General features: G+C 68.2%; 54 protein-coding genes, 3 pseudogenes and 1 riboswitch. Of the genes and pseudogenes, 29 read left to right on the top strand and 28 right to left on the bottom strand.

The features are described from left to right. The 6 genes and pseudogenes from QYM41_RS15430 to QYM41_RS15405 all read left to right on the top strand — a co-directional run. Window positions 1–279, top strand: a pseudogene (locus QYM41_RS15430) (Mu transposase C-terminal domain-containing protein); the annotation flags it as partial. Next, the gene (locus QYM41_RS15425) at window positions 266–1,186 is read left to right on the top strand and encodes an AAA family ATPase (RefSeq protein ID WP_082157124.1); all 921 of its coding nucleotides are present in this window, start codon (window positions 266–268) and stop codon (window positions 1,184–1,186) included. The pseudogene QYM41_RS15430 and the gene QYM41_RS15425, both read left to right, overlap by 14 nt. A gap of 228 nt (window positions 1,187–1,414) precedes the next feature. Continuing rightward, window positions 1,415–2,860 (top strand): mercury(II) reductase, encoded by a 1,446-nt coding sequence (gene merA / locus QYM41_RS15420; protein WP_368800667.1) that lies wholly within the window; start codon window positions 1,415–1,417, stop codon window positions 2,858–2,860. 75 nt (window positions 2,861–2,935) lie between these two features. After that, complete coding sequence (locus QYM41_RS15415; RefSeq protein ID WP_368800666.1) at window positions 2,936–4,324, top strand: FAD-dependent oxidoreductase; 1,389 nt, start codon at window positions 2,936–2,938, stop codon at window positions 4,322–4,324. A gap of 94 nt (window positions 4,325–4,418) precedes the next feature. Next, window positions 4,419–4,808 (top strand): heavy metal-responsive transcriptional regulator, encoded by a 390-nt coding sequence (locus tag QYM41_RS15410; protein ID WP_438612604.1) that lies wholly within the window; start codon window positions 4,419–4,421, stop codon window positions 4,806–4,808. 146 nt (window positions 4,809–4,954) lie between these two features. Then, window positions 4,955–5,548 (top strand): recombinase family protein, encoded by a 594-nt coding sequence (locus QYM41_RS15405; protein WP_368800664.1) that lies wholly within the window; start codon window positions 4,955–4,957, stop codon window positions 5,546–5,548. A gap of 146 nt (window positions 5,549–5,694) precedes the next feature. Here the strand turns inward: QYM41_RS15405 and QYM41_RS15400 are convergent, their stop codons facing one another. Continuing rightward, window positions 5,695–6,633: an ABC transporter substrate-binding protein gene (locus QYM41_RS15400; RefSeq protein ID WP_368800663.1), complete on the bottom strand. Its 939-nt coding sequence runs from the start codon at window positions 6,631–6,633 to the stop codon at window positions 5,695–5,697. 141 nt (window positions 6,634–6,774) lie between these two features. Then, window positions 6,775–7,386: a DUF305 domain-containing protein gene (locus tag QYM41_RS15395; protein ID WP_368800662.1), complete on the bottom strand. Its 612-nt coding sequence runs from the start codon at window positions 7,384–7,386 to the stop codon at window positions 6,775–6,777. 1,135 nt (window positions 7,387–8,521) lie between these two features. Between QYM41_RS15395 and QYM41_RS15390 the strand changes: the two genes are divergently transcribed. Then, window positions 8,522–9,673: a heparan-alpha-glucosaminide N-acetyltransferase domain-containing protein gene (locus QYM41_RS15390; RefSeq protein ID WP_368800661.1), complete on the top strand. Its 1,152-nt coding sequence runs from the start codon at window positions 8,522–8,524 to the stop codon at window positions 9,671–9,673. Window positions 9,674–9,785: 112 nt separating this feature from the next. Here the strand turns inward: QYM41_RS15390 and QYM41_RS15385 are convergent, their stop codons facing one another. From QYM41_RS15385 to QYM41_RS15365, 5 genes and pseudogenes are all read right to left on the bottom strand, one after another. Next, window positions 9,786–10,928, bottom strand: a complete 1,143-nt coding sequence (locus QYM41_RS15385; protein WP_368800660.1) for a sensor histidine kinase — start codon at window positions 10,926–10,928, stop codon at window positions 9,786–9,788. After that, the gene (locus QYM41_RS15380; protein ID WP_331779484.1) at window positions 10,925–11,647 is read right to left on the bottom strand and encodes a response regulator; all 723 of its coding nucleotides are present in this window, start codon (window positions 11,645–11,647) and stop codon (window positions 10,925–10,927) included. The genes QYM41_RS15385 and QYM41_RS15380 overlap by 4 nt, the downstream gene beginning before the upstream one ends. A 569-nt stretch (window positions 11,648–12,216) precedes the next feature. Then, window positions 12,217–12,906, bottom strand: a complete 690-nt coding sequence (locus tag QYM41_RS15375) for a DUF305 domain-containing protein (protein WP_368800659.1) — start codon at window positions 12,904–12,906, stop codon at window positions 12,217–12,219. A 318-nt stretch (window positions 12,907–13,224) separates the two neighbouring features. After that, complete coding sequence (locus QYM41_RS15370; RefSeq protein ID WP_331779486.1) at window positions 13,225–13,866, bottom strand: C40 family peptidase; 642 nt, start codon at window positions 13,864–13,866, stop codon at window positions 13,225–13,227. A 6-nt stretch (window positions 13,867–13,872) separates the two neighbouring features. After that, a riboswitch (cyclic di-AMP (ydaO/yuaA leader) is annotated at window positions 13,873–14,041 on the bottom strand. 688 nt (window positions 14,042–14,729) lie between these two features. Next, window positions 14,730–15,073: pseudogene (locus QYM41_RS15365) on the bottom strand (response regulator transcription factor); the annotation flags it as partial. A 158-nt stretch (window positions 15,074–15,231) separates the two neighbouring features. Here QYM41_RS15365 and QYM41_RS15360 point away from each other — a divergent pair. The 4 genes from QYM41_RS15360 (at window position 15,232) to QYM41_RS15345 (ending at window position 18,166) form a co-directional block, all read left to right on the top strand. Further along, complete coding sequence (locus QYM41_RS15360) at window positions 15,232–16,107, top strand: F510_1955 family glycosylhydrolase (protein WP_331779487.1); 876 nt, start codon at window positions 15,232–15,234, stop codon at window positions 16,105–16,107. 444 nt (window positions 16,108–16,551) lie between these two features. Further along, the gene (locus QYM41_RS15355) at window positions 16,552–16,959 is read left to right on the top strand and encodes a four-helix bundle copper-binding protein (protein ID WP_368800658.1); all 408 of its coding nucleotides are present in this window, start codon (window positions 16,552–16,554) and stop codon (window positions 16,957–16,959) included. Window positions 16,960–17,037: 78 nt separating this feature from the next. Continuing rightward, window positions 17,038–17,184, top strand: a complete 147-nt coding sequence (locus tag QYM41_RS15350; protein ID WP_368800657.1) for a hypothetical protein — start codon at window positions 17,038–17,040, stop codon at window positions 17,182–17,184. A 280-nt stretch (window positions 17,185–17,464) separates the two neighbouring features. After that, a complete protein-coding gene (locus tag QYM41_RS15345) occupies window positions 17,465–18,166 on the top strand; it encodes a DUF305 domain-containing protein (protein ID WP_368800656.1) in 702 nt (233 codons plus the stop codon). 78 nt (window positions 18,167–18,244) lie between these two features. On the opposite strand, the gene QYM41_RS15340 is transcribed toward QYM41_RS15345, so the two are convergent. The 5 genes from QYM41_RS15340 to QYM41_RS15320 all read right to left on the bottom strand — a co-directional run bounded on the left by QYM41_RS15340 (window position 18,245) and on the right by QYM41_RS15320 (window position 23,519). Further along, a complete protein-coding gene (locus tag QYM41_RS15340) occupies window positions 18,245–18,916 on the bottom strand; it encodes a DUF305 domain-containing protein (protein WP_368800655.1) in 672 nt (223 codons plus the stop codon). 52 nt (window positions 18,917–18,968) lie between these two features. After that, complete coding sequence (locus tag QYM41_RS15335; RefSeq protein WP_368800654.1) at window positions 18,969–21,200, bottom strand: copper-translocating P-type ATPase; 2,232 nt, start codon at window positions 21,198–21,200, stop codon at window positions 18,969–18,971. Window positions 21,201–21,254: 54 nt separating this feature from the next. After that, a complete protein-coding gene (locus tag QYM41_RS15330) occupies window positions 21,255–21,587 on the bottom strand; it encodes a heavy-metal-associated domain-containing protein (protein WP_368800653.1) in 333 nt (110 codons plus the stop codon). 97 nt (window positions 21,588–21,684) lie between these two features. Further along, window positions 21,685–22,821, bottom strand: coding sequence for a sensor histidine kinase (locus QYM41_RS15325; protein WP_368800652.1), 1,137 nt, complete (start codon window positions 22,819–22,821; stop codon window positions 21,685–21,687). Then, the gene (locus tag QYM41_RS15320) at window positions 22,818–23,519 is read right to left on the bottom strand and encodes a response regulator transcription factor (protein ID WP_368800651.1); all 702 of its coding nucleotides are present in this window, start codon (window positions 23,517–23,519) and stop codon (window positions 22,818–22,820) included. Before QYM41_RS15320 ends, QYM41_RS15325 begins: the two co-directional genes overlap by 4 nt. A 156-nt stretch (window positions 23,520–23,675) precedes the next feature. Between QYM41_RS15320 and QYM41_RS15315 the strand changes: the two genes are divergently transcribed. Together QYM41_RS15315 and QYM41_RS15310 are read left to right on the top strand one after the other, a co-directional pair. Next, the gene (locus tag QYM41_RS15315) at window positions 23,676–24,551 is read left to right on the top strand and encodes a F510_1955 family glycosylhydrolase (protein ID WP_368800650.1); all 876 of its coding nucleotides are present in this window, start codon (window positions 23,676–23,678) and stop codon (window positions 24,549–24,551) included. A 466-nt stretch (window positions 24,552–25,017) separates the two neighbouring features. Then, entirely contained in the window at window positions 25,018–25,293 is a 276-nt protein-coding gene (locus QYM41_RS15310) for an ester cyclase (protein ID WP_368800649.1), read from the top strand. 56 nt (window positions 25,294–25,349) lie between these two features. Here the strand turns inward: QYM41_RS15310 and QYM41_RS15305 are convergent, their stop codons facing one another. The 8 genes from QYM41_RS15305 to QYM41_RS15270 all read right to left on the bottom strand — a co-directional run bounded on the left by QYM41_RS15305 (window position 25,350) and on the right by QYM41_RS15270 (window position 34,929). After that, window positions 25,350–26,423 carry an acyltransferase family protein gene (locus QYM41_RS15305; RefSeq protein ID WP_368800648.1) on the bottom strand — a complete coding sequence of 358 codons (1,074 nt, stop codon included), beginning with the start codon at window positions 26,421–26,423 and terminating at the stop codon, window positions 25,350–25,352. A gap of 2,068 nt (window positions 26,424–28,491) precedes the next feature. Next, window positions 28,492–29,301, bottom strand: a complete 810-nt coding sequence (locus tag QYM41_RS15300) for a Swt1 family HEPN domain-containing protein (protein WP_368800647.1) — start codon at window positions 29,299–29,301, stop codon at window positions 28,492–28,494. A gap of 40 nt (window positions 29,302–29,341) precedes the next feature. After that, window positions 29,342–30,679, bottom strand: a complete 1,338-nt coding sequence (locus tag QYM41_RS15295) for an ISL3 family transposase (protein ID WP_176338697.1) — start codon at window positions 30,677–30,679, stop codon at window positions 29,342–29,344. A gap of 242 nt (window positions 30,680–30,921) precedes the next feature. Beyond that, a complete protein-coding gene (locus tag QYM41_RS15290; protein WP_368800646.1) occupies window positions 30,922–31,170 on the bottom strand; it encodes a hypothetical protein in 249 nt (82 codons plus the stop codon). Window positions 31,171–31,534: 364 nt separating this feature from the next. Then, the gene (locus tag QYM41_RS15285) at window positions 31,535–32,176 is read right to left on the bottom strand and encodes a methyltransferase family protein (RefSeq protein ID WP_368800645.1); all 642 of its coding nucleotides are present in this window, start codon (window positions 32,174–32,176) and stop codon (window positions 31,535–31,537) included. Window positions 32,177–32,261: 85 nt separating this feature from the next. Continuing rightward, window positions 32,262–33,011, bottom strand: coding sequence for a cytochrome c biogenesis CcdA family protein (locus tag QYM41_RS15280; RefSeq protein ID WP_368800644.1), 750 nt, complete (start codon window positions 33,009–33,011; stop codon window positions 32,262–32,264). 201 nt (window positions 33,012–33,212) lie between these two features. Continuing rightward, a complete protein-coding gene (locus QYM41_RS15275) occupies window positions 33,213–33,593 on the bottom strand; it encodes an ArsR/SmtB family transcription factor (protein ID WP_368800643.1) in 381 nt (126 codons plus the stop codon). A gap of 64 nt (window positions 33,594–33,657) precedes the next feature. Then, window positions 33,658–34,929 carry a phenylacetate--CoA ligase family protein gene (locus tag QYM41_RS15270; RefSeq protein WP_368800642.1) on the bottom strand — a complete coding sequence of 424 codons (1,272 nt, stop codon included), beginning with the start codon at window positions 34,927–34,929 and terminating at the stop codon, window positions 33,658–33,660. A 526-nt stretch (window positions 34,930–35,455) separates the two neighbouring features. Between QYM41_RS15270 and lspA the strand changes: the two genes are divergently transcribed. The 8 genes and pseudogenes from lspA (at window position 35,456) to QYM41_RS15230 (ending at window position 40,700) form a co-directional block, all read left to right on the top strand. Continuing rightward, window positions 35,456–35,902 carry a signal peptidase II gene (gene lspA, locus QYM41_RS17950; RefSeq protein WP_438612605.1) on the top strand — a complete coding sequence of 149 codons (447 nt, stop codon included), beginning with the start codon at window positions 35,456–35,458 and terminating at the stop codon, window positions 35,900–35,902. Window positions 35,903–35,984: 82 nt separating this feature from the next. Next, a complete protein-coding gene (locus QYM41_RS15260) occupies window positions 35,985–36,677 on the top strand; it encodes a DsbA family protein (RefSeq protein WP_368800640.1) in 693 nt (230 codons plus the stop codon). Between the two features lie 32 nt (window positions 36,678–36,709). Next, entirely contained in the window at window positions 36,710–37,366 is a 657-nt protein-coding gene (locus tag QYM41_RS15255) for a vitamin K epoxide reductase family protein (protein WP_368800639.1), read from the top strand. Window positions 37,367–37,517: 151 nt separating this feature from the next. After that, window positions 37,518–37,868 carry an ArsR/SmtB family transcription factor gene (locus QYM41_RS15250; protein WP_368800638.1) on the top strand — a complete coding sequence of 117 codons (351 nt, stop codon included), beginning with the start codon at window positions 37,518–37,520 and terminating at the stop codon, window positions 37,866–37,868. Beyond that, a complete protein-coding gene (locus QYM41_RS15245; protein WP_368800637.1) occupies window positions 37,865–38,518 on the top strand; it encodes a cation diffusion facilitator family transporter in 654 nt (217 codons plus the stop codon). The genes QYM41_RS15250 and QYM41_RS15245 overlap by 4 nt, the downstream gene beginning before the upstream one ends. A 235-nt stretch (window positions 38,519–38,753) precedes the next feature. Further along, window positions 38,754–39,359 (top strand): cadmium resistance transporter, encoded by a 606-nt coding sequence (locus tag QYM41_RS15240; protein WP_368800636.1) that lies wholly within the window; start codon window positions 38,754–38,756, stop codon window positions 39,357–39,359. Window positions 39,360–39,535: 176 nt separating this feature from the next. After that, window positions 39,536–39,922: pseudogene (locus QYM41_RS15235) on the top strand (class I SAM-dependent methyltransferase); the annotation flags it as partial. A 241-nt stretch (window positions 39,923–40,163) separates the two neighbouring features. Further along, window positions 40,164–40,700 carry a DinB family protein gene (locus QYM41_RS15230; protein WP_368800635.1) on the top strand — a complete coding sequence of 179 codons (537 nt, stop codon included), beginning with the start codon at window positions 40,164–40,166 and terminating at the stop codon, window positions 40,698–40,700. 288 nt (window positions 40,701–40,988) lie between these two features. Here QYM41_RS15230 and QYM41_RS15225 read toward each other — a convergent pair whose 3' ends face one another. Continuing rightward, the gene (locus QYM41_RS15225) at window positions 40,989–41,240 is read right to left on the bottom strand and encodes a hypothetical protein (protein WP_058874017.1); all 252 of its coding nucleotides are present in this window, start codon (window positions 41,238–41,240) and stop codon (window positions 40,989–40,991) included. Window positions 41,241–41,443: 203 nt separating this feature from the next. Then, window positions 41,444–41,596: a tyrosine-type recombinase/integrase gene (locus QYM41_RS15220; RefSeq protein WP_242630412.1), complete on the bottom strand. Its 153-nt coding sequence runs from the start codon at window positions 41,594–41,596 to the stop codon at window positions 41,444–41,446. 62 nt (window positions 41,597–41,658) lie between these two features. Between QYM41_RS15220 and QYM41_RS15215 the strand changes: the two genes are divergently transcribed. Together QYM41_RS15215 and QYM41_RS15210 are read left to right on the top strand one after the other, a co-directional pair. After that, window positions 41,659–42,144, top strand: a complete 486-nt coding sequence (locus QYM41_RS15215; RefSeq protein WP_242630411.1) for a GNAT family N-acetyltransferase — start codon at window positions 41,659–41,661, stop codon at window positions 42,142–42,144. Between the two features lie 509 nt (window positions 42,145–42,653). After that, entirely contained in the window at window positions 42,654–43,052 is a 399-nt protein-coding gene (locus QYM41_RS15210; protein ID WP_017834499.1) for a hypothetical protein, read from the top strand. Between the two features lie 98 nt (window positions 43,053–43,150). Here the strand turns inward: QYM41_RS15210 and QYM41_RS15205 are convergent, their stop codons facing one another. Beyond that, complete coding sequence (locus tag QYM41_RS15205) at window positions 43,151–43,639, bottom strand: hypothetical protein (RefSeq protein WP_017834498.1); 489 nt, start codon at window positions 43,637–43,639, stop codon at window positions 43,151–43,153. A 293-nt stretch (window positions 43,640–43,932) separates the two neighbouring features. Between QYM41_RS15205 and QYM41_RS15200 the strand changes: the two genes are divergently transcribed. The 6 genes from QYM41_RS15200 to QYM41_RS15175 all read left to right on the top strand — a co-directional run bounded on the left by QYM41_RS15200 (window position 43,933) and on the right by QYM41_RS15175 (window position 49,107). Continuing rightward, window positions 43,933–44,757 (top strand): Crp/Fnr family transcriptional regulator, encoded by an 825-nt coding sequence (locus tag QYM41_RS15200; RefSeq protein WP_368800634.1) that lies wholly within the window; start codon window positions 43,933–43,935, stop codon window positions 44,755–44,757. 115 nt (window positions 44,758–44,872) lie between these two features. After that, window positions 44,873–45,112, top strand: coding sequence for a heavy-metal-associated domain-containing protein (locus QYM41_RS15195; RefSeq protein ID WP_368800633.1), 240 nt, complete (start codon window positions 44,873–44,875; stop codon window positions 45,110–45,112). Between the two features lie 215 nt (window positions 45,113–45,327). Further along, entirely contained in the window at window positions 45,328–47,256 is a 1,929-nt protein-coding gene (locus tag QYM41_RS15190) for a heavy metal translocating P-type ATPase (RefSeq protein WP_368800632.1), read from the top strand. A 114-nt stretch (window positions 47,257–47,370) separates the two neighbouring features. Continuing rightward, window positions 47,371–47,799 carry a cupin domain-containing protein gene (locus QYM41_RS15185; protein WP_017834494.1) on the top strand — a complete coding sequence of 143 codons (429 nt, stop codon included), beginning with the start codon at window positions 47,371–47,373 and terminating at the stop codon, window positions 47,797–47,799. 44 nt (window positions 47,800–47,843) lie between these two features. Beyond that, the gene (locus QYM41_RS15180) at window positions 47,844–48,761 is read left to right on the top strand and encodes an NADP-dependent oxidoreductase (protein ID WP_017834493.1); all 918 of its coding nucleotides are present in this window, start codon (window positions 47,844–47,846) and stop codon (window positions 48,759–48,761) included. 151 nt (window positions 48,762–48,912) lie between these two features. Continuing rightward, window positions 48,913–49,107 carry a hypothetical protein gene (locus QYM41_RS15175; protein WP_017834492.1) on the top strand — a complete coding sequence of 65 codons (195 nt, stop codon included), beginning with the start codon at window positions 48,913–48,915 and terminating at the stop codon, window positions 49,105–49,107. 118 nt (window positions 49,108–49,225) lie between these two features. On the opposite strand, the gene QYM41_RS15170 is transcribed toward QYM41_RS15175, so the two are convergent. From QYM41_RS15170 to narH, 5 genes are all read right to left on the bottom strand, one after another. After that, on the bottom strand, window positions 49,226–50,323 hold the full coding sequence (locus tag QYM41_RS15170) for a cytochrome P450 (protein ID WP_368800631.1): 1,098 nt from the start codon (window positions 50,321–50,323) through the stop codon (window positions 49,226–49,228). A 217-nt stretch (window positions 50,324–50,540) separates the two neighbouring features. Beyond that, window positions 50,541–51,785, bottom strand: a complete 1,245-nt coding sequence (locus QYM41_RS15165) for an MFS transporter (RefSeq protein WP_368800630.1) — start codon at window positions 51,783–51,785, stop codon at window positions 50,541–50,543. Window positions 51,786–51,820: 35 nt separating this feature from the next. Beyond that, a complete protein-coding gene (gene narI / locus QYM41_RS15160) occupies window positions 51,821–52,654 on the bottom strand; it encodes a respiratory nitrate reductase subunit gamma (RefSeq protein ID WP_368800629.1) in 834 nt (277 codons plus the stop codon). Next, complete coding sequence (narJ, locus tag QYM41_RS15155; RefSeq protein ID WP_368800628.1) at window positions 52,651–53,349, bottom strand: nitrate reductase molybdenum cofactor assembly chaperone; 699 nt, start codon at window positions 53,347–53,349, stop codon at window positions 52,651–52,653. Before narJ ends, narI begins: the two co-directional genes overlap by 4 nt. Next, a partial coding sequence (gene narH / locus QYM41_RS15150; RefSeq protein ID WP_368800627.1) for a nitrate reductase subunit beta occupies window positions 53,349–54,756 on the bottom strand: 1,408 nt, incomplete at its 5' end. The genes narH and narJ, both read right to left, overlap by 1 nt.

Here is a 54,756-nt window from a genome sequence, read left to right as displayed (position 1 = left end):
GCCGGTGAGGTGCGCGTCTACCACCAGGACACCTACCTGTGCCGGGCGATCGCCCCCGAACTGGCCGCCGAAACCATCACCCTCCAGCAACTGCAGCAGGCCCGGGGCGCCCGGCGCAAGGAGTTGAAGCAGCAGCTGTGCGCCCGGCGCAGCCTCGCCGACGCCCTGCCCGCCGACGACCGCTGGGCACCACCACCGGCCCCGGCGCCGGGCCCGACGGCAGACCCCCCGGCGGAGCCGGCGCCCCGACATCGGTTGCGGACCTATGCCACCGACTGAGCCCGACTCCACCCGCAGCCTGTTGGGCAAGGGCGACGACGGTCGGCGTTTCCTCTCCGGCACGTTCGGGGAGATCAACGGGCTCACTTCACCCCCGCCCCCGGGCGCACCGGCGTTCTTGCCCACCCGGGAGCACCGCCGCTTCACCGAGTTCGCCGACACTGTCCGCACTAACCGCTACATCGGCCTGTGCTGGGGTCCACCCGGGGTCGGCAAGACGCTTTCGGCCCGCCACTACGCCGGGGCCCCGGAATGGGAGCAGTGGCAACGAGACCTGGGCGAGGACCGCGAGCCCGGCCCCATCCCCGAACAAGTCCTCCAGGCCCGCACCGCGCTGTGGACTCCGACCGTCACCGCCAGCCCCCGACAGGTCGACCAAGCACTGCCGCGGGCCTGCCAGCAGATCTCCTACGCCATCGACTACCACCGCCACGGCCGCGTCGACCCGTTCGTGAACCCCGAATCACGGTCCTCCGGGCTCACTGAGCTGCTCATCATCGACGAGGCCGACCGGCTCAAGGCCACCGGACTGGAACAGGTCCGCGACTACTACGACCGTCACACCATCGGGGTGATCCTCATTGGGATGCCCGGTATCGACAAGCGCCTGGGACGCTACCCCCAGCTTTACAGCCGTGTGGGCTTCGCCCACGAATACCGCCAGCTCACCCCCGAAGAGCTCACCGCCGTCCTGAACCGTCGCTGGCACACCGACGGACTCGCCACCGATGACGAGTTCACCCAGGCGGTCGCGATCGCCACCGTCGCCCGGATCACCGGCGGCAACTTCCGTCTCGTCGACCGCCTCCTCACCCAGATCAAACGCATCCTGGACATCAACCAGCTCGAGACCGTCACCCCCGAAGTGGTCGAAGCCGCCCGCGAGTCACTCCTGATCGGTCACTGAGCACACGGGCCGGCCACCAGTTCCTGAGATCCACCGGCCAGGCAATCGCCTCTGGCAGCGACTCCTCGAAAGGGCCCCCGGGTCTGGGGCACATACGGACGTGCACCGGACATTGCCGCGGTGACGTCTTGACCTTCCTCTTCAGGGGAAGGTGCAGGCTGGGCACAGCACAGCACAGCACACAGACGGCCCGTCGGGGCCTTCATCACGGACTTACGGAGGCCGGTCATGCCTGAGACGGGAACGCACGAGGTGGACCTGGCGATCATCGGTTCCGGCGGTGGTGCTTTTGCCGCCGCGATCCGGGCCACCAATCTCGGCAAATCAGTGGTGATGGTAGAGCGTGCCACGGTCGGGGGCACCTGCGTGAACACCGGGTGCGTGCCGTCGAAGGCGTTGCTGGCCGCCGCCGAGGCGCGCCACGTGGCGCTGGACGCCGCAGGACGGTTCCCTGGTCTGAGCACGTCGGCCGCCGGGGTGGACATGTCCGGGTTGATCACCGGTAAGGACGCGCTGGTGGAAGGGATGCGTTCGGACAAGTATCTGGATCTGATCGCCGATTACGGCTGGGAACTGGCCACCGGTGAAGCGGTGTTCACCGGAACGGCCGAGGATCCGGTGCTGGAGGTCACCGGAGCCGACGGTTCCGGCCGCCGGGTGCGGGCGGCCCACTACCTGGTGGCCACCGGCTCCACCCCGATCGTCCCGGAGATCGAGGGCTTGGATCAGGTGGAGTATCTGACGTCGACCACGGCCATGGAACTGGACGAGGTGCCGGAGTCGCTGCTGATCATCGGCGGCGGGTACGTGGGCCTGGAGCAAGCTCAGCTCTTCGCCCGCCTGGGCACGGCGGTGACCATGGTCGTGCGGTCCCGTCTGGCCTCCCATGAGGAACCGGAGGTCTCCCGGACCCTGAGGGGCGTGTTCGCCGAGGAGGGCATCCGGGTGATCCCCCGGGCCACCGTCTCCTCCGTGACGCCCGACCGGGACACCGGGGAGGTGGTGGCCACCGTCACGGGCCCGGGCGGGCAGGACACCCTGCGGGCGGGCCGGCTCATGGTCGCGATCGGGCGCCGTCCGGTCACCGAGAACCTGGGCCTCGGCTCGGTCGGGGTGGACACCGGGGCCCACGGGGAGATCCTCGTCGACGCCCGGATGGCGACCTCGAATCCGAAGGTGTGGGCGGCCGGGGACGTGACCGGGCACCCCCAGTACGTCTACGTGGCCTCGGCCCACGGGGTCACCGCGGTGGAGAACGCCTTCCACCACACCGGCCAGCAGATCGACTACACCCACCTGCCGCGGGTCACTTTCACCTCCCCGGCCATCGCGGCGGTGGGGATGACCGACCAGCAGGCCCGGGAAGCCGGCCTCCGGTGTGAATGCCGGGTGCTGCCCCTGGAGTACGTGCCCAGGGCGCTGGTCAACCGTGACACCCGGGGGTTCGTGAAGATCGTCGCCGAGGCCGAGACCGGGCGGATCGTGGGCATCACCGCGGTGGCCAAGGACGCCGGGGAGCTTGCCGCGGCCGGGGTCTACATCTTGTCCGCGGGCATGACGGTGGACCAGGTCGCCACCCTGTGGTGCCCGTACCTGACGATGGCCGAAGGCCTGAAGATCGCCGCCCAGTCCTTCCGCACCGACGTCTCCAAACTCTCCTGCTGCGCCGCGTGAGGATCGGTCGGCCTCGAGCATCGAGCACAGCCGGGAGCTGACGACTCAGCAGGCACTGTAACGGAAGGGGAAGTCATGGCCCAGAGGTTGATCGTCATCGGTGGGGACGCCGCGGGGATGAGCGCGGCCTCCGCCGCCCGCCGCCAGCTGCCCCAGGACCAGTTGGAGATCGTGGCCTTCGAGCGGGGCCACTACACCTCGTATTCGGCCTGCGGGATCCCGTACTTCATCGGCAAGGACGTCGCCGACACCACGGAGCTGATCGCCCGCACCCCGCAACAGTTCCGCGACCACCACGCCATCGACGCCCGCACCGGCCACGAGGTCCTGGAGATCGACCTCCACCGCCGCGCCGTGCTCGTGCGCGACCTGACCGCCGGCCGGGAGGCCTGGGAGGGCTTCGACCAACTCATGGTCGCCACCGGGGCCACCCCGGCCCGCCCGCCACTGCCCGGGATCGATGCGGCCGGCATCCACGGCGTGCAGACCCTCGACGACGGTATCGCCCTGCGCACGGTCCTGGAGCGGGAGCGCCCGGGCCGGGCGGTGGTCGTCGGGGCCGGCTACATCGGCCTGGAACTGGCCGAGGCCCTGTCCGCCTGGGGCGTGGACATCACCGTGATCGGACGCCCCCCGGCCCCGCTGCCGGGCCTGGACCCGGACATGGGCGCGCTCATCGCCACCGCGATGGAAGGGTACGGGATGGAGGTGCGGATGGAGGAGACCGTCACCGGCTTCGACACCCACGCCGGGAAGGTCACCGCCGTGGTCACCGACCAGGCCACCATCCCCACCGATCTGGTGATCCTCGGCCTGGGGGTCACCCCGAACACCACCCTGGCCGCCGACGCCGGGATCCCCCTGGGCGAGACGGGGGCGATCGCCGTGGACCGCCGGCTGCGCACCGGCATCGAGGGGGTGTGGGCCGGCGGGGACTGCGTGGAGAAGTTCCACCGCGTCTCCCGCCGCCACGTGTCCCTGCCGCTGGGTACCCACGCGAACAAGGAGGGCCGCACCGCCGGGATCAACCTCGGCGGCGGCTACGCCACCTTCCCCGGAGTGCTTGGCACCGCCGTGACCAAGATCTGCGACATCGAAGTCGGACGCACCGGCCTCGGAGAGCTCGAGGCGCAGGCGGCCGGCTTCGACCCCGTCACCGCCGTGGTCGACTCCACCACCCGGGCCGGCTACTACCCCGGGGCCAAACCCATCCGCACCAAACTCATCGCCGAACGCGGCACCGGGCGACTGCTCGGCGCCCAGATCGTCGGGGAAGAAGGCGCGGCCAAGCGCATCGACGTGCTCTCCGTGGCGCTGTGGCACGAGACCCCGGTGGAAGAGCTGCTCAACATCGACCTCTCCTACGCCCCGCCCTTCTCCCCGGTGTGGGACCCGGTGCTCATCGCCGCGCGCAAGACCTGGCAGGCCGTCGAGACCGACCGCACCCGCACCGAACCCGGATGACCACCTGCCCCTCCAGGGGCAGGCAGGGCCCTGCCCCCGGAGCCTTCCTCTACCGTGGAAAGCCACACGACAGTCCAGGATCGAGGTGCGCACCGTGCGGATCGGTGAAGCGGCCGCAGCCGCCGGCATGACCACCAAAGCCCTACGGTTCTACGAACAGCACGGTCTGCTGCCCCCGGTGCACCGCGGCCCCAACGGGTACCGCGACTACCCACCCGAGGCCCTCGCCCGCCTGCAGTTCATCCGCCGCAGCAAGGCCGCCGGACTCACCCTGGCCGAGATCCGGAACATCCTGCAGATCCGCGACGCCGGGCAGGCCCCCTGCGCCCACGTAGCCGCACAGCTCGCCCAGCAACTCACCGACCTCGACCAGCACATCGCTGAGCTCACCGCCCTGCGGGCCTCCGCGGCCGAGCACTACCAGGCCGCCTCCCAAGGCGACCCCACCCAGTGCGATCCCGCCCAAATCTGCAGCTACCTCTGAGCCCACAGCCGCACCACGGCCGCCAAATACCTCTGTCAGAACACCGCCATTCACCGTCGACAGTCACACTGTCTCGCATCCTTGTGCTTTATCCATGACTCTAGAATCTGATACTCAACGTCAGTTGCGAGACAGATGAGGTGGGCATGGGAAAGTTGATCGGGTACGCCAGGGTGTCGACGCGGCAGCAGGACGCGGACCGTCAAGTGCATGACCTGCTGAATGCGGGCGTGCGGCGCAATGACATCTATGTGGACAGTGGAGTGTCTGGAGGGCGTGCATCGCGTCCGCAGTTCGACAAGACCGTGGCGGCGCTCGAGGAGGGTGACACGTTGGTGATCACCACGCTGGATCGTTTGGGGCGGTCGACGCAGAACATGCTGGTTTTCGCTGAGGCGTTGCGGGGGAGGGGTGCCGGGTTGCGGGTGCTGAACCTGGGTGGGGGAGATGTTGACACGGCAACCCCGATGGGTTCCATGGTGTTCACCGTGATGGCCGCCCTGGCGCAGATGGAGCTGGAGATCAAGCGGGAGCGGATCACCGACTCGGTGGCCAAGCGTAGAGCTGCCGGCAAGGATCTCGGTGGTCGGCGTCAGACCTTCACTGATTCCCAGATCCGCAATGCCTTATGGCTGATCGATAGTGGGGAGCCGGCCACCCAGGTGGCCCGCGACCTGGGGATGTCGCGGGCCACCCTGTACCGGCGGATCCGGGAGCTGCCGCAGACGACGACCGTCTGAATGGGTCGTCTCCGGTGGACATCGTGATGGGCATGTCGTATTTGAGTGGAATTTTTACCTGTCGAGGCGACTGAGTAGGGCAACTCAGCCTCGTTGCCAGCGTCCCGCCTGGGCGCTTCTTGGTCCGCTGAGGGTCCGCCCTTTGCTCAGTAGCCGTTGGCGGAGAGCCACTCCGCGGCGGCGGCGGCGGGGCTGATCGGCTGGTCGCCGCTGACCTTGCGGTTCAGGTCGATGAGGTCCTCCGTGGTGAGCTTGCCGGACAGCTCGTTCAGCGCGTCCACCGCCTCCTGGGGGAGCCGGTCCGCCGCCGCCAGCGGCAGGACCTGCTGGGCGATGAAGTTGTTCTCCGGGTCCTCCAGCACCACGAGGTCGTTGTCGGCGATCGCCGGGGTGGTGGTGAAGATGTCGGCGACGTCCACGTCCCCGTTGAGCAGCGCCTCGACGGTCAAGGGCCCCCCGCCGTCATTGATCGGCTCGAAGGACTGCGGCACGCACCCGTAGTTCTCCTCGAGGCCGTCGAGGCCGTAGGCGCGCTCGGCGAACTCGGGCGGACCTGCGATCACCAGCTGGTCGCACACCGCCGCCATGTCGGCGATGCTCGTGAGCCCGTACTGCTCCGCGGTCTCCGGGGTGACCACCATGGCGTCCTTGTTCTCCGCCTCGGAGGCCTCCAGCACGGTCAGCCCGTCGGGCAGCGCGTCCGGCAGGGCGGTCATGATCTCCTCGGCGGAGCTCGCGGTGGCCTCCGGGTCGGCGAAGAGCAGCAGGTTGCCGGAGTAGTCCGGGACCACGTCCACGGACCCGTCCTGCACCGCCCCCACGTAGGCCTCGCGGGCTCCGATGCCCAGGGACGTCTCCGTCCCGATCCCGGCGGACTCGAGCGCCCCGGCGTAGAGCTCGGCCACGATCTGGCTCTCCGGGAAGTCGGCGGAGCCCACGGTCACGGTCTCGGTGGAGCCGTCCTCGGAGCCTCCGTCCCCGGCGAGGGGGTCTCCGCCGCCTCCGCAGGCGGTCAGGCCCAGCAGCAGGGCGGCGCCCACGGCGGGTGCGGCGGCGCGGCGGCGGAGCACGGGAGCGGTGGTCATGGTGGTTCTCCTGTCGGTCGGTGGCACGGTGCGTCGGATCGGGCATGCGGGTGTGCTGAGCCCAGACGGAATAGGGCATAGCGACATCGACGTGAACCGGGAGTCGTGAAATCGCAGGTGCGTTCTGGGGGCGGATCCGTGTTACTGCCCCGGGCAGTCACGTCCTGCCGACACCTGGTAGTCGGGCACCGAACGGGCTTGGGCCTCCTCGGCTGTGGCAGCCACCCCGTTGCGTTCGATGTCCTCGATCAGCCAGTCCATCTCGCGGATCTCCCGCCGCTGGGCTTCGCTGATCTCCACCGCCAGTTCGCACACCCGCACGTCGTCGAGCTCGGCGCGTTCGGACCGGGTGATGGCCAACGAGTGGTGAGGGATCATCGAGCTCATGTAGGCGGTGTTCTGCACTGTGGTCTGGCTGCGGTCCAGGAAGGCTCCACCGCCGAGCAGCAGGAGGCTGGCCAGCACCACGGCCACGTTGGCCTTGGTGTTCTTGTACATGTTCAGCATCCAGGCGAGCATGACCAGGCCCATGGTCCCGCCCATGGTCAGAGTCATGAACAACCGGTTCTCGCTCCAGCGCACGTGGCTCCACTCCCAGGAGCCGACGAACATAACCGCGTACATCACCACCATGGCCGTGAGGATCATTGCCCCGAACCGCAGGTACATCTTCGTGGAATCGTGGGACTGGTGCTCACCGGACTGCTTCCCACCGTGCTGATGCTCGTTGGCCTTGTTTCCCGTGGTCGACACAGAACTCCTCCATTCTCCGTTGCCTGACTCAGTGCGACAGCGTGCAGCTGACGGCCGTGACATACAACCGACAGTAGACTGCTGGTTCTTTGTGCCTGAGCTGGATGCTGTGAAGATTCGGTGAAGAAGTGCGCCTCGGCCAGGAGCCGCAAAGCCCTCCGGCACATCGGCCGGGACCTGGCCTAAGGGCACCTTGGCGAGTGCTCAGGGGGCGAAGTGCGCAGACCAGCAACGGGTCGGCGTACCTTGGCGGGGTGAAGCCCGGGGAGTGTTGCTTTAACCGGGCAATCGCGGTCGGAGGCGATAATCACAGAGCCGTTTCCAGAACCGGAACGAGGAAGAAAATGGGCCTTGCGCCGGGCAGCCGGTCAGGATGTGCGGGGGCGGGCCCGCCCGCCCACGGACACTCGAATTCGAAGTGCCATCTGCCTGATCGAGTCGGGGGAACCGGTCACGCAGGTGGTCCAAGATCTCGGGATGTCCAAGGCTCCTCTCCATCGGTGGATTCGGAAGCTTCCACCCTCCATGATCTGAGGCTCCTTCGACGCGCGAAGGGGTTGTCCATAGCTCGGTCACCGTCGAGGGGCCACTGGTCACCCGGGCCAATGACTGAGGCGAAGTCGTTTGTTGAGCTTCCCTCAAGACGACATGAAGATTCCCTGAAGCTTGCCCTCCTAGGGGCTCGCCGGCCTGTTTTTCCGGGTCAATGAGGGCATAGTTTGCCAATGAGAACACCCCGTTCTCATCCGTTCGTGCACGGACATTCGGGTGCCCCAGTATTCCTCCCCAGGGCTGGGGCACCCGTCTTTAACGTGAAGGGGTGGCCTGGCTCGGATCAGGGGCCCGACGGACCCCGGGCCACCTCGCGGGTCCTGCGCTGGGTCTCCCTGTCCACGTTTCGTACTTCGGTCCCACGGAGAAGCTCCTGCGTCGCCCATGGACCCTGGAGTCTTCATGGAACCTTGAGAATCCCGCGACGGAGACTCCAAGTGAGACGTCCACCCTGGAGACAGACGGTCCCGGATGCACCGGGACCGTGTAGTCAACAGGGGGAATGATGAGTACTGGATCGAGGATAGGAGGGCATCTGCCGGCGGGCCTCGGAGACGCGGTGGTAAGGCCCACGCGCCGGTTGGTGGGGATCGATGCGGCCCGGGGGCTGGCGCTGATCGGACTGATGTCGGTGCACATCCTGCCCAGCTATGACGACGTGTCGCACGAACCGACCTGGTCGTACCTGATTTTCTCGGGGGACTCGGCGGCGCTGTTCGCCTTGCTGGCCGGGGTCGGTCTGGCGCTGACCTCCGGGGGGCGCCACCCACACGACGGCGCGACGATGACCGCCGACCGGATCGGGCTAGGAGTGCGGGCGGTGCTGATCGCGATCGTCGGGCTGTGGATCGGGGCGCTGATGCCCGCAGACGCCCCGGCGGACAACATCTTGATCTACTACGGGGTGTTCTTCCTGCTGGCGATCCCGTTCCTGCACGCAGGCCCGAAAGTGCTCTTCGGCTGCGCGGCGGTCTTCGGGCTCGTGGGGCCGCTGCTGATGCAGGGCCTGATGGATGTGCTTCCCGAGTGGAGCTCGTCCAACCCCACGTTCACCGACGTGCTGAACGAGCCGGCCGGGACAATCTCCCAGTTGCTGCTGACCGGCACCTATCCGGCGCTGCCGTACATGACCTATCTGCTGGTCGGGATGGGAATCGGCCGATTGAACCTGCGCAAGTCCGAGGTGCAGATCCGGTTGCTGGTCACCGGCATCGGGGTGGCGATCTTCGCCCAGGCCACCTCCTACTTCCTGCTCTACGCCTTCGGCGGCTACCAGCGGCTGCTGGACGCCTCCTCCATGGGCGAGGAGGAGCTGGCCGAGGTCCTGGTCTGGGGCCCGGACTCCCTGCCGACGTCCACGGTGTGGTGGCTGACGATCGCTACCCCGCACAGCAACACCCCGCTGGCCATCGCGGCGAGCCTGGGCGTGGGTCTGGCCGTGCTCGGTGCTTTCCTGTTGATTGCCCGCAAGGCCGAAGCGTGGCTGCTGCCGCTGGCGGCAATGGGCGCGATGACCTTGACTCTGTACACCTCCCACCTGGTGGCCCTGTCCTTCGAGGCCCACTACGACCAGCCTTACCTGTGGTTCATGGTCCACCTGGCGGTCGCGGCGCTCTTCGCGGTGGCCTGGTACCGGGGCCTGGGGCAGGGACCGCTGGAGAAGGTGGTCAGCACCAGTGTGAAAGGCACCCGCCGGCTGGTGCTGGGCGGGCCGACGAAGAACGCACACGGATAACAAGCGCACGGCAGCAGCGACGTGACGGGCCGTGCCCACCGCAGCGGACGTGCTCTCTTGGGCGGGCACGGCCTGCCGCCGTCACAGAACGATCTGGGGGGTGACGCTGGGGTCAGTCCGGGGGCGTGTGGCGGGGTAGATGGATCCGGAAGCTGGTCCCGCGTCCGGGGCCGCCGCTGGTGGCTTCCAGGGTTCCGCCCTGGGCCTCGACGAGGGACTTGCTGATCGCCAGCCCCAGTCCGGAGCCTCCGCGGTGGGCTTCTCGGCCGGTGTGGGCGCGGTAGAACCGTTCAAAGACGTGCGGAAGGTTCTTGGCGCTGATGCCTTCCCCGGTGTCGGTGACGGTGATGGTGGCTGCCTCCGGGGTGTGGTCGGTGTGCACGGTGATGGCGCCCCCGGGTGGGGTGTGGCGCAGGGCGTTCTCCAGCAGGTTGCCCAGCACTTGTCCCATCCGTTCCCGGTCGACCAGCACCGGTGTGACCTCCATGCCGGTGCTGATGGCGGTCACTGAGATGTTCTGAGCGGCGGCGTCTTGTTGGACGGCCGCGGCCGCTTGGGCTGCCAACGGGCCCGGGTCCTGGAGGGTCAGCTGCAGATGCGTCATGCCTTCCTCGGCGGCGGTGAGCTGGCGGATGTCGCGGGCCAGTCGCTCCAGGCGGGCGATCTGGGCGTAGAGGATGCCGGTGGTCCGCTCATCCCACTCGACCACCCCGTCCTCGATGCCCTCCAGATGTCCTTTGAGGCTGGCCAGGGGGGTGCGCATCTCGTGGGCCAGGTCGGCCAGCATCTGGCGCCGGGTGGCGTCCACGGCGTCGAGCTTGGCGGCCATGTCGTTGAAGGAGGAGGCCAGGGAGTCGAACTCCGGACCCAGTTTCGCCGACGTCACGCGCACCTCGTAGTTGCCCGAGGCCACCTCCTGGGCGGCGGTGCTGAAGGAGGTCAAGGACCGCCCGATCGTGCGGTAGAGGTAGAAGGTGAGCATTCCGGCGATGTAGAGCGCCGGGAGCCCGCCGATGGCCAGGGCGGTGAGGCTCACCGAGCGGAAGGCTTCCTGAAGGTGCACCAGCCCGGTGGCCTCATCGGCGTGACCGGCCTCGATGAGCTCGTGATAGAACATGTTCGGCCCGACCAGCACCGCAGTGATCACCACGATGATCAGCCCGATGGCCAGCACTGCGGTCTGGGCCAGCATCAACCGCACCGTCAGCGGGCTCCAGGACCAGCGGCGGGTCCGGGCGGAGACGGCGGTGCTCATCGCCCGGTGCCCATCCGGTAGCCGATCCCGCGGATCGTGTGGATGAACGTCGGCCTGGTGGCTTCGTCGCCGAGTTTCTTGCGGATCCGTCCGATGTGCACGTCCACCAGGTGTTCGTCCCCGGTCCAGGCGGTGTCCCAGACCAGCTCCACCAGCTGGCGGCGGGAGAGCACCAGTTGGGGGCGGGCAGCCAGGCACAGGAGCAGGTCGAACTCGATCCGGGTCAGTGCCACCGGTTCCCCGGCCAGGTGCACTTGGCGGGAGTCCTCGTCCACCACCAGGTCCCCGATCACCAGTGCCTGCTGCCCGTGCGGTGAGGCCGTAGCGGATTCGACACTTCCCGTGCGGGCCCGGCGCAGCATGGCCTGGACCCGCGCCACGAGCTCGCGCGGGCTGAACGGCTTGGTCACGTAGTCGTCGGCGCCCACCGACAGGCCCACGATCTTGTCGACCTCGTCGTCCCGGGCGGTGAGCATCAGCACGTGGCAGTCCGAGAAGGTCCGCACCTGACGGCACACCTCGATCCCCTCGATCTCCGGTAGCCCCAGGTCGAGCACCAGCACGTTCGGGGCGAAGTCGCGCACCGCGGCCACGGCCTCGGATCCGTCGTGGCGCACGGCGACCTCGAGTCCGGCCTTGCGCAGATAGTCCGCGATCAGCTGCGCGAGGTCGACCTCGTCGTCGACCACCAGCACACGTCCGGTGAGCGGATCCGTCATCTGTCCTCCCGGTACTGATCGCGGTGACATGAACACTGTGCTGCGAGCCCCAGCGCCCCAGGGCGACCGTGTCTGAGGCCTCGGTAACGAAACAGGGGGTGGACTCGTCGTGGCCGGGCTCACCGGTGAACCGGTGGTCGCTGTGGCTAACAATCTCCTGCCCCGGGCGGAGGAGATGGTTATCGGGCACGGAGAAGATCGCGTGTCGCCCCTCCACGAGCCCGGACAAACACGACACGGCCGGGAGCCGACCACCACCACCGTGCGAGGGGGCTCCAGCGGTCTCGGCCATCTCGGCCATCTTGGCCATCTCGGTGACGGTGCGCGCGCTGGCGGAGCAGGACCCCAGGCGAGGGGGTCCGTGTCCTGAGGCAAGAGGACGCGGCGCTGGCGAACCTACGGTTGGTCGGTGACCGTTTGGGGTGCCGCTGACTGTGCGAAGGGCGCGCGCCCATCGGGTGCCGGGTCGGGGATCACCGCACTGGACCGGCTGGAACGGGTCGACGGGGATCATGACGTCCCGGTGGCGGCCCGTTCCAGCCGGTGGGGGTTCAGCTCGTGGTCCTGGATCAGGCCGCGAACCACTCCTCCAACCAGCCCTGCATGAGCTCGATCTCCACCTGCTGGTCCTCGATCATCTTCTCCGCCATGGCTCGCAGCTCGGGGTCGGTGCCCATCTGCAGCTCCATCTCGGCCATGTCGAGAGCCATCTGGTGGTGGGCGATCATTTGTTCGAGGAAAGCCTGGTCGAACTCGTCCCCGGACAGTTTCGCCAGCTCCTCCAGGCTCATGCCGTCCATGCCGTCCATGCCGTCCATCTCGCCCATCATGGCGCCCTGCATGTCGGCATTCATGCTCTGACCATGGCCGCCATGGTGGCCGTGGCCGTGTCCGTGGTGGTGCCCGTGGCCGTGGTGGTGGTGCCCCGGGGTGTTCCCGGCGGCCAGCCGCTGGGCCGCTGCTTCCAGCTGCTGGATCTCCTCGGTCTGGGCCTCGATGATCTTCTCCGCCAGGTCACGGATCTCGGGGCGCTCGGACTTCTGCAGGGCCAGCTCGGCCATGTCGGTGGCACCCTGGTGGTGGGGGACCATCATCACGGCGAAGTGGCGGTCATGGTTCATGTGCCGCTCAGCGCCCGTCTGCGCGGAGGCGGAGGCGGGCTGGTGCGTCGGGGACGCGACCGCCGCGGTCGCTCCGGCACCGCTGAGGGCCAGCGCCAGGGCCGTCCCGGCGGCCAGGTGCTTGATCGTCGACGTCATGAAGAAACTCTCTTTCGCAGCAGCCCGTGCTGGGCCTGCACATTGTGGTGTTTGCTCTGCTCAGCCTCGGGTCGAGGCGGGCCGATCCATTGACGGTAGCCCCGCCGCAGCTGGCTTCTCCGGGTTGGGAGGGCTGGGCGGTAGATCTTCACTGAACTTTCAAGAGCGGGTCCGTCAGGCGGCCAAATCGGGGTGTTCCCCGGCGTTGGCCGGGTGCAGGCATCTCCGGTTCTGGCCGGCCGGTCCCGGATGCTGGTCAGATGGGGGGCACACACGCCGCCCGCCACGCGTGGCATTCGTGGCGGGCGGCGTGTTGGCTCAACGGAAAGTGACGTAGCCGACCGTCGGCATGGCATTCACGCTGTGCACGAAGGTGCCCTGGGTGGGGTTCAGCGCGGAGATCATCTTGCCGCCACCGAGGTAGATCCCGATGTGGGCCCCGCCGTTCTGGACCACGAGGTCGCCGGGCTGCGGGTCGGTGGTCGGGGTGCCGGCCGCCCACTGCTGCTGGCTGGTGCGGGGGATGTCGATGCCCTGCTGGGCGTAGACCCACTGGGTGAACCCGGAGCAGTCCCAGGCGCCGAAGTCCGTGCCGCCCCAGACGTAGCCGGTGCCGACACCCTGCATCGCGGTGCCGACAATGCCGCCGGCCGCAGCGGAGATCTCGGAAATGTCCGAGGACTGGGGGGAGAGACTCGAGGTGGCCTGCCCAGCGGCCGGAGCGTCCGGCTGGCTCGCCGTCTGCACGGTGACGGGGGACTGGGAAGCGGCCGGTGTCGGGGAGGTCGCGGGGGCCGAGTATGCGGTGTCGGTCGTGGCGGGGGCTTCGGCATAGGCCTGAGCCGGGGCGACGGAGCCGATCACCGCCGCGCCGACAGCGGCGGCCAGGGTCGTGGTGCGCACCAGGTGCGAGGGGGTCTGGGCGCGGTGGCGGGCAGAGCTACGCGTGAAGAAAGCCATGAATGAGGGTCCTCCTTTTGCCTACGAGGTGAGCTGTCGGGTTCGGGTGGGAGGCACCCGGCCGCTGAGCCTGCAGCTCCGGCGGCTTCACCCCAAGGTCCGGGTGCGGACCGGGTATGGTTCCCCCGCTTCTGCCAAGTCATTTCTGTGATGGGGACCCCGGCTGCCGGCAGAATTCGGCGAAGCACCCGGGGAAGCCGATGAGATCAGCCAACGGCACGCAGAGGACACTAGCGCCTGGATAACGAAAAGGTCACATTCCTTGTGGTGCCGGGAAAAGGCTTGCAGCGACTCCGCGCGGTCGTCGGCGAACCGCGGGTCGTCCACGACACCCGGGGGCACATTCGTTCCGGCGTGGTGGCGCCACCAGTTGTCTTTCCTCCCGGTGCCACCACTCATCGGGACCGCCGGGGGAGGCCCTGACCTGCGGCATCGCGCCGATGAGCGCGCTGGGGGCTGGGATCCGCAGCCCCTCTGCACTCATGGCCCTACCGGCCTGCGTCCTGTCCGGGGAGGGGCGGGCCCCCGGGCGAAGTCCAGCGTTCCACAAGGTTTTTATCGGATTTCTGCACAAAAGTACCCAGCATTTCCTGAGGGGAATGAGCTATTTCCTTCATGAAATCTTCATATCCGAACATGGCCCGGCCGGGAAAAGGCCCTTTTCTTCACGGAATCTTTAAACCATTCCGGGTCTGTGGCTGGTGCTGGGGGCCGGGACCTCGATGAAGGCGCCAGATCGTGACTCATGTGACCTCGATGCTCGAGACCGGCTCCCCATCCACCCGCGCCTCGTGGGCCGTGAGATCGACGGTCTGGTCCCCGAACACTCGGGCCGGCTCCACGGTAGTCACGGTGGTTCGGGACCGGCGCAGCACCGCGGCCACTCTCGCGACGAGCTCGCCCACGCTGAAGGGCTTGGTGATGTAGTCATCAGCCCCGGCGGTCAGGCCGGCCAGTTAGTCGTCTTCGTCCCCGCGGGCGGTGAGCATCAGCACGTAGCACTGGGAGACCCCCCGATCCTGCGGCACACCTCGATCCCGTCCAGCCCGGGCAACCCCAGATCCAGCACCACCACATCAACGCTCCGGCTGCGGGCGGCCTCCACCGCGCCGGGCCCGGTGTGGGCGGTGGCGACCATCTGCGCCAGGGGCTTTTCGTCGTCCACCACCAGCACCCGCCCGGCCGCCGCGTCAGTGCCAGGATGCATGACTTCAGTGTCCCCTCGGTCCGGGAGGCTTTCATGCCGAAGGTCGGTTGCGGGAGGAATCTTCGTCAGACCTTCACTGAGAACGCCACGGGGCCGCACCCCGGCCGGTCCACAATGGTGGGTGGCCCTCGCACCGTGGTGCGAGGCGGAAAGGACCCATGAACCCCCTCACCCGTAGAACCCTGCTCGTGGGCGGCCTCGGCCTGCTCGGCACCGGCGCCCTGGCCGCGTGCTCCTCCCCGGCGGAGACCCCGGCACCGGCCGGAGCGAGCAGCACCGGCACCGCGATCACCCACGTGCACGCCATCACCCGCGACACGGTAACCGGAGGCGGAGTAGGAGCAGGAACAATCCTGCTGGCCACCCATGAAGGCCTGTTCCGACTGCAGGACGGGGAACTGACCCAGACGGGTCCGGTCGTGGACCTGATGGGCTTCACCGTCACCGGCGAGGGCCGCTATCTGGCCTCGGGCCACCCCGGTACCGGCACCGATCTGCCCGAACCGGTCGGTTTGATCGAATCCACCGATCAGGGCGGAACCTGGGAGGTGCTCTCCAGGGGCGGGGAATCGGACTTCCACACCCTGGCCGCCGGCCCGAACGGGGTGCTCGGCTTCGACGGGCAGCTGCGCGCCAGCTCCGACGGGCGCACCTGGGACACCCTCGAGATCCCCTCCGCCCCAGCCGCCCTGGCGATCGCCCCGGGCACAGGCACCATCCTGGCCACCACCGAGGACGGCGTCATGCGCTCCGACGACGACGGCGCCACCTGGGAGGTACTGGACACCCCGCAGCTGATGTCCCTGGTGGCCTGGGCCGACGAGAAGACCATCGTCGGCGCCGGAATCGACGGGCACCTGCTCACCAGCACCGACGCCGGGGAGAGCTGGAGGGCCAGTGACCAGCCGGTCGGAGAGATCACCGCCCTGGGCGCAAGCACCACTGCGGACAATAAAATTGAAGCTCTCCTGGTGGCCGACACCACCGTTCTGCGCACCACCGACGGCGGCAACACCACCGAGCCACTGATGTGACCCACAGGACCGACTCTCTAACGGTACAAAAAGCAACAATCCTTTCCGCCTCTTTCCGTCGCGGGCCTCCTTAGCCAGGCGAGGACAGGGTCGGCGTAGATCCTTGGACTTTACATATGGCGGATTACCGGCTGAACGCCACGGAGGTCATGGGCTGGCTCCGGCCGTGAAACCGGCACCGACCGTGTTCCACGCGGATCGTGTTGCAGTGAGGGTGCCTCTTGGGCATACGCAGAATCACCTGGATCGGATGTTTGGTGCAGTTGCGGTGTGTCCGTGTGCAGGACGTCGTCGGTGTGCGTGGAGACGGTGTCCTGGGTGGATCTTCACGCAATCTTCAAGGTTGAGCGCTTCATCCGAGCGAATAAGCAGTTTACTGTCGATTACATGGTGGGTCGGCTTCGACCGGTCCGCTGCCTCGCAGAACGGATGAAGGAGCACACCATGACGCATGTGACCTCGATGCTGGAGACTTATCCGAAGGACCTGGGGGACATCGACCGGCAGAAGCTGGCCGCGTGCATCGCGGCGTGCTTCGAGTGCGCCCAGACCTGTACCGCCTGCGCCGACGCCTGCCTGGCCGAGGACGCGGTCGCGGAGCTGACGACGTGCATCCGCAAGAACCTGGACTGCGCCGACGTCTGCGCCGCCACCGGCAAGGCTCTTTCCCGCCAGACCGGCAACAACGCCGAGGTCGGCCGGGCGCTGCTCGAGGCGTGCCGCACCGCGTGCAAGGCCTGCGGGGACGAGTGCGCCGAGCACGCCGAGATGCACGAGCACTGCCGGGTCTGCGCGGAGGCGTGCCGCCGCTGCGAGCAGGCGTGTGCCGACCTGCTCGCCGCGCTGGGCTGAGCAGAATCTGCGCCGGGCGCCCATTCGGGCGACGCCGGTGCATCGGTGGCCGACGGGAACCGGGGGTTCTCGAAGTGGATGATCCTGCACCGCTGCCGGGCCGTCCTGGTCTGCCAGGAAGCGCACATCATCGACCCTGCGGTCCGCGACATGTGCGCCACCATCGTGGGGGCCCGACGGGAGGAGGACGACCAGATGCAGGAAGTCCTTAAACGCTACGAATGACCCGTTGAATGGGGGCGCCGACCTGGGCTGCTGGTGGCCGGTACCTGATGTGCATCACTGACCGGGGAGGCCGCTGGCCGGCATCCACTGGTGCAAGAGGAAACTCGGTCGGGCGCCCGGCCCGAGCGCTCCGCCGGGTTTCTTCTCCCCCCGTCTCCGGCGCCTCAGCCGGGCTCGTGCCTTCTGCCGGGGCGCACCATGGTGCGTCCCGGGGCCGCCCAGCTGGTGGGTGAACCGGTTCCATTCTCCGGGCTTGTTCGCACCGAAAAGAGACCTGATCATGCATCACACCCCGAATCGCGGCCGTCGTATCACCGCAGCCGCTTCCAGCCTCGCCCTCGCTGCCACTCTGCTGGGCGGAGCAACCGCCCCGACCTTCGCCCACACAGAGGTCACCCCGGCCTCCTCCCACTCCCCGGCGGAGATGCTCCAGCCGGAGCCGACATCACCGACGGCCTACGAGTTCGGCGAGACCCTGGCGACCCTGGAGGGCGAGGAGCTGGAGACCACCTTCCTGGCCGAGATCATTGGCCACCACCAGGCCGCGATCGAGATGTCCCAACTGGAGCTCGAGCGCGGCACCAGCCCCGATATCCGCACCCATGCGGAGAACATCATCGCCAACCAGCAGCACCAGATCGAGCAGTTCACCCGGTGGCTGGAGGAGTGGTACGGGCTGAGCCCGGAAGAGGCCATGGCCCAGGCCCCGGCCGAAGCCCAGGAGGAGATGAAGGTCCTGGAGGAGGAGACCCAGATGATGATCGAGGAACTGGCGGCCGTTGAGGCCGGTGAGGACTTCGATGTCGCCTTCGTGCAGAAGATGATCCCGCACCACCAGAGCGGGATCATCGAGTTCCTGGAACCGCAGTCCCGGGCTCCGCACGCGCAACTGCGGGTGGCGGCCACCGCCGGGATCACCACCCAGCAGGCCCAGGTCGCGGACTTCCGCACCTGGCTCGCCGGCCAGGACGACACGGAATAGTCCCCCGGCAAGCCACGTCGGCCACGCACAGGTAAGGGACCCGTCCGTAGGACGGGTCCCTTACCTGTGGCCGGTGAATCAGGACTGGCTCGGCAGCTCCTGAAGCATGGTCTGCATTTCCTGGATCTCGGCTTCCTGGTCCTCGATCACCTGCTGTGCCAGGGCCACGGCCTGCGGGTTCTGCCCTTGTTCGACCTGGTCACGGGCCATCTTGACCGCGCCTTCGTGGTGGGTGGTCATCTGCTCCAGGTACAGCTGGGCGGCCTCGGTGCCCTCGGCGGTCTCGAGGGCCTGCATGTCCTCGGCCGTCATCATCCCGCCCATGCCCGCATCGGCGCCGTGATCCATGCCCTCCATGCCGCCGGAGGCGCTCATGGGCTCCTCGCCCCAGGACTGGAGCATCTGGTGCATGCGCTCGATCTCCGGGCCCTGGGCGTCGATGACCCGCTGGGCGAAGTCGGCGACCCCAGCCGGGACGTCGTCCTTGGCCAGCAGCGTCTCGCTCATCTGCACGGCCTGCTCGTGATGGGGGAGCATCATCTGGGCGAACATCACATCGTCGTCGTTGTGCTCGGCGGCGATCGGCTCCCCGGAGGCCGAGGCGGTGCCCGCCCCTTCGGGAGCGGAGGCGGCCGGGGCCGTGGTCTCGGCGGCCGTGCCGGTGTCCTGCTCGGCGGTGCCGGTGCCGCAGCCGGCCAGGGCCAGGGTGGAGGCCAGGGCGAGAGTGGTCAGAGTGGGGATGCGCTTCACGGGGTGTCCTTCTCTTGTTCTGCTTGAGGGTGGGGATGGGGGAACTGATGGGTCAGTGGGTGTGCGCTGTGGCGGGTCGCTCGGACGGGACGGGGGCCCGGTCGGCCTCGGCGCCGGTGGCGGCCAGGTGGGCAGGGTCCAGGTCGAGCCGGCGCAGCAGCTGGGCGTTGAGCGCCACCACGATCGTGGACACCGACATCAGCACCGCCCCGACGGCCGGGGACAGGACGACCCCGATCGGGGCGAGCACGCCGGCGGCCAGGGGCACGGCGATCACGTTGTAGCCGGTGGCCCACACGAGGTTCTGGATCATCTTGGTGTAGCTGGCCCGCGACAGGTCGATCATCGACAGCACGGCCCGGGGGTCGTTGCCCGCCAGAACGACGCCGGCCGACTCCATGGCCACGTCGGTGCCGGCCCCGATCGCGATGCCGACCTCGGCCCGGGCCAGGGCGGGGGCGTCGTTGACGCCGTCGCCGACCATCGCCACGGTCATCCCCCGGGACTGGAGTTCGGCGACCTTGGTGTCCTTGTCCTGCGGGAGGACCTCGGCGAAGACCTCGTCGATGCCCAGGTCGGCTCCGACGGCCTCGGCGACCTGGCGGGCGTCGCCGGTGATCATCGCGACCTTCACCCCTCGCTGCTGCAGGGCGGCCACGGCGGCGCGGGATTCGGGGCGGACTCTGTCCTCCAGGGCTACCGCGCCGATGACGGCGCGATCGCGGATTACGTGCAGCACGCCGGCGCCACGGTCGGTCCAGGCCCGTGTCTGCTCGGCGATGGTGGTCGGGGTGCTCAGCCCGAGGTCGCGCAGCATGTTGGGTCCGCCGACGATCACCTCCGAGCCGTTGACGGTGGCGCTCACGCCCCGGCCTGTGGCGGCACGGAAGCCGGTGCCGCGCAGACTCAGCCCGGCGGCAGCGGGATTCGCCGCGGCGGCGGTGACGATGGCCCGGGCCACGGGGTGCTCGCTGTCGGCTTCCGCGGCCGCCGCGTAGGCCAGCAGCTCTGCCTCCGAGATCCCCTCGGTCGGGGTGACGCCGGTGACGGCGTGGGCGCCCTCGGTCAGGGTGCCGGTCTTGTCGAAGAGGACCACGTCGATGGTGCGCATCCGCTCCAGGGCCATCCGGTTCTTGATCAGCACCCCGGCCTTCGCGGCGCGTTCGGTGGAGATCGCGATGACCAGTGGAATGGCCAGGCCCAAGGCGTGGGGGCAGGCGATGACCAGCACCGTGACGGTGCGGACCACCGCATCATCGGGCTGGCCCAGCAGCGTCCAGGCGATGGCGGTGAGGATGCCGGCGGTGAGGGCGAACCAGAACAGCCAGGCGGCGGCCCGGTCGGCTAGGGCCTGGGCGCGGGAGGAGGATTCCTGGGCGTCGGCGACCATGCGTTGGATCCCGGCCAGGGCGGTGTCGGACCCGACGGCCTCCACCCGCACGCGCACCGTGTTGTCGGTGGCCACGGTCCCGGCCACGACCGTGTCACCCACCGTGCGGGAGACGGTCTTCGACTCCCCGGTGATCATGGACTCGTCGAACTCGGCCGTCCCGTCGGTGATGGTCCCATCGGCGGGCACCCGGGCCCCGGAACGGACGAGGACGACGTCGCCCACGGCCAGCTCATCAATCGCAACGGTGACGGTCTCACCGTCGAGGACCTTTTCGGCCTCATCGGGCAGCAGGGCGGCCAGGGCGTCCAAAGCGGAAGACGCCGCACCGAGGGCGCGCATCTCCATCCAGTGACCCAGCAGCATGATCACCACCAGCAGCGCCAGCTCCCACCAGAAGTCCAGGTCGAAGCCACCGATCCCCAGGGTGGTGACCCAGGAGGCCACGAAGGCCACCGTGATGGCCATGGCGATGAGCAGCATCATCCCCGGCTGCTTCGACCGCAGCTCGGTGAGCCCGCCCTTGAGGAACGGCATCCCACCATAGAAGAAAATGATCGTGCCCAGCACGGGCGGGATCCAGGTAGAGCCGGGGAATTGGGGCACGTGGTAGCCCAGCAGGTGCCCGACCATGGGGCTGAAGTACACCACGGGAATCGACAGGGCCAGGGAGAGCCAGAACTTGTTTTTGAACATCGCGGTGGAATGCCCGGCGTGCTCCCCGTGGGTGTGGACGGTGTGGTCCTCATCGAGGCCCGAGTGGGCGTGGCCGGAGGGCATGGCCTGCCCGTGGGTATCAGTATCCCCGTGCTGCCCGTGCTGCCCGTGGCTGTTGTGGTCCAGGGATTGCCCGGCGGCGGGGCGGGGGTGGTCGTGGTGGTGCGGGGCGCTCATGGTGTGCTCCTTCCGCGTATGCCCCCTAGGGGGCCGAGATGATGATTGGGCTCGTCAAACAGTGACGAGGGTGTAGCCGGCCTCTTCCACAGCCGCGCGGACCGCTTCCGGGGCCAGGGGTCGGTCGGCAGTGATGGTGACGGTGGAGGCACCACCGGCGACCAGGTCGATGTGCACATCGGTCACCCCGTCCAGGGCGGTGAGCTCCTCAGTGACGCTTGTCGCGCAGTGGCCGCACGTCATGCCCTCCACTCGGTAGACCGTGGCGGTCCCGGCCGGAGGAGCCGTCTCGGCGGTGGGGGCGGTCTGGTCGGGGGCCGGGGTGGGGGCGCAGCAGGCGCAGCCGGTGGAGGCCATCGGCAGCGGAACGCGGGTCGCGGAAGTCATCTGTTGCTCCTTCGATCGGATCGTGCGGCAGAGGCAGGAACTGCCTGTGCTTACCTCCGGTATATACCCCCAGGGGGTATAACGCAAGGGGGTGTGGTCATGCGCTGGTCTTGGCCGGCCGTGAGCTGTGCCGGGGCAACTCCACGGTGAAGATTGCTCCTTGGCCGGGGCCGGGAGAGGTGGCGGTCAAGGTCCCACCGTGGGCCTCGACCAGGGCCCGGGAGATGGTCAGCCCGATCCCGGAGCCGCCGTGATCGCGGTCGCGGGCGGTGTCCCCGCGCCAGAAGCGCTCGAACACCTGGGGCAGATGCTCACCCGCGATGCCGTCGCCGGTGTCGGCCACGACCAGGGCGAGGCGGCGGGGGCCGTGGGCGGTGGCGCGCACGCGCACGGCCCCGCCGGGTGGGGTGTGGCGCAAAGCGTTGGTGAGCAGGTTGCCCAGCACCTGCCCCATCCGCTGCCGGTCCACCTCGACGATCCCGGCGCTGTCGTCCTCGGCCTCAAGCACCAGGTTCACGCCCTTGGCCGCGTAGGCCTCCGCGTGGGCTTCGACGGCGCTGCGGATCAGCTCGCCCGCCTTCTCCTCCCCGCGGTTCAACTCGATCCGTCCCTCTTCGGCGCGGGAGACGTCATTGATGTCCTCAACCAGGCGCGTCAACCGCCCCAACTGGTCACTCATGAGTTCACCGGTGGTCTCGTCCCAGCGCGTGACCCCGTCCTGAAGGGCCTCGAGATAGACAGCCAGCACCGAGATCGGGGTGCGCATCTCATGGGCCAGGTCCGAGAGCATCCGCCGGCGGGTGTCCTCGGTGCGCTGCAGCCGGGCGGCCATGGTGTTGAACGAGGAGGCCAGAGCGTCTACCTCCGCACCAGCGCCCATGGCCGGGACCCGGGCGTCGTAGCGGCCGCGGGCCATGCTCCGGGCCGCCTCGGTGAGCCGTTCCAACGGGGCCCGGAGGCGACGGGAGCACCAAGCGCTGGCCACCAGCGCGCAGACCAGGGCGGTCCCCAAAGCCACCCCCAGGATGATGAGGTTGGTGTCGCGGTAGGCCTGCTCCACATGGAACAGCTCCGGGGAGTTCTCCGCATGGCCGGCCATGATCAGGTGCTCGTGGAAGATCGGCGGTCCGGCCACCGAGGCCACCACCACCGCCGCGGCCAGGCTGGCGGCGACTACCAGCAACTGGGCGATCAGGAAGCGGGAAGCCAGGCCGCGTTCGTGCCGGGGGCTCACCGGGTCACCATCCGGTAGCCGACCCCGCGCACGGTGTCGATGTAGGCGCCCTGGTCATTACTGAGTTTCCGGCGCAAGTGCCCGATGTGCACATCCACCAGCCGCTCATCACCCACCCAGGCCGGGTCCCACACGATGTCGATGAGCTGACGGCGGGACAACGCCTGGTGCGGGCGGGCCGACAGGGCCGCCAGCAGGTCGAACTCGGTGCGGGTCAACCCCACCGGGCTCCCGCCCACACGGGCCTCGTGGGCGGTGAGGTCCACAGTCAGCTCCCCGAACACCCGGGCCGGCTGCGGCGGCACGACCGTGGTGCGGGGTCGGCGCAGTACCGCATGGATCCGGGCAACGAGCTCGCGCACGCTGAAGGGCTTGGTGATGTAGTCATCAGCCCCTACCGCCAATCCGGCCAGCTTGTCCTCCTCGTCCCCGCGGGCGGTGAGCATCAGCACGTAGCACTCGGAGAAACCCCGAATCCTGCGGCACACCTCAATCCCGTCCAACCCCGGCAACCCGAGATCCAGCACCACCACATCAGGAGACTGGGCGCGGGCGGCCTCTACGGCGCCGGGCCCGGTGTGGGCGGTGGCCACGTCATAGCCGGCGCGGGTGAGATAGGTGGCGACCATCAGGGCCAGCGGCTTCTCGTCGTCGACCACCAGCACCCGCCCGGCCACCGCATCGATGCCAGGATTCATGGCCCCAGTGTCCCCCTCGGCCCGCACCGCATTCGTGCCGAAGGCCGTGGGGGAGGAATCTTCGTCAAACCTTCACGGAGAACGCCGCGGGGCCCTTCCCGGCCGATCGACAATGGTGGATGGTCCTCGCAGCGTGGTGCGAGGCGGAAAGGATCCATGAACCCCCTGACTCGTAGAACCCTGCTCGTCGGCGGGATCGGCCTGCTCGGCACCGGCGCCCTGGCCGCGTGCTCCTCCCCGGTGGAGACCCCGGCACCGGCCGGAGCGAGCCGCGCCGGCACGGCGATCACCCACGTGCACGCCATCACCCGCGACACGGTGACCGGGGGCGGAGCAGGGGCAGGGACGATCCTGCTGGCCACCCACGAGGGCCTGTTCCACCTCCAGGACCGGGAACTGACCCAGGTGGGCCCGGTCGTGGACCTCATGGGCTTTACCGTCACACCCGAGGGCCGCTATCTGGCCTCGGGCCACCCCGGCACCGGCACCAATCTGCCCGAACCGGTCGGGTTGATCGAATCCACCGATCAGGGCGAGACCTGGCAAGTGCTCTCCCGCGGCGGGGAATCGGACTTCCACGCCCTGGCCTCCGGCCCCGATCGAGTGCTCGGCTTCGACGGGCAACTCCGGACCAGTACCGACGGCCGCACCTGGAACACCCTCGAGATCCCCTCCGCCCCGGCCGCCCTGGCGATCGCCCCGGGCACAGGCACCGTGGTGGCCACCACCGAGGACGGCGTCATGCGCTCCGACGACGACGGCGCCACCTGGGAAATCCTGGACATCCCGCAGCTGATGTCCCTGGTCGACTGGGCCGACGACGAGACGATTGTCGGTGCCGGCATCGACGGGGACCTGCTCACCAGCCGCAACGCCGGGAAAACCTGGACCGCCAGCGACCAACCGTTGGGTGAGATCACAGCTCTCGGGGCCAGTATCACCGCGGACGGCGAGATAGAGACACTGATCGTGGCCGACTCGACCGTCCTGCGCACCACTGATGGCGGAAAGACCACCCAGCAGCTGCTCTGACTCGCCCTGTCTCGCCCAACCAAACTGCGGGAACATCGTTGGTCCACGGGTGACCACGTGTCATCCCCACCGTGCTGCAGCAGGAATACCCATGCGGGCATCAGGCGCGCTAGGGGCCGCCTCGACCTCGACCTCGACCTTGGGCGACCGGGCAACTGCTGGTTGGCTGCGTGGGCAGCAGACGCATGAACGGCTCGACGCCCCCGCTTTACATATGGCCGGCTACTGGATGTTTCCCCGTTTGGCTCCCACAGGAACATCCTCCCTGCCAGGCACCAGGCCTGACCATCAAGGACGTCCACCGAAGGGGGTCAACCTCACTCCGCGTAACCCCGAGCCGTCGGCGCCAGCACCCCGGACACCCCAGTGAAGCGCCCTTGTAGGGTGGCGGCACGCCTGGGTCCCACTTGGCTGGAGGACACACCATGCCCGCCCTAACGCCCCCGCACGGTCAACACACGGCGAGGTGATCACCCGCCTGGTCGAGGAGGTTCTGGTCGGCGGGAATCTGGAGGCCTTGGATCAGCTCTACACCCCGGCCATGGCTCGGGTCGCCCGAGGCTGGATCGGACCGTTCCGCGCTTCCTTCCCTGATACCCGCATGCAGATCGTGCAGCTGGTCAGCGACGGGAACACCGTGGCCGCCCGGTTCCGCTGCACCGGCACCCACCTCGGTGAGTGGCGCGGTCACGCGCCCACGGGACGGCGCTTCGAGAACATCGACGAGGCGATGTTGCGGTAGGTGTTCCCCGGGCCTGGGTGCGGGTGCATCGCCAGGACACGGGCGGCTTGGCCGGGTCAGTGCGGACGGCGCCCCGTCACGGCCGCAGCGTGCGGGTCCTCGGTGTCGGGGGAGGGGACGCGCCGGTCGGGCCGGTCGCGGGGATCCAGCCACGCCTTGGCCCGCAGGGCGGGCTTCTCCACGAGTCTCCAGGACAGCAGCGCCAGGGGCAGCGTCAGGAGGACGACGAGGAGGGAGTTGACGGCGACGCCCCATGAGGCGGTGCCGAGTAGCACGAGGAGCTGCTGCACCGGGTACGCGTAGATGTAGACGCCGTAGGAGAGGTCGGTGCGGGTGGTCCAATTGCGGGACGGGGTGGCGCCGAGGCCGAGGAGCAGCACGGCAAGCGGCAGCTGCCCGTAGAGGTCCGCCCAGCCCTGGTCCGTGAGCACGGCGTAGACGACGCCCGCCCCCGCGACGTGCACCCAGGTGGGGCGCCAGGTGCCCGCCCAGGCCCAGACCGCCGCGCCCGCCAGGAAGTAGCCCACCAGCCGGGCGCCGTTGAGGTAGAGGCCGGTCGTGACCTCCAGCGGCCCCTCGAGCAGGGGCCGAAGGACGAGCACGGCGAGGAACATCCCCGGGAGCACCCACCGGGCGTGCCGTACGGCGACCGCGAGGCTGAGGACCAGACCGATCAGGACGTAGGCCAGCGCCTCGTAGAACAGCGTCCAGAGCGAGCCGTTCCAGGAGTCCGGGGCCGGGACCGCGGTCAGGGTCCCATCGATGCCCCACTGCGACATCTTCAGGTCGGCGTTGCTCAGCACGAAGCCGGCGGCGGAGGCGAGGTCAAGCGGCCTGCCCTCGAGCGCAGCCGCGAGTGGGGCGAAGACGGCGGCCACCACGAGCAGGCTCACCAGAAAGGCGGGGTAAATGCGCAGGAGGCGTCGCCACAGGTACGGCACGAGCCGGGTCCGCACCCTGCTCTCGGCGATGAGGTAGCCGCTGAGGACGAAGAAGCCGTTGACGGCCACGTCGGACAGCAGCTCGAGGCTGGGGCCCTCCGCGCCGGTCAGGGGCCAGGCGTGGCCGAGGATCACCACCGACGCCAGGACCAGACGAATGGCGTTCAGGCGGTTGTGGCGATCGGCCAAACGTTCTTGGAGAGTCGTGGCCACGGCAGCTGCCTTCCGGAAGTAACGGGCAGCGCGGCCAATGCGGTCTGCTGCAGGATGTGGGTCGGTCCGCCGGGCGCAGGAGCAGAAGTAACGCCGAGCCACCACCCATCCGAGCACGAGTTTAGTTATGCAAATACATGGTTGTGTGCTGTGCTGCACAAGTGGGGACGGAATCACCTCGGCGCACGGCCGGCATGAGACCGTTTCGTTTACATATGGCCGGTTAGAGGTCGCCTGCAGGCGGTGCTTACCAGGGAACTCGAGTACAGGGACGGCAACCTGAGGCCGAGACTGTGTGGCTAATGCGGTCGCGGCCACATGGGACTTAGATCGGTACAGATGTAAATCGCAGCCCTACTATGGGTCTTATGCGGCGCATGGGATCCGAAGACTTAGCTCCAGAGCTTGAGCTCTTGGCAGTGCAGATAAAACACGTCGCTGCACTTGCGCAGATTGGGCGCACGGTCAAAGTAGAAGAACTCGCGTGGCGGATTCATAGATCCCTCAACGCATACAAGAAAGCAACGCCTCAGACAGCAGAAGGGCGTAAGGCTTACAAGCAAGCACGGAGGCTCCAGGACGAGCTTGGCCGACTGGAGCGCCGAGTGGAGGGGCACGGCAAGTACGCGACGTCTGGGCGTCCGGACCGTAGCCGTTCAGGGCAGGTGCGTGTTCAAAGCGGGGGGCTGCCCAGTCTGGGAAGGCGGAATTGATATTTCCGAAAGACGGAGCGGCGTGGCCCACAGTCGACCACAATCGGGACCGCTATGGCTCCGATTTACTGCAGTGCTTGTGGCGTCGCCGTTAAAGTTGGCCATTGCAGCGGAAGCAACACTCCGATAACGACTTGGCTTCACCTGCTATCCTACGGATCAAGCTGGATAGGATAATTTGATGGAACGGCAGCTCTCCCGCATTCTGGCGGTAGTAACGGTCGTGCTGCTCGGGGCCTTATTGATCCTCATGATCCTGGACCGATTGATCGAGGAGCACCTGAGTCCGCTCCTCGGCCCACTCGGGTGGTCCCTCGGAGTGCTTGTCGTGATCCGTCTGCTGCTCAATATCCGACGCCCGCGATCAGGTGTGGCCGCTCCGGCCATGGACGCGGCTTCGGTGCAATCACGACTGTTCGGGTTCTCACCAGGAAGCTCGAGGATCGAAGATGAGGGCGGTCCTGCCTACACGACTTCCAAGATTCAAGAGGGTCCTCGCCGTGAGTCAGGCGGAGCACCGTTCTAAATTCGTTAACTTGCCCGGTGAGGGTTCCTGCGGTCGTCACTAACTAGGAGCGGCGTTCGGTGCCACTCCACAAAGCGTCGACGAGGAGGAAGACTATCCCCACGACAATCGAATGGAACCCAAGAACCAACAAGAAGAGTCGGCCGTGGAACGTCCCGAGGTCCCGGACGTAGTTGTCGAATCCTTCAAGCAACCATGCGGAGATGGCGAGGCCAGTGCCGGTCCCGTGGAAGACGAAGAAACCCCATGAACGGGGCAACCTGACGGGCTTTCCGCCCGGCGCCGTCCAGGGGCTCCCCCCGTGCACAGAGGGTCCAGGGGACGCCTGGGGCCGCGTCACGCCCCAGCAGAAGAGCGCAGCGCACAGGAACAAGAAGATGGACACGCCGATGCGGACTGGGATTTGCTCGTACATGGTCCAGGCAATGCAGGCCAGCGCACCGATGACCAAAAGGACCGCATAGACCTGCACTGCCCGTCTCATGACACCCACCAGCTCATGGATGCCGGCTTGAAGTGTGCCTGCTGCATCGGCCCCCCCAGGCGTGGTCACGGCCGCTGCGGCGTCCTCCCGCCCGCGGCACCTGCCCCAGGCCTATCAACGCCGCCGATCCACCACCAGCCACACATCCGTGGCCACCAACCGTTACACCATCACCCCGGACTTAACTTCGATGCAGTGAGGGTTCCTTGGGGACGATAGTCGCAGCGAGTTCGCGTTTGGCAGCCCAGATAACGGCCCCATGGCAGGGGTGCCCCTCAATTATCAACATCCCGATCGAGTACACCTAACTGCAGTTAAGCCTTATTCTTCCGGGGGATTGACTGCAAAAACAAATTCAGTCGAATCATCAAACCCAAAGTTTCGATGAAATCTCGATTGACCTCCAATAAGTATTTTCACCACCATCCATTCGCCAACATCACCCTCCTTAAAAGTGTAACTCAATGTGGCTGATTCACCTTTGATTAGATCCCTTTTTTGTTCTATAGGAGTATCCCTAAGGCTGGTTTCTTCCATGTAATCGGTGGAAAGTATCCAGAGAACTTCTTTTCCCCGTGCGGGCGCTGCTGTTCCGGTAAACTGAACAGTGTCACCCACCTCAACTCGTATTACATCGGCAGAATCTGCATAGTATGATTCACCGCCGAGCCGACCAAAGCTGTCTCGAACGCTTTCGATAACCGGATAGTGATCACTGGATTGCATCACAGAGCTCCTGTATTTTCCAACCTGATTCCTTAGATGTCCCGTAATTCCAGACATCAAATCGCGCTCATACGGCACCAGCTCTCGACTGTGTGCAATTGTATTTCTGATGTCTTTCAGTACGCCTAAATAAGCACTAGTTCTTTGTTTGTCGTCAAACACTGGTTTGAATTTCTCCCAGTTTTTGATGATAATTTCTGTCAGGTGGTACGTTTCCGTGTACTCGATCAAGTTCTGAGAAAGAATAGTACCGTCACGCTTTTTTGTTTCTTCTTCTCGATTTTTTTCGAGTTTCGCTTTATCCGGGGCCCCCTTAGCGTTGATCCAGTCATGCTCACCAAGGACAGCGACCACTGCCTGTCTTAGTGCAGCTTCTAAGGAAGTAAGTGCAAGTGCCGGTTCCATACGGTCACCTTACAGATTTCCAGTGGGCCTTAGCGGGCCTTCACAGCTGAGTGTGGGTAGCGGTTCTCCGCCAGGGGCGATGACCGCCTGCGGCGAGCAGAGCCCGTAACCGGTAGTTGTCGAAGTTGCGGAAGCCGCGGGCGACGCGACGCATGGTCTCGATGACGCCATTGACCGCTTCCGTGGGCCCGTTCGAGGCTCCTGCGGTATCGAAGTAGGCCAGGATCGCGGCCTTCCACCGGCGTAAGGTCCGTCCGAGCCGGGCGATCTCCGGAATGGGACAGGACGGGAAGGCACCGAGAATCTCGGCGACGAGCCGGCGCCCCTGCTCGGGGCGGGCGTGGTAGACCGCGCGCAGCTTCTGGTAGCAATGCCAGGCAAGGGTGACCTCGTGATGCGGGTCCCCGGCCTCGAGCTTCGCGTTGAGTCGGCGGACCTGCCTCTCGGTCAGGTGCTCGGCGCCGATCTGCAGGGTGCGGCGGATCCCGTACAACGGGTCCCCGGCTCTCCCGCGGTGGCCCAGAGTGTCCTGCTGCACGCGGCGGCGGACCTCATCGACGACCTGCCCGCCGAGCTTGACCACATGGAAAGCGTCGAGAACGGTGATCGCCTCCGGGAGCTCGTCGCGGATGGCATTGGCGTAGCCGTGGAACGGATCCAGCGTCGCCGTGCGGATCCCGCTCGTGAACGCCGGCCCCTGCTCGATGAGCCAGTCGCCGTAGGCCGCCCCCGTGCGCCCGGGCACCAGATCCAGCAGTCGTGCCCGGGGCCGGCCGTCCTCGCCGCGGGAGTGGTCCACGATCCCGGTGACCAGCCCAGTGCCGGGTGGGCCCACGTGGCGCCAGACGTGCTCGTCCACGCCCAGGGCGTTCACCCCGGCCAGCCGGTCCTCGGCGGCCAGCTGGGCCTCGATGACCGGAGTGATGGCGTCCCAGACGGTGTTCCAGGCGACCCCGAGCATCTCGGCCAGGGCCGAGACCGCGATGTCGTGGCAGCGCAGCTGCGTCACCGCCCAAGCAATCGCGCGGGTGGTGAGCTTGGCCCGCGGTGCCGCCAGCTCGTGGACCTCACTGAAGGTCGTCACCTCGCACGCCGTCTCATGGCAGCGGTAGCGGCGTTTGCGCCAGACCACCCGCACGGGCACCCCGGCGCAAGGCAGGTCGTGCAGCAGCACCGCCACCCGGCCATGGCCGACGGCGAGCACCCCGCAAGCCGGACAGCCCACCAGTGACGGCACGGTCTCGACCACCAGGGTGAACGAGGAGCGGTGCCGCTCGATCGTGAGCACGTGGACATCGGGCAGGTCGAAGAGCGCGCACGCCGGCGCGCACATAGCATGGGACACGTCGAGGCCTTCGAGGACGGTTGGATTCAGCACCCCCATCCTGGAGGCCTCGACCCCTACCCGACCCCCGTGACACGCACCCCGCTTGGGCCCTTACCCACACTCATTTGGGAAGGGCCGCAAAAGGGGTCGACCTGTACTGGGGATGCTCTGGAGGCAGAGCCTTCACGCGCTGCGCATACACCTTTGCCAGCGCCTTTCGCCGAACCAGGAAAACTAGACCGGTACCCAGCATCAGTAGACCCACGACGACAGGAGGCCACCACATTGTGACCTCACCACTCGCCGGGCGGGATGAATAAGCCCATCAGAATCGCAGCCACACCGATGACGATGAAGGCGATGCCCGGAATCAGCGCACCTGACGGCCTCGCCTGGCTGGCTACGAACTCACCCAAGCGCCCGAACATCGCCCGCTGCGCCTCAGCAGTGCCCGAGACTATGGACTTGCGGAATCTCACAATGAGGATCCCGATGATGATGGCTACGGGGCCGATGATGACCGGCGGCCAGAAGATCTCCATATGGCTGTTGCCTTTCCTCTGCCCGGGGGCAGGAAGCATGCCCGGATGTGAACGTCGTGCTTAGTGCATGCCTACCTGTTCCAGCGACTGGCCGACAGACACATATGTGCTGGCGCAAATCATAGGTCGGAAAGGTGCTGACATGTCGCTCAAGACTCCATGGGGATGCTTGCCTCGACGCGTTGCGCTACGGGTTCCCTGACGGGAGTTGTGTCCAGCCGTGGCCCGCAACACGTGAGACTGTCCGATAAACGGATGTATGGCCTCGGGAACACCGATGTCGTGGCACCACTGGACCCCTTGTTAGCGTCTACTCCCGCCATGCTCTTGTTGGTTCAGCCCTTGTGTCGTGGCGGTCCCCGCCTCAGGACGCCCTCTCGCTATGGGGTGTGCGATGGATCCGGCCGAGGCCGGGCAGGAACCGGCCTACCCGGGCAGCGTAGGAGGCGTAGTCCTGACGGTGGGTGGCCAGCAGGTAGGGCTCCTCCACCAGGCGGACCTGGAGCTCGACGGCCACCAGCAGGCACAGCCACGTCGTTGCGCTGACCACGGTGGGCACCATGAGCATCAGGCCGGCCAGGGTGGTGAGCATCGCGGTGAAGATCGGGTTGCGGACCACCGCGAAAGCCCCGGTGGTGACCAGCTCGGTGCGTTCGGTGGCGTCCACCCCGATCCGCCAGGAGGAGCCCATGCCGGCCTGGGAGGCCAGCACGCCGAGGAACCCGAAGACGGTGATGACCAGACCGGCCCAGGGAACAGCCTCCGGCAGGCGGGGTGCGGTCACGGTGCCGGTAAGGGCCAGGACGGGTGCGGCCGCACCGAGCACCAGGGCCACGGCGAAGAGGATCCCGCCCCACCACTCGGCCGTCCCGGGTGCTCCGCTCAAGCCCCGGAAGCCGGTGGAGCCGGTGCGGGCCCGGTGGATCCAGGTCCGCACACCGAAGGCGGCCATCAGACCGGTCAGATACAGGCCCAGGGCGAGGGTGGGGGCCATCTCCGTCATCATCGTCGTCCTCCTTGGAGTGGTGGGTCAGCCCGTGCTTGGGCGGCCTTCGTGGGATTGGGCGCCCATGAGGGGCATCCTGTGGGGCTCAGACGGGGGTGATGAAGGTGCCGGCGAGGCTTTGGAGCTGGTAGATCCACTGCATCCAGATCCCGGTCACCATCAGCAGCCCGACGGCGATGAGCACGCAGCCGCCGGCGAGGTTGAAGGCGCGGATGTTGCGGCGGATGTAAGTCAGGGTCGTGGTGACCCAGTTGAGGCCGGCGGCGACCAGGACGAAGGGGATGCCCAGTCCCAGGCAGTAGAGGAAGCCCAGTAGCGCCCCGCGCCAGGCCCCGCCGGTGGTGGTGCTCAGCGCCAGCACGGCGCTGAGCGTTGGGCCCATGCAGGGGGTCCAGCCCAGGCCGAAGACCACCCCCAGCAGCGGGGCCCCGGCGATGCCGGTCCGCGGGGCGAAGGAGGGTTTGAGGGTGCGTTGGAAGAGGGAGAGCTTCCCCACCATGACCAGTCCCATGAGGATGACCAGCAGGCCCAGGGTGCGGATCATGGGGTCTTGCCAGCGCACCAGCCACCCGCCCAGGGTGCCGAAGGCCGCCCCGTAGAGGGTGAAGACCGCGGCGAAGCCGAGGATGAACAGCCCCACCCCGGCCAGCACCCGTCGGCGATTGTCCGGGCTGGTGGGATTGGTCAGCCCGGAGACGTAGCCGAGGTAGCCCGGCACCAGCGGCAGGATGCACGGGGAGATGAAGGAGACGATTCCGGCGATCATCGCCAGGGGCGCGGCGATGAGCAGGGCCCCGGAGTTCACGGTCTCGGCGAAGTAGCCTCCGATGCTCATGCCCGCCCCTCCCTGCTCCGGCGGGACGACGAGGCATCAGATGCGCCACCGAGACGTTCGAGGTGGACGCCTGGGGCGGTCAGGCCGACGGTAGGGCAGGACACGGCTGGAAGATTCTCCTGAGATTGGGGCGAGGGCCCACCGGTCAGACCGGCGCCCCCACACCTGGGTTTCACCGCGACGGGCGCAGCGCAGCGGGGCCTATCGCTGAGGGGCGACTGTGGCGGTGTGGTTCTGCTGGGCGGCCGTGCCGTAGGTCGGGCACAGGTCCACCGCGTTGCCGGTGGCGGCCAAAAGGCCCTCGGCGGCAGCCAGTAGGTCCATCAGCTCGGGGCGGCTCAGGGAGTAGTAGATGCTGCGCCCTTGGGGGCGGCCCTGCACCAGCCCGCACTCGCGCAGACAGGCCACGTGGGCGGAGACGGTGGACTGGGCCAGGCCCAGTTCGGCGGTCAGATCCCCGACGCGGACCTCGCCGTGGGCCATCCGCTGCACGATGGCCAGCCGCTTGGGGTCACCCAGGGAGTGGAACAGGGCCGCGGCCGGGTTCAGGCCGGCACCCGCACAGTCAGACATGATCGCCATACGCCGATCATAGCAACGGGGTTCCCCTCCTGCCGGAGCGGCATCGGCGCTGGTGTCTCTGCGATCAGGACGGCTTCCACGGGATGACCACGCGCAGTTTCCCCCCGGCGGTCAGGTGCGGGGGCTCGGGGTCGAGGGTGAGACGCACGTGCCCCAGGCCGTGGTCGGTCAGCACGCGGGTGATCTGCTCGTGGGCGGCCTGCCCGGCGCTGGCCGGGTCCGTGCCGGGGGCCGGGCGCAGCCGCAGGGTGAGGCTGGTGGGTCCGGTCTGGACGATCTGGGACTGCTGCATCCCGGGGATCCGATCCAGGACCGAGCTCAGCGCCAGTGGGGTGAGCGTGGCGGCGGTGCCGTCGGGGCGGGCGAAGGTGAGCAGCTCGGCGGTACGGCCCTGGACGCGGATGGCCAGCAGTGGGTTGCCGCATGGGCAGGGGTCGGGGCGGACGAGCACCCTGTCGCCGAGGTCGTAGCGCAGGATCGGCTGGATGCGGTTGGCCAGGTTGGACACCAGCACGGTGTGTGAGGGCTGCCCGTTGGCCACGGGCTGATAAGCGGCATCGACCGGCTCGAGGAGCACCCAGTCGCTGTTGACGTGCAACCAGTTGTACTGGCAGCTGTAGCTGAGGAACGGGCACTCGGTGGCGGCGTAGCTGTGGCGCACCTTGGCCCCAAAGGCCTTGGCGATCCGGGGGTGTTCCTCCTCGGGCAGCCCCTCGGCTGAGAGCACGACCAGGGCCGGGTGGATATGCAGTCGCCCGGCCTCCTGTTCTGCTGCCAGCAACCGCCCGGTGGAGGCGTAGGGGGCCAGTACGACCGGGTCGAAGGCGTTGAGCTGGGCCACCAGCTGCGGCAAGGGGTCTTGGACCGAGAAGGCACCGACACGGGAAGCAGCCCCGCCCCGACGCAGGCTCGCGGCGGCCGCCCCGGAGGCGAAATGCCCGCCGGTGGCGGCCACGATGGCCAGGCGCCCGCCCCGGGTGAGGAGGCGGGCCAGGTCGGCTGCGCTAAGCCAGCCGGTGAGCATCCGCACGGCCATCGCGGAGGTCACCGCCATGGAGGCGCTGTCGACCAGGAACAGCCCGCGGACACCAGTGGTGCCGGAGGTGGTGGCCACGGTGTAGCGGCCGGCCAGTTGGTGGCCGATCAGGGCAGGATCGGCCACGAACGCCTCGACGTCAGTGAGGGTGACGGCCGGATCGGTCACCCACTCGTCGAAGTGGGTCATCAGCTCGGCCTTGGTGGTGATCGGCAGCAGCTGCGGGTCGGTGATGGTGGCCGGCAGACCTTGGTAGTGGCGGCGGTAGTACGGGGAAGCGGTCCGGGCGTGCACCACCATGTCCGCCAGGTGGTCCCGTTGCCGACGGGCAAGGCCCTCAGCGCCGCCTCGTCGGGCCGCGCGGGCATCGAGCAACAGGCGGAGAATGTGTGGTGGCATGCCGTGTCCTGGGTCTGCGTGGAGGTCCCATGGCCGTGGGCTCGCCCGAGGACCTGGTCTGGGCGGGCGCCGGCCCGGACAGCGAGCCAACGGCCGTGATCGATTATTGCGCTAATATCGCCCCGAGGCGATGACCGGGGCGGGGCGGGCACCGTCTCTGCTGGACGGGTCTTGCCTGCGCGCCCCGCCCAGCCGCAACACCCCGGGGGCGCCGGCGCACTCCCGGGTGCGCCCCAGCTGCGGTGTCTACGATGCCCGGGGACCCCAAGGCTGCATGATCCGCCCCTGCACCCCCGGCCCCACCGATGGAGGAGACCCACTGATGCGCCCTACCCGCGGCGGCCCCTCGGGCCTTTCCCCGGCCGGCACACCGGCGGCCTCGAAGCAGCACCGCCCCGGGTCGACCCGCCGCCCTCGGGTCGCGTTGGTGGTGGGGGCGCTTCTTCTGGCCGGAGCTGATCTGGGAGTGAAGGCCGCCGCTGTGGCCGGGCTGTCCGGGGGAGCGACAGTGGATTTGGGACTGCTCAATCTGCGGCTGTATTACAACCCCGGGGTGGCCTTCAGCCTGGGCGCCGCCTTCCCGTCATGGGTCATCATCGCCGCCACCGGGCTCATCATCGCCGGCTTGACCTGGTATCTGCTGTCCACAGCCGCCACCATGACCCGGCTCGTGCGGGCCGGGGCGGTCCTGATGCTCGGGGGTGCGGCCGGGAACTTCCTCGACCGCCTCGACGGCAACGGGGTGGTGGACTACCTGCACACCAGCTGGTTCCCGACCTTCAACCTGGCCGACGTCTTCGTCACCACCGGGGTGGCCCTGCTGATGGTGGGCACGTTCGTGCACTCGGATCCCCACCCCACCCCCGAGGAATAGCCCCCGGGGCCACCGCCCCCTCCCCGTTCCGCCTCCGCCCCAGCGCCATCGGCGCACCCACCTGCCACCGAAGGGATCCTGCGTGAGCACCCCCACCGACATTCCCACGACCACCTCGCCGAAGAGATCCTCGACAAGGTCCAAGCTCGTCGTCTGGACGATCCTGGCCGCTGTGGTGACAGCCGGGATCATCGCCTTCCTGGTCGCCCGCGGGTCCTCCACCGCAGCCGCTCCGGAAGACGCCGGGCAGGTGGTGCGCGAGAACAGCCGGGTGCTCTCGAAGGCCCCGGACGAACAGGCCGTGCTGGTGGAGTTCCTGGACTACGAGTGCGAGTCCTGCCGGGCCGCCTACCCCTTCATCGAGGACCTGCGCGCCGAGTACGCCGACACCGTCACCTTCGTCCACCGCTACTTCCCCCTGCCCGGGCACCGCAACTCCGTCAACGCCGCCCTGGCCGTGGAGGCCGCCGCCCAGCAGGGACAGTACGAGGCGATGTACCAGCGCATGTACGAGACCCAGACCGAGTGGGGGGAATCGGGGCAGGACAAGAGCGCGGTCTTCCGCGGCTTCGCCGAAGACCTGGGCCTGGACCTGGCCGCCTTTGATGCCGCAGTGGCCGACCCCGCCACGACCGAACGAGTCCGGCTCGATGTGGCCGACGGTGAGGCGCTGGGCGTGGGCGGGACCCCGACGTTCTTCCTCGACGGCGAAGTCCTCAACCCGGAGTCCCTGGAGCAGTTCCGGGCCGCGGTCGAGGCCGCCGCCACCGACTGACCCCCGCCCCTCACGTCCGGAGAGACCCTGCCATGACCACATCTGGAACCGTCGATCGTTCCCGGGCCTCCGAGCCGATCCCGGAGTCCGCGACCGAGACTCACCTGCCCGCCTTCGCCCGTCACCGCCCCTTCGCGATCCTGCTGCTGGTGACCGGGGTGATCGGCTGGATCGCCTCAGGGATCCTGGTGCTCGAGCGCCTGACCCTCTACCGCGACCCGGGGCATGTCACCAGCTGCGACATCAACCCCTGGGTGTCCTGCGGGCAGGTCATGGGCACCTGGCAGTCGGAACTGTTGGGCTTCCCCAACCCGCTGATCGGCATCGTCGCCTTCGCCGTGGTCATCACCACCGCCATGGCGGCCCTCTCCGGGGCGCGGTTCGGGCGCTGGTACTGGGCCGGCCTGCAGGTCGGGGTCACCGCCGGGGCAGTGTTCGTGGTCTGGCTGTGGTCCCAGGCGCTGTTCTCCATCTACATCCTGTGCCTGTACTGCATGATCGTGTGGGCGGCGATGATCCCGCTGACCATCCTGCTCACCGTCCGCAACCTCGCCCACGGCGTGATCCCCGCCCCGGCGGGGCTGGTGCGCTTCGCCGCCGACTGGGCCTGGACCCTGGTGTCCATCACCTACGTCGCGGTGGCCGCCTCGGTGTTCTTCCGCTTCTTTTCTGCCTTCACCGGCCTCTGACCTCCCCACTGAGCGACCTCGGCCCCGGCGCCCCTCAGCGAGGAGTCCCGGGGCCGTGGCCTGTGCCGGTTCAGAGGCGCGGGCACCGGCAGGCGAGCAACATCACATCGTCAGGAGACGATCAATCGTTGTTAAGCGATAGCATCGATTCATGACGAACAGCAGTTGTGCGACCACGCTGTCTCCGGCTGTGGCCCTGTTCCACTCCCTGTCCGACCCCACCCGTCTGACCATCGCGGCCCGCCTGGCTTCCGGGGAGGCGCGGGTCCGGGACCTGGTGGAGGGGACCGGTCTGGCCCAGTCCACCGTCTCCGCGCACATGGCTTGCCTGCGCGAGTGCGGGCTGGTGGTCGGGCGCACCGAGGGGCGCCAGACCTTCTACGCCTTGGCCCGCCCGGAGCTGCTGGATCTGCTGGCCACCGCCGAGACGCTGCTGGCGGCCACCGGGTCGAAGGTCGCCCTCTGCCCCACCTACGGCACCACCACGGAAGAAGACCGATGAGCAACCCCACCACCACCCTGTCTCCTACGGAGACCGAAGCCCTGACTCGCCGCGGGCTGCGCCTGGCCCAGTTCACCGTCGGCTACAACGTCATCGAAGGCATCGTCGCCGTCACCGCCGGTCTGATGGCCGGGCTGGTTTCGGTGGTCGGCTTCGGCATCGACTCGGGCATCGAGTCCATCGCCGCCGTACTGGTGGCCCTGCGCCTCTCCGCCCGACTGCGCCACGGCGAGACCGATGAGCGCAAGGAGAAGATCACCCTGCGCCTGGTGGCGGTGACCTTCTTCATCCTCGCCGCCTACGTCACCTTTGAGGGCATCCGCTCCCTGATCGAAGGGGAGACCCCGGAGTCCTCCCCGGTGAGCATCATCATCCTGGTGGCCTCGCTGATCATCATGCCGGTGCTGGCCGCGGCCAAGAAGAAGGTCGGCACCGCCCTGGGTGACAACCTCATCCTCGCTGATGCCGCAGAGACCAGGATCTGCGTGCTGCTGTCGATCTCCACCTTGGCCGGGCTGATCATCTTCGCGCTGACCGGCGCGGCCTGGGTGGACCCGGTGGCCGGGTTCGTCATCGCCGCCTTCGCGATCATGGAAGGCAAGGAAGCCTGGGAAGGTGAGCTCGTCGAGGACGACGACGATGACGACTGACCAGCACCTCGCCCCGGCCGGGACAGTGATCGCCGGGCACGAGTCCGGCGGCCGCGATCACCGCGATCGTCCGCTCGAGGACCTCGACACCGCCGGCTACTGATCCCGGACTGGCCGCCCACGGAGGGGCCTTGCCGAAGGCAGGGCCCCTCCCCCCTTTCACCCGCCCCCCAATGCCACGGGTGCCCCTTGGCCGCACCGCTGGCCTACCCCATACCCGAAGGAAAGAGACGCCATGGAACTGCTCGCTCCCGTGCTGCAGGCGATCGGCCTGTTCGCGGCCACCAACATCGACGACATCATCGTGCTGTCCCTGTTCTTCTCCCGTGGGGCCGGTGCCCGCGGCACCACCGCCAAGATCGGCATCGGTCAGTACGTGGGCTTCGGCGGCATCCTGGTGGCCTCCGTGCTGGTGACCCTGGGGGCCAGCAGCTTCCTGCCCCCGGAGGCGATCCCCTACTTCGGACTCATTCCTCTGGTGCTGGGCCTGCACGCCGCATGGAAGGTCTGGCGCAGCGACGACGACGATGATGATGACGAGGAGAAGGTCGCCGGCAAACAGGTCAGCATCTGGACCGTCGCGGCAGTCACCTTCGCCAACGGAGGGGACAACATCGGGGTCTACGTCCCCGTGTTCGTCACCGTGGGCCCGGGCGCGATGGTGGCCTACTGCATCGCCTTCCTGGCCATGGTGGCGGTGCTGGTGGCCATCGCCAAGTACGTCGCTACCCGCAAACCCATCGCCGAGGTCTTGGAACGCTGGGAGCACATCCTCTTCCCCATCGTGCTGATCGGCCTGGGTGTGGTCATCCTCCTCGAGGGCGGCGCCTTCGGCCTGTAGGTCACCGATCAGCCGGCCTCAGCCGCGTGGTGTGCCCCGGGGATTTCTGGAAGCAGCGCCCGGGCAGGGCGACCGGTGAGGGAGGGTGCGCGGGCTCCCGCTCGGACGGTTCACTGCTGTCGGTCGGCGAGCTAGGCTCGGCGGAAACCCCGCAGGTGCCCCGAGAGGTGGAGACCATGCCGAAGATGTCGGCCCTGGAGGCCTCCTTCTGCCGCAGCGCGCCGTGGGGTCTGGTGGCCCGGCGGATGGTTCCCTGGGCGACCCAAAGTTTCCCCCTCACCGGAGACGTGCTGGAGATCGGCGGGGGCAGCGCCGCCATGGCCGCCGCCCTCGCCCGGTCCCACCCCCAGGTGCGACTCACCACCACCGATGCCGACCCGGTGATGGTCGAGGCCGCCCAGCAACGCCTTAACGGATTCCCCCTGGCCGAGGTGCGTCAGGCCGATGCCACCCGGTTGCCCTTCGAGGACGCGTCGTTCGACACGGTTGTGAGCTTCCTGATGCTCCACCACGTCATCGAGTGGGAACGCACGGTGACTGAGGTCGCCCGGGTCCTGCGACCGGGTGGGGCCTTCGTGGGATACGACCTGCTCGCCTCCCGTGCCGCTTCCTGGGCGCACCGGGTCGACCGATCCCCCCACCGGCTCATCGAGCCGGGGCCTTCGAACCAGCCCTCCGACGAGCCGGCCTGGAGCCGGTGCACCTGCGCGAGTCCTTCGGGGGTCGAGTGTTGCGCTTTATCGCCCAGAAGCCCACCAGCACGCAGGCCCCTCCCGACAACGACAACACGCAAAGGAGGACCCGGTGAACAGCGCGCCCCTCACCCGCCAAGCAATCCAGGAGGAACTGGAGCGGGTCCGGGTCGACTTCCACACCCTCGTAGCCGCGGCGAGCCCGGCGGATCTGCGCCGCCCCTCGGCCGGCACCCGCTGGACCAACGGCCAGCTGCTGTTCCACATGTTCTTCGGCTACCTGGTCGTCCGGCGCCTGCTGCCCCTGGTGCGTCTGATGGGCCGGCTTCCCAAACCGGTCAGCCGCACCTTCGCCAGGGTCCTGGAGGCCGGCACCAGGCCCTTCCACACCATCAACTACCAGAGCGACCGTGGGGCCGCGCGGGTGATCCACGGCCCGCGGCTCATCCGGTGGTTCGACCGCACCCTCGACGTGCTGCAGGCCCAGCTCGAGGCCGAGCCCGCGGCCGCACTGGCCCGCGGGATGCACATGCCCGTGTCCTGGGACCCGTACTTCCGGGACTGGATGAGCCTGGCCGAGATCTACCACTACGGCACCCAGCACTACGACCACCACCGACAGCAGCTGACCATCGGCCGGCCATCATGAAGAGGCCCCCTCATGAGCTCGGTATTGCGGTCAGGATGGCCTGAACGGCGTCCTGCGTTCTGGGCGGGTCGCCACGTCAAGATCGACCATGCTGATGCTGATGGGGCTATGAGCAAGGGGTGAACTGGAAATCCATCCCTCCGCTTTACATATGGCCGGTTATCAGCCGCTCCACGAGAACGACATTGCCTGTGGGGTTGGCCCGTGCGGGGGCAGGTCCTGTCCTGATGGGCGTGCTGGCCGTGCTTGCACGCTCTCCACAGGGTGCTGTTACCGAGGAGCAATGGGTCAGGAGTCGTCGTCCTGGCCCCACAGCCAATGCAGGTAGATGGCGCCCCATCCCGGGCCCAAGGCGTCCACCAGGGCATTGGCCACCGTGCGGGCGTCCACCCAGGGGTACCGCTGACCAATCCGCGCCGCTTCCTGGCAGATCCTCTCCGGATCGTGGCCCTCGTGGTGCAGGGCGACCGCGGCTTCACTGACCCGGGCCTCGAAGAGCCGTCGATCCGTCAGGGGCACGGGCTCAAAGGTGATAGACATCAGACTCCCTCAGAACAACGATCGCCCAAGGGAGCCGGAGTTGCTCCCACGAGCAGCTCCGCGAATGGTGGAGACATAGTAAGCAACATCACACTCGAATGGCTATTCAAGGCTTTATCTCATGTGCTAACTCCCATGAAGCTCTCGGGGGCAGCACACGCCCCACGGCAACGGTGCAGCGAACTCCTACGGATCCACCGGAGTCAGGAGGGCGTTGACCGCCACCTCAGCTGTCCGGGCAGTTCGTCGAGGTACTTGGAGGTGGTGGTCACCGAAGCGTGACCCAGCAGCTGGGCAACGACCTTCACGTCCCAGCCTTCGGTGAGCATCAGGGTGGCTGCGGTGCTACCGGACATTGCCCGCGGGAATGATGATGCAGTTGAGGTTCGGCATCTGGTTGCGGCCATACGATGACCCCGTGCTCCATGACTTCTCCTTGCGACCGTTGATGGCAGCGGAGAACGCGTTGCTGGCCGCGGCCACGCTCGGGAACCTCAACTGGTGCGGGCAGCGGTTCATAGCGGCCGATGTGCGCACGCGGTCGGAGTTCGCCCACTACACGGTCGTTGATCCCCAGCGCGGCGACTTCGGTTGGGTGGCCGAAGTCGGTAAGGGCGCCATCGGCGTTGTCTGGGCCCAATTCCTGCCCCCGGATGATCCTGGTTACGGATTCCTCGCCGAGGACACCCCGGAAGTGAGCCTGTGGGTGCGGGGCGACTGGCGTGGCCGGGGAGTGGGCAGGGCGCTCCTGCGCCGGGTGCAGGACGACGCGCGAGCTCGAGGGGTGCCCCGGCTCAGCCTGTCGGTGGAGGCCGACAACTACGCCAAGAAGCTCTATGCGGCGGAGGGCTTCGTCGACGTCCCCGGACGTGCAGCCGATGGCGTCATGGCCTGGAACCCATAACAGGCACCGGGCCAGCACCACGCAGACGGCATCCCCAGGGGAAGGCTTAGCCGATGCGGTCGGAGTCGGTGTCCGCAGGACCGGGGGGCCCAGCAATTCCAGCCTGCCGTACGCGCCGGCGGAAACCGCCTCTGGGCGGACAACCCGGCCCCGGACCGCCTCGTCAGCACGGCGGGGCGTCTCACCGGCGGAAGTGGGGACATTATGAAAGTCGATCTTTTCCTTACCGGTCGGTACGGTTGGGGTATCGCGCACGGTGCTCAGTCGGGGGGCTGGGCCACCTAGTGTGGACCGTGTCAGAGGGCGCAGCCGGGGGGCTGGCCCATTCCAGACCGGTCGAATAGCCGCCGTCCTGGCGGCAGAAGAGCTGGGGCCTTGGGCTCCGTCGTCGGGGGGCGACGCTTCTGCCGTCGGGCTGGCGGCCCCTTACGGCACTCATGACCGTCCCTCCGTCCCTGTGGCAGCACATCGTCCATTCGCAGGTAGCTGCCCCGGTTGAGGAGGCCCGCATGAACGATGCCCACCCTGCCGCAGCGCACGCCAACTGGGCGACTCCCGTGGCCGATCCGCTGTCCCGGGCGGCGGCCTTTGCCGCCCTGCGCCCGGCCCTGGAGGCCCTGATCCACCAGGCAAGCGCCGACTCCCGGCTGAGCCCGGAGGCCCGTCGGGTGCTGCGCGCGGTGGCCCGCACCCGCCCCGAGCACACCCTGGCGCTGGCCGAGCTCGCCGCCCGCGCCAGCACGGCCAAGGCCCAGGTTCGCCTCGCGTTGACCGAGCTGGACGCCCACGGCTATCTCGCCCACCTGGCACACATCGCCCCGCACCTGAGCGCAGCACTGCCCCCACATACTCGCTGCACCCCGGCAACGGACCCTAAGGTCGAACCCGTCGACGGAGACACCTCCTGAACCTCCTCGTCCATAGTCCAGCCTCCGTGCAACGACCTCACGCCGAACCCGGCGGGTCTGATGCACTGTGGGTTGCTTTCCGGGCCGTGGAGTGCTGGCTAGTGACGGAGGTTGTAGAGCGTGATCGAGGCCAGCATCGTCAACCCGGCCAGCACTGCGGCTGCGGGCCCTGCCGTGGGAGTGACGAAAAGACCCACCGCCGCGGCGATGGCCGCGGGACGCAGGGGCTCTGCCTCGAGGGTGCCGAAGGCCGTGGTGGCGAGTGGGATCAGCACCAGCGTCGCCACCACACTCGTCACGTAAATCGTCAGGGCATGCCGGCGCGGCCGTGCTACGGCGGGGTCGTGCCGGTGCAGCAGTGTCGCGGCCAACCATCCGAGCGCGAGCACGCCCCAGGCAACCAGGGTCAGTCCGGGCCGCGGTGGGACCAGTGCGGAGGCGTTGGCCAGCACGAAGGTGCTGCCCCCGGCCGCGCCCACAGCCGAGCCCACCAACAGCGGCAGGACGGCGGCGAAGTCCCGGGGCGGCTTCCGCTGCTGATGGGCTGGAGGAGTCGATTCGGGACGTGAGGTGTTCACAGCGTCCACGCTCCTCCTGGAAGCTGCAGGACTCCCCGCGCGCCACGCCGAACGGGCGCCAGCGACACGTCAGCGGGGAAAGCTCTGCGCGCATTGGTGGTGTCTGTGAGATGCACCCCCATTGGAGAAGGTCTGGGGGAAGAAGCCATGTTGCTGATGCGGGCCGGGGTCCGTGAAAGCGGGACGCGGGGCCGGGGCCGAATGCTGTGGGAGTACGGTGGAATTCGAACGACGCGATCCGGTGACCAGGTGGGCGCCCCGTACCTGGTGCCGTTTCCCCTACCTGGCCTGAAGGGAACAGCATGAGCACCTCCTCGCACGCCGAGGGCCTGCAGGGGTCGCCGGCGCGGATGTCCCCGGATGCTACCCCGGTGTCTGCTCGGCGGCGGATCCCGTTGCGGTCGACCTGCGCGCAGCCCCACGTCTGTCCGGCGCCGGTGCGGATGCAGGTGCTGTCCCGGACACCGATGTTCGCCGGGCTGGTCGAGGAGCAACTGGCCGACATCGACCGGAGGATGACCTCCCTGTCCTGGGCTGAGGGGGACGCGCTCCACGTCGAGGGCGCACCGGCTGAGCACCTCTACCTCGTAGCCGCGGGACGGGCCAAGGCTTACCGGACCGCCCCGAATGGGCAAGAGGTCGTGGTGGAGCTACTGGGGCCGGGCGACCTGTTCGGCGGGCTGCGCACCCTCGGCCAGGAAGCCTACGCCGAGACTGTCGAGGCTTTGACCACCGTGTGCGCCCTGCGGATCGGCGACGACGCGTTCCGCCAGATCCTCGGCGAGCACCCAGAGGTGGGGCTGCGGGTGCTCGAGGACACCACAGCGCTGCTCGCCCAGGCCCGCACCGACGTCACCCGGCAGTCCACGGCCACCGTGGCCGAGCGACTGGCGGCGGTCCTGCTGCGCCTGGCGGAGAAGTTCGGGGAGCCCGCCCGCGAGGGCGGGACCTTGATCGAGCTGCCGCTGTCGCGGGCGGATCTGGCGGGGATGACCGGGTCAACCCCGGAGTCCGTCTCCCGGGTGATGAGCCGGTGGCGCAAGGACGGTGTCATCGACGCCGGCCGCCGCTGGACTGCCGTGCGTGACCCGCGCTGGCTGGCGGAGATCGCCGGAGCGGAGGCCTGACCCCCGAGCTTCGCGGTTGATTGACGCCCGTCATGGTCCGAGGACCCGGTCCTTCGTAGGTTGGAGACACACCCGATGAGGTGAGTACTCCACAACAGGGAGAGGAACCACCACCATGACCACCACCACAGCCACCACCACTCACACGGTCCTGCGCGCCGAGGGCTTCTCCTGCCCCTCCTGCGTGGCCAAGATCGAGAAGCGCGTCGGGCGTCTGAAGGGCGTCGACGCGGTGAAGGTCCACTTCGCCTCGGCCCGCATCGAGGTCGACCACGACCCTGCCCTCGTGAGTGTGGAGGAGATCGTCGCCGCTGTTGCCAAGGTCGGCTACACCGCCCGCCCTGCCGTCTTCTGAGCTGGTCCATCACCACGGCCCGCGCCGCTGCCGCGACCTTCCCAGGAGGCCCGGCAGCGGCGCTTTCGCTGTGTCCGCATCACTGAGTCGTGGCGGGTCTTCTCAGCGGTTCGCGGTTGATTGACCCCCGTCATGTTCTGGTCTGTGGGTTCTGCGTAGCGTCGTGAACAAGCCCCCCATCGGGGGTGTAGGAGTCCTCGGAAAGGACGGACACCATGAACAGGGTGCAGAGCTGGATGTACGGCCGGTGGGCGATCCCCGCGGTTGCGGGGGCGCTGATCCTCGCCTCGTTCGCGGCCTCCAATGTCATCGGCTCGGTCCGGTGGGCGGATGTGCTGATGATCGCTGCGGCCGTGGTTGCCGGCTACAACATCGTGGTCAAGGCTGCCCGGGCGCTGGTCGCTCGTACGGTCGGGATCGACCTGCTGGTGGCGGTCGCCGCCATCGGGGCGGTCATCATCGGCAACTACTGGGAGGCCGCCGCGGTGACCTTCCTCTTCGCTGTCGGCCACGCCCTGGAGTCGGCCACCCTGAACAAGACCCGCTCGGCGCTGGCCGAGCTCGTCGCGGTCGCCCCGGACACCGCCGTGGTCCTGCGTGACGGGGAGCAGGTCGAGGTTCCGGCCGCGGACGTGGCGATGGGCGAGGTCGTGCTGGTCAAGAACGGCGCCAAGGTTCCCGTCGACGGCCAGGTCGTGGCCGGCACCGGTGCCGTGGACGAGGCCTCCATCACCGGGGAGTCCATCCCGGTGGAGAAGACCAAGAGCGACCAGGTCTTCGCCGGGACCGTCTCCCGCGGCGGGTTCCTGCAGGTGCTGGCCACCGGCATTGGCGCCGACACCACCTTGGCCCGGATCATCCACCGGGTGGAGGAAGCCCAGGACGCCAAGGCGGCCACCCAGGCGTTCATCGACCGGTTCTCCACCTGGTACACCCCGGCGATCATGGTCCTGGCCCTGGTGGCCGGGTTGATCACCGGGGACGTGGTGCTCGCCCTGACCCTGCTGGTCATCGGCTGCCCCGGAGCCCTGGTGATCTCCATCCCGGTCGCCATCGTGGCTGGCATCGGCCGCGCGGCCCGCAACGGCATCCTGATCAAGGGCGGGGAGTTCCTGGAGACCTCCGCGAAGATCACCGCCGTCGCCGTCGACAAGACCGGCACGCTCACCGAGGGCCGCCCGCAGCTGACCGACGTGGTCGTCCTGGACCCGGCGCTGGACCGCGCGGGCGTGCTGGGCTGGGCCGCGGCCGCGGAGGCCGGCTCCGAGCACCCCCTGGCCCGCCCGATCCTCGACGCCGCTGCGGCCGAGGGCGTGGGCGCCTCCGTGGTCCCCGAGGCGGTCGACCCAGTCCCGGGCAAGGGCATCGTGTCGACCACTGACGGGGTGCGGGTGCTGATCGGCAACGCCGCGTTGCTGGAGCAGTACGGCATCACCGACCCGAAGGCTGCAGCTGCGGCCCAGAAGCTCGCCGCGGCTGGGCGGACACCCATGATCGTGGCCGTCGACAATGCCGTGATCGGTGTCATCGCCGTGGCCGACCAGGTGAGGGCCGACGCGGCCGAGATGGTGTCCCGGCTCCACGAGGCCGGGGTGGAGAAGGTCGTCATGCTCACCGGTGACGCCCCGTTGGTGGCTCAGGCCATCGGGAAGGTCACCGGGGTGGACGAGATCCGCGCCGGGTTGCTGCCCGAGGACAAGCTCGAGGCGGTCGCGGCGCTGCAGCGGGAGGGCCACTTGGTGGTGATGGTCGGCGATGGCGTCAATGACGCCCCCGCCCTGGCCACCGCGGACATCGGCGCGGCCATGGGCGCGGCCGGCTCGGCTGTGGCCGTGGAGACCGCCGACATCGCGCTGATGGGCGACAACCTGCTGAAGCTGCCCGAAGCGATCGGGCTGGCCAAGCGCACCGTGGCCGTGATGCATCAGAACATCACCGTCGCCCTGATCACCGTGGTGCTGTTGTTGGCCGGGGTCTTCGCCGGCGGGGTCACGATGTCGATCGGGATGCTCGTCCACGAGGCTTCTGTGCTCGTCGTGATCGCCAACGCCATGCGGCTGCTGCGCCGCGCCCAGGACACCACCCCCGCGACGGGCACCACACCGGCCGCCCCGGCCACAGACCGGGTGACATCCCGGTCCTAGGACACCACCGTGGCGGGCGGCCCCACACCAGGACCGCCCGCCACGGGGCGGAACGCACCACCAGTCCTGCCCGGCCCCGGGCGGAGAGACCACCATCACTGCAGGAGGAGCATCATGAGCGCGCAAGAGCACTTCATCATCGAGGGCAACATTGAGCACTTCACCATCGCCGACATCGCTGGCAGCAACCCCGACTTCCGCCAGGTGCTGTGGACCGGCCAACACGCTCAGATCGTTGTCATGACCATCCCTACCGGTGGTGAGATCGGCGAGGAGGTCCACGAGCACACCGATCAGATCCTCACCTTCGTCGCCGGCACCGGGGAAGCCGACCTGAACGGGCACACGCATCCGATCGAGGCCGGTGACCAGTGCGCGGTCCCGGCCGGGGCCCGGCACAACTTCCGCAACACCGGGGATGAGCCCCTGGTGCTCTACACCGTCTACAGCCCGCCCGAGCACGCCGCCGAGGCCGCCTACGCCACCAAGGAGGAGGCGGACGCGGCCGAGGCCACCGGCCGGGACGAACCCCCGACCGGTTGAGCCCGCACTCATCCACACCCTCTAGAGAAGAAACGAGGAAGACGATGTCCACGGTCTACGTGTTCACCGATTTCGGCGGTCCTGAGACCCAACAGCTCCTCGATCGGCCCGCCCCGCAGCCTGGCCCGGGCGAGCTGGCCGTGGAGGTTCGGGCCGCCGGGGTGAATCCTGTCGACTGGAAGATCCGCTCCGGGGTACTGGGGCGGGACCGGGAGTTGCCGGCCCCGATGGGCCGGGAGGTCTCCGGCGTCGTGACCGATCTCGGGGAAGGCGTAAAGGGTTTCGCGGTCGGCGACGAGATCCTCGGCCCCGTCGCTCCGGGTCACGGCGGGTTCGCCGAGCACACCCTCGTGCGGGCGGCCGAGGCGGTCGCCAAGCCCGAGGAGATCTCCTTCGCCGACGCCGCCACCATCCCGGTGGCTGCGGCCACCGCCTATGACGCCACCCACCAGTTCGAACTCGAACCCGGCCAGAGATTGCTGATTCTTGGCGCCGGCGGCGGGGTGGGACTGATGGCCGCCCAAATTGGGCGCGTCCACCAGTTCACCGTCATCGGCGTCGCCAGCCAGTCCAAGCGCAAGATCGTCGAATGCACCGGGGCGACCTTCGTCCCCTCCGGGGAAGGAGCTGCTGACCGCGTCCGCGAGGTCGCCCCCGAGGGGGTGGACCTTATCGTCGACCTCGTCGGGGGTGAGGCCCTGGGCGAGGTCGCCGGCCTGGTTACCGATCCGGCCAGGATCATCTCGGCGGCCGACGCCACGACCGCCACAGAACTGGGCGGGGCGGCACTGGAACGCACCGAGGAGGCGATGGAAAAGATCACCGAGGTCATCGAATACGGACTCGTCGATCCCCACGTCACCGCCTGCTATCCCCTGGCAGAAGCAGGACGGGCGATCGCCGAGGTCGAGGCTGGTCACGCCACCGGCAAGATCGTCATCGAACCCACCCCCGTGTGCTGATCATGGGCACGCCCGGAGCCTCATGCGGTGAGAACAAGGGCGCCGGTGTGGCGGCCCCAGCCCATTGACGGGGGCCGTCACACCGGCACCTGTCGACTCATCTTGAGGCGGGGCGCGAGAGAGCGGATCCAGCCCACAGAAGGAACATCCCATGTGCCAGAAGACCAGTCCGACCACGAGCCCCCGCATCGCCACGGCGACGCGCACCAGCGTCGAAACCGTCCAGCTCCAGCAGCTGATCAAGAACGCGGAAACAGCCGCCGCCCAGTACGAACGGAACGAAGCGAAGATCGAGCAGTGGGGACTCGATTCCTTCCCCGCCTCCGACCCGCCCCAGAACTACTAAACCCCAGGGGTTGGCTGCTCGGGCGTCCCGACAAGCGACGCGTGCTCGGCCCCGGCCGGGGAGAGGCTGATTCCTCCACCCCGACACGGGGTCGGTGTTCCCGCCGGAGCGGTGGGTGTCACCGCAGGCGCAGCGGAGCGGTGGCGAACCCACCCACGGGCGACAACTCGCGTTCCCGGGGCCGGTCCGGATCGGGCTCGATCACGGCCGTCGCCGCCAGGGCGGCGCGGGTCAGTACTCGCAGCTCGAGGGTCGCCAGCGGCCTGCCGGGGCACACGTGCTTGCCGATCCCGTACACCAGGTTGTACGGGGCGTTGCCGACCGGGTCGAACGCGTCCGGGTCAGCGAAGATCCGCGGATCGCGGTTGGCGGCGGTCCAGTTCAGGAGCACCCGGTCGCCGGCGGCCAGCTCTCGACCACCGACTGTGACGGGTTCCGTCGTGATGCGGCGGTTGGCGACGAACGGGTCATCGATCCGCAGGATCTCGTCGAGGATCGCGTCGAACTCCCGGTCGGACACCCCCGAGCGCAGCCGGGCCTGCAACTCGGGTTGATCGGCCAGATAAGTCAGTACCACGCCGGTACACAACGCCATCGACCCCAAGTCACCGCCGGTCCAGTTGCGCAGGATCGAGACGATCTCATCGTCGCTGAGCTCCCGCCCGTCAACCTGGGCACGCACAAGCTCAGTGGTCACGTCATCGGGCGCACCGTCGCCGGCCTCGCGGCGGACGTCGGTCAAGGATCGGATGATGGCGTCGAAGCGCTGGGCGACCTCAGTGGTGCGGGAACGGTCCCGGGAGCGGGTGGCGGCATGGTTGTCCTGCATCCACTGCATCAGATCCTCCTCCAGGCCTGCAGGCCACCCCAGCCAGGCCGTCTGTGCGCGCACGGCGAAGCGGGAGCCGACCGCCACGGCGTCGATCGGGCCGGGGACCTCGAGCTGGCCCACCAGGTCGGTGGCGACCCGCTGCACCACCGGCTCCAGGGCGCTCATCCGCTCAGGGGTGAAGAACCGCTCCACGAGGGCGCGGAAGGCCGTGTGGGTAGGGCCGTCAAGACCGTTGGGCACCTGGAGGTGGCGGGAGACTGCGTTGGAGAAGCTCTCGTGGTCCAGCGCGGCGGCGGTGACGTCAGCGTGGGTGAACAACGTCCAAGCACCACTGGCATCGCGGGCCACGGGACAGCGTGAGCGCAGCTCGTCGTAGGCGGCCACGGGGTTGCGACGGACCTGCGGGCCCCGCGGGTTCCAATCGGACCGGACGGGATCCGTGGCCGGTCCCGGTGCCGTGGCAGGTCCGGCCAGCGGGGGTGCGTGGGGGATGGCGTCATCGGTTGGGGGATGGCCTGTCATGTGTGTCCTGTCGTGGGTGGCCGTCAGCGCGGTGCGCGGGGACCTCCGCGCCGGCGGTGGGGGCAGTTGGTGGTGGTGTTCAGGGGTGGGTTCGTTCGTCGATCTTTCCGCCGTTGCGTACGGTGAGGGCGAGCAGCAGGGACAGGATCGCGAAGCCGGCCAGCAGGGTCAGGCCCACGAAGTAGCTGTTGTTCTCGGTGTTGTAGGTGGCGCCCATGACCAAGGGTGGGAAGTATCCGCCCAGGCCGCCGGCGGCGGCGATGATGCCGCCGATGGTGCCGACGTCCTTGGCTGGGGCGGCTCGGCCGACCCAGCCGAAGACGCCGCCGGTGCCCAGGCCGAGGAAGAGGGCCATGAGCAGGAAGGTGGGGCCGTAGACGCGTTCCTGACCGGGTTGGAAGGCCACGACCATGGCGAGCATGGCGGTGCCGGCGAAGGAGGCCAGGGTGACGGTCCTGGGGCCGATCTTGTCGGCGAGGATCCCGCCGATCGGGCGGGCGATGACGGCGGCCAGGGCGAATCCGGCGGTGCGGGTGCCGGCGGCGGTGGCGTCGAATCCGTAGACGTTGTCGAGGTAGGTCGGCAGGTAGTTGGAGAAGGCGACGAACGCGCCGAAGACCACCCCGTAGAGGAAGCACAGCTGCCAGGTCACCGGGAGGGTGAAGGCGTGGGTGATCTTCGGCAGCACCGGCTCGGGTGTCTTCGCGGCGTGCACCGGGGAGTCGCGCAGCAGCAGCCAGCAGGCCACCGCCGTAAGGGCGACGAGCACGGCAATGGTGATGTGGGCGCCCAGGTAGCCGATGCCGGCCACCAGGCGGGGGGTGAAGAACGCTGAGACGGCGGTGCCGACCATGCCGGCGCCGAAGACACCGGTGGCGAAGCCTTTGCGGTGGGACTCGTACCAGGCTGAGCAGAAGGGGATGCCGATGGCGAAGACAGTGCCGGCGATGCCGAGGAAGAACGCCACGGCCACGAGCAGCCCGAAGTTGTTCAGCTGTCCCACTATTCCGGTGAGCAGCACCAGCGGGGCGGTGAGGCCCAGGATGACGGTGAACATCACCCGCCCGCCGTAGCGGTCGGTCAGCGCGCCGACGGGTACCCGGCAGACGGCGCCGACGAGGATCGGCATGGCCACCAGCACGGCGGTCTGGGTCGCGTCGAGTTCCATCTGCTGGGCATAGCGCTTCGACAGCGGCCCCACGATCGTCCAGGCCCAGAACCCGATCGTTGAGGCGAGGGTGGCGAGAATCAGGTTGCGCAGCTGCCCGGCCTTGAGGTCCGGGGTGGTGGTACCGGAAGTGCTCGTGGGGGAGGTGGATGACATGGCGTCCTCGTACGGTCGGTGGTCGGGGTGCGACGTTAGTGGCGGCCGGCGCGGCTTCGGTCCGTGGGTGCCTTCGTGGTACCGCGGACGCGGTCCTGGGTGCCCACGGGTTCCCAGCCCCGGCGCACGGGTGCCAAGTGGGACGAGGAGCCACGGTCGCGGGAGCGGTAGACGATGTAGGGGCGGAAGAGGTAGTGCACCGGTGCTGTGAAGGCGTGGACCAGGCGGGTGAAGGGCCAGATCGCGAACAGGGCCATCGCCCACAGCGCGTGGAGCTTGAAGGACGGCCCGGCCGCGGCCATGGCTGCCACATCAGGCTGGAAGATCCAGATGGAGCGGAACCACGGAGATACGGTTTGCCGGTAGTCCGGGACTCCGTGGTCGAGTACCGAGATGACGGTGGTGGCCAGCCCGGTGAGCAGGGCCGCCAGGAGCATGACGTACATGAACTTGTCGTTCTTGGTGGTGGCCATGAACACGGGTCCGGTGGTGCGGCGGCGCCACACGAGCAGCACGATGCCCAGCAGGGTGCCGACTCCGGCGATCGTGCCGATGCTCAGGGCCAGGAAGTGGTACATACCCTCGGTCATGCCCACGGCCTCGGTCCAGGACGATGGGATGAACAGGCCCATGATGTGTCCGGCCAGCACCGCGAGGATCCCGAAGTGGAACAGCGGGGAGGCGATGCGCAGGATGCGGGACTCGTAGAGCTGGGAGGAACGGGTTGTCCAGCCGAACTGGTCGTACTTGTACCGCCAGATGGTGCCGCCGATGACGATGGCCAGCACCACGTACGGGAGCACGCCCCACAGCAGGATGCTGCTCACGCCCACGTCGACGTTCTGGAGGGCCGGGGCCATGGGGTTCATGGGCTGTTCCTTTCGGTGACGGGCAGCAGCCGGGGGTCGTAGGGGTCAAGGCCCACGGATTCGGTGGGTGGGCCGTAGCCGGCCATGCGCATCACGGCGTCGCGGTCCTCTGGGGAGACCCCGGGCAGGGTGGAGCACACGAGGGCGACGGCGCCGCGGTGGGGCAGGTGGTCGTCGCGCAGCGACAGTCGTAGCAGCTCCAGGGACGGGCGGTAGCGCTGCAGCAGTTCGTAGCCGTCCGCCGGGGAGACCTTGGCGGTGAACTCCAGCACCAGAGGCAGGTAGTCCGGCAGCTCGGACTCGTCGAGTTCGGCTCCGTGGGAGCGGTAGACCTGCTTGAATGCCGCCAGGGCTTCCCCGCGGCGTCGGGTGTCCCCGTCGGTCCAGTAGGTCAGGTGCAGGCTGTGCCGTCGGGAGAGGTCGAACTCCTGGACGTAGTCGGCCTGCACCTGCTCCAGGGGCCGGGCGGTGAACCAGGCGAACAGTTCCTCGACCTCCGTGACCGGCGCTCCGACTTCCTGGAGCGCTGCGTGCAGGGTCGGCAGCATCTGCAGCAGCTCCTGGTCCGGGTAGCCCAGCAGGACGGCGGCCGCCTGCCGGGCCACCGCGCTGCGCCGGGGACGGTCGTCGGTGTACGCACCGGGATCGACCGTGCCAGGGCCGGCCTTGCCGAGCAGCTTCTCCAGCAGGCCCATCAGCTGGCCCCGTTTCCGTCACGGGGCGGGAACAACCCTTGCGGGGTGCCGCGGCCGTCCCAGTTGAGCAGGTTCACCCGGCCCCCAAGGTTCTCGTTGCCGGTGGGGTCGGCACCGCGCTGGCGCGCCTGTAGCGCCGCGAAGTTCTCCACCGCCACCGGCATCGGCGTGCCGGAGGCCTCGCCGAACACCCCGGTCTGGCCCATGCCGGGCCCACCGTCCACGTCGAGGGAGCAGCCGATCTCCTCCAGGTTGTGCGCCTCCTCCAGGTGCGCCGAGGGGATGACGTAGCGCTCTTCGTATTTGGCGATGGCCATGAGCCGGTACATCTTCTGGATCTCGGCCCCGGTCATTCCCACGGCCGTCGCGATCGCCTCCTCGGGGGCCTCGCCCAGGGCGATGTCGCGCATGTAGGAGCGCATCGCGGCGAGCTTGCGCAGCACGTCGGTGACGATCTGCGTGTCTCCCGCCGTGAACAGCTCGGCGAGGTACTCCACCGGGATGCGCAGGGACTCGATGGCCCCGAACAGATTGGAGGCGTCCTCGCCGTCGTGGCCCTGGTCCTTGAGCAGGTCCACGACCGGCGACAGCGGCGGGACGTACCAGACCATGGGCATGGTGCGGTACTCCGGGTGCAGAGGCAGAGCCACGCGCAGCTCCTTGGCCAGCGTGTAGACCGGGGACTTCCGGGCCGCCTCCAGCCAGTCCTCGGGGATGCCCTCGGCCCGGGCCGCCGCGATCACGCCCGGGTCGTGCGGATCGAGCATCAGATCCAGCTGCGCCTCGTAGAGGTCTCGTTCGTCAGGGGTCGCGGCGGCCTCGGTGACCCGGTCGGCATCGTAGAGGAAGATCCCAATGTAGCGCAGCCGGCCCACGCAGGTCTCGGCGCACACGGTAGGGATGCCCACCTCGATGCGGGGGTAGCAGAAGGTGCACTTCTCGGCCTTGCCGGACTTGTGGTTGTAGTACATCTTCTTGTACGGGCAGCCGGTGATGCACTGGCGCCAGCCGCGGCAGCGGTCCTGGTCCACCAGCACGATGCCGTCCTCGACGCGCTTGTAGATCGCCCCCGAGGGGCAGGAGGCCATGCAGGACGGGTTCAGGCAGTGCTCGCAGATCCGGGGGAGGTAGAAGGCGAAGGTCTGCTCGAACTCGAACTTGATCTTCTCCTCCGACTCACGCCGGACCTTCTCCACCACCGGGTCCAGGTGCCCCAGCTCGGCGGCGCCACCGAGGTTGTCGTCCCAGTTGGCTGACCACTCGATCTTCATGTCGTCGCCGGTGATCAGGGACTTGGGGCGGGCCACCGGGAAGTCGGTGCCGGCCGGGGCGTTGATCAGGGTCTCGTAGTCGTAGGTCCACGGCTCGTAGTAGTCGTTGAGCTCCGGCTGGACGGGGCTGGCGAAC

It is taken from the genome of Kocuria oxytropis (assembly GCF_040981195.1).
Taxonomy (GTDB): Bacteria; Actinomycetota; Actinomycetes; order Actinomycetales; family Micrococcaceae; genus Kocuria; species Kocuria oxytropis.
Note: the sequence above shows the minus strand (reverse complement) of the source record. Positions and strands in the feature narration are given on the sequence as shown.

Bases quoted from the DNA above. Each gene is read 5' to 3' on its own strand.
- QYM41_RS15425 (WP_082157124.1), top strand. From the start codon at position 266: ATGCCACCGACTGAGCCCGACTCCACCCGCAGCCTGTTGGGCAAGGGC.
- merA (WP_368800667.1), top strand. From the start codon at position 1,415: ATGCCTGAGACGGGAACGCACGAGGTGGACCTGGCGATCATCGGTTCC.
- QYM41_RS15415 (WP_368800666.1), top strand. From the start codon at position 2,936: ATGGCCCAGAGGTTGATCGTCATCGGTGGGGACGCCGCGGGGATGAGC.
- QYM41_RS15405 (WP_368800664.1), top strand. From the start codon at position 4,955: ATGGGAAAGTTGATCGGGTACGCCAGGGTGTCGACGCGGCAGCAGGAC.
- QYM41_RS15400 (WP_368800663.1), bottom strand. From the start codon at position 6,633: ATGACCACCGCTCCCGTGCTCCGCCGCCGCGCCGCCGCACCCGCCGTG.
- QYM41_RS15385 (WP_368800660.1), bottom strand. From the start codon at position 10,928: ATGAGCACCGCCGTCTCCGCCCGGACCCGCCGCTGGTCCTGGAGCCCG.
- QYM41_RS15380 (WP_331779484.1), bottom strand. From the start codon at position 11,647: ATGACGGATCCGCTCACCGGACGTGTGCTGGTGGTCGACGACGAGGTC.
- QYM41_RS15375 (WP_368800659.1), bottom strand. From the start codon at position 12,906: ATGACGTCGACGATCAAGCACCTGGCCGCCGGGACGGCCCTGGCGCTG.
- QYM41_RS15370 (WP_331779486.1), bottom strand. From the start codon at position 13,866: ATGGCTTTCTTCACGCGTAGCTCTGCCCGCCACCGCGCCCAGACCCCC.
- QYM41_RS15360 (WP_331779487.1), top strand. From the start codon at position 15,232: ATGAACCCCCTCACCCGTAGAACCCTGCTCGTGGGCGGCCTCGGCCTG.
- QYM41_RS15355 (WP_368800658.1), top strand. From the start codon at position 16,552: ATGACGCATGTGACCTCGATGCTGGAGACTTATCCGAAGGACCTGGGG.
- QYM41_RS15350 (WP_368800657.1), top strand. From the start codon at position 17,038: ATGATCCTGCACCGCTGCCGGGCCGTCCTGGTCTGCCAGGAAGCGCAC.
- QYM41_RS15345 (WP_368800656.1), top strand. From the start codon at position 17,465: ATGCATCACACCCCGAATCGCGGCCGTCGTATCACCGCAGCCGCTTCC.
- QYM41_RS15335 (WP_368800654.1), bottom strand. From the start codon at position 21,200: ATGAGCGCCCCGCACCACCACGACCACCCCCGCCCCGCCGCCGGGCAA.
- QYM41_RS15330 (WP_368800653.1), bottom strand. From the start codon at position 21,587: ATGACTTCCGCGACCCGCGTTCCGCTGCCGATGGCCTCCACCGGCTGC.
- QYM41_RS15320 (WP_368800651.1), bottom strand. From the start codon at position 23,519: ATGAATCCTGGCATCGATGCGGTGGCCGGGCGGGTGCTGGTGGTCGAC.
- QYM41_RS15315 (WP_368800650.1), top strand. From the start codon at position 23,676: ATGAACCCCCTGACTCGTAGAACCCTGCTCGTCGGCGGGATCGGCCTG.
- QYM41_RS15300 (WP_368800647.1), bottom strand. From the start codon at position 29,301: ATGGAACCGGCACTTGCACTTACTTCCTTAGAAGCTGCACTAAGACAG.
- QYM41_RS15290 (WP_368800646.1), bottom strand. From the start codon at position 31,170: ATGGAGATCTTCTGGCCGCCGGTCATCATCGGCCCCGTAGCCATCATC.
- QYM41_RS15285 (WP_368800645.1), bottom strand. From the start codon at position 32,176: ATGATGACGGAGATGGCCCCCACCCTCGCCCTGGGCCTGTATCTGACC.
- QYM41_RS15280 (WP_368800644.1), bottom strand. From the start codon at position 33,011: ATGAGCATCGGAGGCTACTTCGCCGAGACCGTGAACTCCGGGGCCCTG.
- QYM41_RS15275 (WP_368800643.1), bottom strand. From the start codon at position 33,593: ATGGCGATCATGTCTGACTGTGCGGGTGCCGGCCTGAACCCGGCCGCG.
- QYM41_RS15270 (WP_368800642.1), bottom strand. From the start codon at position 34,929: ATGGTGGTGCACGCCCGGACCGCTTCCCCGTACTACCGCCGCCACTAC.
- QYM41_RS15255 (WP_368800639.1), top strand. From the start codon at position 36,710: ATGACCACATCTGGAACCGTCGATCGTTCCCGGGCCTCCGAGCCGATC.
- QYM41_RS15250 (WP_368800638.1), top strand. From the start codon at position 37,518: ATGACGAACAGCAGTTGTGCGACCACGCTGTCTCCGGCTGTGGCCCTG.
- QYM41_RS15245 (WP_368800637.1), top strand. From the start codon at position 37,865: ATGAGCAACCCCACCACCACCCTGTCTCCTACGGAGACCGAAGCCCTG.
- QYM41_RS15240 (WP_368800636.1), top strand. From the start codon at position 38,754: ATGGAACTGCTCGCTCCCGTGCTGCAGGCGATCGGCCTGTTCGCGGCC.
- QYM41_RS15225 (WP_058874017.1), bottom strand. From the start codon at position 41,240: ATGTCTATCACCTTTGAGCCCGTGCCCCTGACGGATCGACGGCTCTTC.
- QYM41_RS15220 (WP_242630412.1), bottom strand. From the start codon at position 41,596: ATGTCCGGTAGCACCGCAGCCACCCTGATGCTCACCGAAGGCTGGGAC.
- QYM41_RS15210 (WP_017834499.1), top strand. From the start codon at position 42,654: ATGAACGATGCCCACCCTGCCGCAGCGCACGCCAACTGGGCGACTCCC.
- QYM41_RS15200 (WP_368800634.1), top strand. From the start codon at position 43,933: ATGAGCACCTCCTCGCACGCCGAGGGCCTGCAGGGGTCGCCGGCGCGG.
- QYM41_RS15195 (WP_368800633.1), top strand. From the start codon at position 44,873: ATGACCACCACCACAGCCACCACCACTCACACGGTCCTGCGCGCCGAG.
- QYM41_RS15190 (WP_368800632.1), top strand. From the start codon at position 45,328: ATGAACAGGGTGCAGAGCTGGATGTACGGCCGGTGGGCGATCCCCGCG.
- QYM41_RS15185 (WP_017834494.1), top strand. From the start codon at position 47,371: ATGAGCGCGCAAGAGCACTTCATCATCGAGGGCAACATTGAGCACTTC.
- QYM41_RS15180 (WP_017834493.1), top strand. From the start codon at position 47,844: ATGTCCACGGTCTACGTGTTCACCGATTTCGGCGGTCCTGAGACCCAA.
- QYM41_RS15175 (WP_017834492.1), top strand. From the start codon at position 48,913: ATGTGCCAGAAGACCAGTCCGACCACGAGCCCCCGCATCGCCACGGCG.
- QYM41_RS15165 (WP_368800630.1), bottom strand. From the start codon at position 51,785: ATGTCATCCACCTCCCCCACGAGCACTTCCGGTACCACCACCCCGGAC.
- narI (WP_368800629.1), bottom strand. From the start codon at position 52,654: ATGAACCCCATGGCCCCGGCCCTCCAGAACGTCGACGTGGGCGTGAGC.
- narJ (WP_368800628.1), bottom strand. From the start codon at position 53,349: ATGGGCCTGCTGGAGAAGCTGCTCGGCAAGGCCGGCCCTGGCACGGTC.